Raw genomic sequence first — 55,773 nt, 5'->3', positions numbered from 1 at the left:
CATCCGGCTTGAGCGCGCGGCGGATTTGCGCGAACACGCCCGGCAGATCGTTGACGAATTGCAGCGCCAGCGCGGAGACGACGAGATCAAGGCTTTCGGGCGCGAAGGGCAGCGTCTCTGAACCCGCAGCATCGAGCGCGATCCGCTGGAGGGAAGACAGCCGCGCACGCAATTCCGCCAGCCCCTCACCGGGCGTCCAGAGATCGGCCGGGGCGTGAAACTCCCGCATCACCGCAGCCAACCGGTCGGACATGTCCTCGGCAACACGATCGAGCAGGAAGGTGACCTCGCCCTGCGGCTGCACACGCCGCTGCCGCGCGTGCAGCAAGGCGCGATCGAACAACGCGGGCGGGGTTTGCGGGGTCTGGGCCATGCCGCTGGTTACGCCGATCATGCAGGTCATTGCAATCTCCCCTCTCGTGTCCCGGACGCGCCGCAGCGCCCCTGGCGATGCTTCGCATCGCCGGCGTGGCGCTGCAGATTCGGGGCACGAGAATGAGTCGCTTGAGCGCCGCCAAGCGGAACGCTAGCCTTCCCGCATGGACGCCAACGCCGCCCCCACCCGCTCCCTCGCCGCCCCCTTCCGGGGCGGCATGGACGGCCGGCCGCCACGCGCTGTCGCGCGCGGCACGGCTCGCGCTCGACATCGCGCTGCCGACGCAGTGCGTATCCTGCCGCGAACCGGTCGAGGGCGAGGGCGTTTGCGCTTCGTGCTGGGCGCGGCTGTCATTCATCGAGCGGCCCTATTGCCCGCGGCTCGGCATTCCCTTCGTCTATGATCCCGGCCCCGACATGCTGTCGATGGAGGCGATCGCGAGCCCGCCGGCCTACCAGCGCGCCCGCGCAGCGGTGCGCTATGACGACGTCGCGCGCACGCTGGTGCATGCGCTGAAATACCAGGACCGCACCGATCTGGCGCCCGCCATGGGCCGGTGGATGGCGCGCGCGGGCGGCGAGCTGCTGGCGGGGGCCGACATGCTGGTGCCGGTGCCCCTGCATTGGCGGCGGGCCTGGCGCCGCCGCTACAACCAGTCCGGGGCCCTGGCGCAGATCATCGAGCGGCAGAGCGGGGTCAAGGCGAGGGCTGAGGTGCTGCGCCGGGTGCGCGCCACCGAGCAGCAGATCGGCCTGTCGCGGGCCCAGCGCGCCACCAATGTGCAGGGCGCGTTCCAGGTATCCCCCGACCGTCAGGCCGAAATCCAGGGCCGCCGCATTGTCCTGATCGACGACGTCCTGACGTCGGGGGCGACGCTGGATGCCTGCGCGCGGGTCCTGCTCCGGGCCAAGGCCGCCCAGGTCGACGTGCTGGTCTTCGCCCGGGTTGTCGAGAGCGGCCCCCGTCCCATATAATTCAATGACTTCATGACATGAGAGCGTCGGACGCCATGACTTCTGCTGTCGAGATCTACACCAGGCCGGGCTGCGGCTATTGTTCCGCGGCGAGGTCCCTGCTGACCCGCAAGAAGGCAATCTTTACCGAATTTGACGTCGCCAAGAACCCCTCCTGGCGGGAGGAGATGTACGACCGCGCCGGCGAGGGCTCGACGTTCCCGCAGATCTGGATCGGTGGAACTCATGTCGGCGGCTGCGACGATCTCTACGCACTCGACCGCGAAGGCAAGCTTGACGGCATGCTGGAAGGTGTGAAGGCCAACTCATGAGCGAGAACCGCACATTTACGGCCACCATGGTGCAGATGCGCACGGGTCTGATGCCCGGGCCGAGCCTCGAACAGGCCACGAAGCTGATCCGGCAGGCGGCGGCCAACGGCGCCGACTACGTACAAACGCCTGAAGTCAGCAACATGATGCAGCTGAACCGCAAGGCGCTGTTCGAGCATCTGCAGAGCGAAGAGGACGACACTTCGCTGAAGGCCTACCGGGCGCTCGCGGCGGAACTGAAGATCCATCTCCATGTCGGCTCGCTGGCGCTGCGCTTCTCGGCCGAAAAGGCGGTCAACCGCTCCTTCCTGATCGGGCCCGAGGGCAATGTGCTCGCGAGCTACGACAAGATCCACATGTTCGATATCGAGCTGCCGGACGGCGAGAGCTATCGCGAATCCGCCAACTACCAGCCGGGCGAAACCGCGGTGATCTCCGATCTGCCCTGGGGCCGCGTGGGCTTGACGATCTGCTACGACGTGCGCTTCCCCGCGCTCTACCGCGCCCTCGCCGAGAGCGGCGCTTACTTCATCACCGTCCCGTCCGCCTTCACCCGCAAGACCGGCGAAGCGCACTGGCATGTGCTGCTGCGTGCGCGCGCGATCGAGACCGGCTGCTTCATCTTCGCAGCTGCCCAGGCAGGCACCCACGAGAACAAGCGCGAGACCTATGGCCATTCGCTGATCATCGATCCCTGGGGCGAGATCCTCGCCGAAGGCGACGTCGAGCCCGGCATCATCATGGCCCAGATCGACCCGGCCAAGGTCGAGACCGCACGCCGCGCGATCCCCTCACTCCAGCACGGCCGCCGCTTCGGCGTGTCCGATCCCAAGGCCGGGCCGGATCATTTGCACCTCGTGCGGGGATCAGCATGATCCGCTACGCGCTCCATTGCGATCGAAACCACGCGTTCGAGAGCTGGTTCCAGAGCTCGTCGGCCTATGATTCGCAAGTGAAGCGCAAGCTCGTGACCTGCCCGATCTGCGGATCCGCCAAGGTCGACAAGGCGATCATGGCCCCGCGCATCGTCGGCAAGAAGGGCCGCGGGCGCTCGACGCCGCCGCCGGAAGCGACCACTACTCCCACGCCCGAGGCCGCGCCATCAGGTCCGACCTCGCTGTTGATGGCGCAGGAGAAAGAGCTGCGCACGAAGTTGAAGGAGCTGCGCGATCACATCGTGAAGAACGCCGACAATGTCGGCGAGCGCTTCGCCAACGAAGCCCGCGCGATGCATTACGGCGACAAGGAGCACCGTCCGATCTACGGCGAGGCCTCGCCGGAGGAGGCGAAGTCGCTGATCGACGAGGGCATCGAGGTGTCGCCGCTGCCGACATTGCCGGAAGACCGGAATTAGGCCCCCACCAGCACCGCCACACCGATGATGATCAGCGCGATACCTGCAAGCTCGCGTGGTGCGATCGGCTGCTTGAACGAATAATACGCCACCGCTTGCGCGAACAGCACCTCGATCAGAGCGAGCGTGCGGACATTGGCGGCGGCCGTCAGCGCGAACGCCAGGAACCAGAATTGTGAGGCGAAGGCGCCCATGAAGCCGGCCAGCATCGACGGCTTCCACAGGCCGAGGATCGCCTGCAGCACCTTTGGCGCGCGCCAGAGCAGATAGATCGTCAGCACAAGCGTCTGCACGAACAGGCCGAGCACCAGCGTGAACGAGGCCGAGGTCACGAAGGAGACGCCGGGCACGTTGATGATCGCGCCGCGAAAGCCAACCGCAGACAGCGCGAACGCGGCAGCCGCAACGAGGCCGGTGATGGTCGGCTTCAATTCGGCAAAACTCTTCTCGCCGCCGGGCCTCAGTGCGGTGATGACGACGCCGACGGTCGCGATCACGATCGCCAGCACCTTCAGCCAGGTCAGGTGATCGCCAAGGAAGACGAAACCGAAGATCGCGGTCTGGATCGCCTCGGTCTTCAGATACGCCGTCGTCACCACGAAGGAGCGGTCGTTCATGGCAAGCAGCATCAGTCCGGTGGCGACGATCTGGCTGAGCGCGCCGAGCAGGAGCCACGGCCAGAATACGGTCGGCGGCATGCCCAGACGATCGCCGGTGGCGACCAGCACCACGCCGAGGAACAGCACCGAAAACGGGAAGCCGAACAGGAAGCGGATATTGGTCGCGCCCCAGGTCCCCAGCGGCTTCGTCAACGACCGCTGCATCGCATTGCGCGCGACTTGGCCGAGCGCAGCAACGAGGGTGAAGGGAATCCAGAGGCTGGCGATGGTGAGCATGGGGTGGGGCGGGCATTAGCGGGAAATAACTGCGGCCAACCTGCAAGTTGAGGCCAGCGCGGTCAACCGCACGGACGTCATGGGAGCGATGCTCTCGCCACAAACTCGGTGTCGTCCCTGCGCACGCAGGGACCCATAACCCCAGGGAGAAGTCTTGCGACGACTGCCAGCCCGCGCATCTCGCACCGTCCGCCACCGATAGATTCCGCGGTATGGGTCCCTGCGTTCGCAGGGACGACAGCGTTCGCTTGGCGGCGTCACACGGTCAAACCAAGAGATCGCTGAGGTCACGTCACAAACTCCGCCGTCGTCCCTGTGCACGCAGGGACCCATAACCCCAGGGAGAAGTTTTGTGAGAGCTGCTAACCCGCCCACCCAACACCGCTCGCTACCGATAGATCACGCGGTATGGGTCCCTGCGTTCGCAGGGACGACAGCATTTTCTAGGCCGCGTCACACCGTCAAACCAACAGATCACTTAGATCCCGCCACTCGGGGTTCTCCCGCTCGATCAGCTCGATCTTCCAGTCGCGCTTCCGGCGCTTGAGCTGTTTTTCGCGGGCAATCGCTTCTTCCGCTCGCTCGAAGGATTCGGTGTAGACGAGGCGGTGCACGCCGTAGCGCTTGACGAACTCCGAGCCCTTGCCGGCGCGGTGCTGCTCCAGGCGTTTCTGGAGAGAGTTGGTTACGCCGATGTAGAGCGTCCCATGATGGCGGCTGGCGAGGATGTAGTCGTAGTACATGCTCGGGGCGCCTGATTGGGCTAACTAGACGGGCCTGTGGCTATGGGTTCCTGCGTTCGCAGGGACGACACCGGCAGAGGACTCGCAACTCGCATCTCACTCACACCATCCCTTCCGCCACCACCATGTAGTTCACGTCCATGTCCGACGAGAGCGTCCATTTGTCGGCGAAGGGTGAGTAGACCACGCCGGTCTGCTCGGTGATGACGAGGCGGTTGTCGAGCAGGTATTTTGTCAGCTCGTCGGGGGTGACGAACTTATTCCATTCGTGGGTGCCGCGCGGCAGCCAGCGCAGGACGTATTCGGCGCCGACGATGGCGAGCGCGAAGCTCTTCCAGTTGCGGTTCAGCGTCGAGACCACCATGAGGCCGTTCGGCTTCAGCATCGCGGCGCAACGCTTCAGGAAGACGCCGACATCGACGACGTGCTCGACCACTTCCATCGCCAGCACAATGTCGAAGCGCTCGCGCGGGTCGATCTCCTCCACCGTGGTGCAGCGGTAGTCGATCGCAAGATGGCCCTTGTCGGCGTGCAGCTTGGCCGCGGCGATGTTGCTCTGGGAAGGATCGACGCCGATGACCTGCGCTCCGAGCCGCGACAGCGGCTCGCACAACAGGCCGGCGCCGCAGCCGATGTCGAGCACGCGAAGCCCGCCGAGGCAGTTGAGGCTGCGCACGTTGCGCTCGAATTTGCGGCAGGCGGCGTCGCGGATGTAGCCGAGCCGCAGCGGGTTGATCCGGTGCAGCGGCGCCATCTTGCCGTTGGGGTCCCACCACTCCGCCGAGAGTTTCGAGAACTTTGCGATCTCGGCGGCGTCGACGGTCGAGCCCGGCTGCGGGCTGACGGAGAGGGAAGTATTTTGCTGCATGCTCATGGTTACGCGCGGTCCTACCGCGTGGTGATCGAACTACGGAAGGCGAGCGGCGAGGCGATGGTCCGGATGGTTTCGCGACCTTCGCCGACGCCGTTGATGGTCACGTCGCCGTAGTTGAGAATACGTCCAAGAATCGTCTGATTGACATCGACGCTCTCGACCTTGTCCAGCGCCATCTCGAAGGTGCGGCGCTTGATGAAGCCGGTCTTGTGCACAATCCTTAGATTGGTGACGTCGGTCTCGGTGGTGAAGCGATGGAACCAGCCCTTCACGGTCCAGAACAGGGCCGCCAGAGCCACCACGCCCGAGGCGATGAGACAGAGAATCAGGAGCCCATTGACCGTGGTCTGCCCTGACAGGACGAACAGGGCGAAAGCCGCGATCCAGGCCAGGATGGCCGGAAAATAGAAAATCCAGTGCGCATTGGTCGAATACAGCACCCGCTCGCCGGGCTGCAGGATTTCGTCAATATAGCGCGCCATAACCTCTGATAACCCATTGCCCGGATTGGCCGCAGCAGGAACCCGCTTGCCCCCGGCCCCGCCCCTCTGTATACGCGCGGTCGGGTGCCCGCAGCATTGTCTCGCGCGGGTCACCATACTGATCCCTTTGAAGGAATGCACGCGTCGTCATGAGCCGCCTCGTGATGAAATTCGGCGGCACATCCGTCGCCAACATCGAACGTATCCGCAACGTCGCACGCCATGTGAAGCGTGAGGTCGACGCCGGCCACGAAGTGGCCGTGGTCGTCTCGGCGATGTCCGGGAAAACCAACGAGCTGGTGGCTTGGTGCACCGAGGCCTCGCCGATGCACGACGCGCGCGAATACGACGCCGTCGTCGCCTCCGGCGAACAGGTCACATCCGGCCTGCTTGCCATCGCGCTCCAGGGCATGGGCATCCAGGCCCGCTCCTGGCAGGGCTGGCAGATCCCAATCAAGACCAGCGACGCCCACGCCTCGGCCCGGATCGAGGACATCGACGGCAGCGAGATCATCAGCCGTTTCAAGGATCGCAAGGAAGTCGCGGTCATCGCCGGCTTCCAGGGCATCAATCCGGAGACGGGTCGCATCACCACGCTCGGCCGCGGCGGCTCGGACACCTCGGCCGTGGCGATCGCCGCCGCCGTCAAGGCCGACCGCTGCGACATCTACACCGATGTCGATGGCGTCTACACAACCGACCCGCGAATCGTGCCGAAGGCCAAGAGGCTCGACAAGATCGCATTCGAAGACATGCTGGAACTGGCCTCCCAGGGCGCAAAAGTGCTCCAGGTCCGATCGGTGGAACTCGGCATGGTCCACAACATGCCGATCTTCGTCCGCTCGAGCTTCGACAAGCCCGAGGATATCGACCCGCATGCCAACCAGCCGCCCGGCACGCTGATCTGCAGCGAGGAGGAGATCATGGAAAGCCACGTCGTCACTGGTATCGCCTTCTCCAAGGACGAGGCCCAGATCTCGGTGCGCCAGATCGAGGACAAGCCGGGCGTTGCGGCGTCGATCTTCGGCCCGCTGGCGGATGCCAACATCAATGTCGACATGATCGTGCAGAACGTCTCCGAGGACGGCAAGACCACCGACCTCACCTTCACGGTGCCGGCGGCCGACTATACCCGCGCCAAGGACACGATTACCGCCGCCAAGGGCAAGATCGGCTATGCGCGGCTCGATACCGCCACCGATGTCGCCAAGATCTCGGTGATCGGCAGCGGCATGCGCAGCCATGCCGGCGTCGCTGCCCAGGCGTTCTCGGCCCTCGCCGGACGGAATATCAACATCCGGGCCATTACAACCTCCGAGATCAAATTCTCGGTTTTGATCGACACCGCCTATACCGAGCTTGCGGTGCGCACCCTGCACACGCTCTACGGTCTCGATCAGGCCTGAAACGCGACCATCGTCGCGCTTCAGGCTGTTGTTTGAGCATGGTCTTTCCGGAAAACAGCTTCGCACTTTCCGGACCATGCCTGGACTAATTTTCTCTTAGCGGTCGCAGCAAACGCGAAGGTGTACACACCTTCGCGTTTGGCAGGCGTTTTGCTTGGCAAAACAAGCCTCAATTCGCTATACGGCGAACAGGGTGGGCTGCCGCAGACTGTGTCCCAGTTCGGGGCGGCGCTGATTCGGTGCAGGCGCTAAATCTCAAGGGGATTTTGGGCTTGTGCCGGCGCCGGACAAACAATTTGGTTGTTTTTCTGGAATTTTAGGCCAGCCGCCGGCCGATACCGCCGGGCCAGGCAGACGGAGGAGATTGACGGGACATGCGGAGCGCGTCGGGAGGTCCCCGCGTCTTGTTGAGACGGCTCCGCGAAACCATGGCGGAGCAGGTCTCGGCCCAGGAGCGGCTGGACAAGATCGTGGTGCTGATCGCCGCCAACATGGTGGCCGAGGTGTGCTCGGTCTACGTGCTGCGCATCGACAACACGCTGGAGCTCTACGCCACCGAAGGTCTCAACCGCGAGGCGGTGCACCACACCGTGCTGAGCGCCCATGAGGGCCTGGTCGGCCTCGTCGCCAGCGAGGCGACGCCGCTCAATTTGAGCGATGCGCAGAGCCACCCGGCCTTCTCGTTCCGCCCGGAGACCGGCGAAGAAATCTACCACTCCTTCCTTGGCGTGCCGATCCTCCGGGCCGGCAACACGCTTGGCGTGCTGGTGGTGCAGAACCGCGCCAAGCGCAATTATGTCGAGGAAGAGCTCGAGGCGCTGCAGACCACCGCCATGGTGCTGGCCGAGCTGATCGCCTCCGGCGAGCTCTCCGCGCTGGCCCAGCCGGGCCAGGAGCCCGCGGCGCGCCATTCCGCGCAGAAGGTCGGCGCCATCCTGTCGGAGGGCATCGCGCTCGGCCATGTCGTGCTGCATGAGCCGCGCGTCGTCATCAAGGACTACATCGCCGAGGACCTGCCCAAGGAAATCAAGCGGCTCGACACCGCGCTGGCCAAGCTCCGCGCCGATCTCGACCGCATGCTGGAGCGCGGCGACGTCGCCGAGGGCGGCGAGCATCGCGAGGTGCTGGAAGCCTATCGCATGTTCGCCAACGACCAGGGCTGGTCGCACAAGCTGCATGAGGCGGTCGCCACCGGCCTTACCGCGGAAGCCGCCGTCGAGCGCGTGCAGTCCGATACCCGCGCGCGCATGCTGCGCTCGACCGACCCCTACTTGCGCGACCGGTTGCACGACCTCGAGGATCTCGGCTACCGCCTGATGCGGCAGCTGGTCGGCCAGGACCACGCGCCCTCGCGCGAGCAGCTGCCCGACAACGCGATCGTCATCGCGCGCGCGATGGGCCCGGCGGCGCTGCTCGACTATGACCGCAAGCGCCTGCGCGGCATCGTGCTGGAGGAAGGCACCGCCAACTCCCACGTCTCGATCGTGGCGCGCGCGCTCGGCATTCCTGCCGTTGGCGAGGTGCCGAACGCGCCCGGCATCGCCGATCCCGGCGACGCCATCATCGTCGACGGCACCTCCGGTTCGATCTATGTGCGTCCCTCGCAGGAAGTCGAGGCGGCCTTCGCCGAGCGCGTGCGCTTCCGCGCCCGCCGCCAGGCGCAATATCTGGCGCTGCGCGACCTGCCCTGCGTCACCAGGGACGGCCAGAAGGTCGAGCTGATGATCAACGCAGGTCTTGCCATCGACCTGCCGCATATCGAGGACACCGGCAGCGCCGGCATCGGCCTGTTCCGCACCGAGCTGCAATTCATGGTCGGCCAGAGCCTGCCGCGCACCAGCGACCAGCTGGCGCTGTATCGTACCGTGCTCGATGCGGCCGGCACCAAGCCTGTCACCTTCCGCACCCTCGACATCGGTGGCGACAAGGCGCTGCCCTATATGGAAGCGGTGATCGAGGAAAATCCCGCGCTCGGCTGGCGCGCGATCCGGCTCGGGCTCGATCGTCCCGGCCTGCTGCGCGGCCAGATCCGTGCGCTGCTGCGCGCCGGTGGCGGCCGCGCGCTGCGCATCATGTTCCCGATGATCTCGGAGGTCGCCGAATTCGATTCGGCGAAGGCGCTGGTCGAACGCGAGCTCACCTATCTGCGCCAGCACGGCCATACGCTGCCGGAGCGTATCGACATCGGCACCATGGTCGAGGTGCCCGCTTTGCTCTACCAGCTCGACGAGCTCCTGAAGAAGGTCGACTTCATCTCGGTCGGCTCCAACGATCTGTTCCAGTTCCTGTTCGCGGTCGACCGCGGCAATGCAAAAGTCTCCGAGCGCTTCGACACCATGTCGGCGCCGATCCTGCGCGCGCTGCGTGAGATCGCACGCAAGTCACAGGCGGCGAAGAAGTCGCTCTCGCTCTGCGGCGAGATGGCGTCCAAGCCGCTTGGCGCACTGGCACTGATTGCGCTGGGCTACCGCTCGCTGTCGCTGTCGGCAACCGCACTCGGCCCCGTCAAGGCCATGGTCATCGACCTCGATGCCAAGAAGGCCGAAGCCGTGCTCGGCCCGCTCCTGGACGCGCCGGCGGGCAGCGTCTCGATCCGGCAGAAACTGACGGAATTTGCCGAGGCCGAAGGCCTGGCATTGTAGCGGGCCTGTCGCCGCTCCCTGCCGCCTCGCCTCCTTCCGCCATTTGAGACTGAACCGATGTCGTCACTCCCCGAAGCCAAACTGGACGTCCTCCTTGCACATCATGCCTCTCTTGAGGCCGAATCGCTGGGGCAGCTCGCCTCCGAGCGCTATGTGCAGATCACGCGCGAGCTCGCCGAGATCACCCCGCTGATCGAGGCGGTGAAGGCCTATCGTGCCGCGGTCAAGGAGCTCGCCGACACCGAGGCGCTGATCGCCGATCCCGCGACCGATGCCGAGATGCGCAGCATGGCGGAAGCCGAACGCGACGAGCTGACGCCGAAAATCGAGGAGCTGGTCCAGAAGATCCGGGTCGCTCTGCTGCCCAAGGACGCCATGGACGACCGCAACGTGGTGCTGGAAATCCGCGCCGGCACCGGCGGCGACGAGGCCTCGCTGTTTGCTGGCGACCTGTTCCGGATGTACGAGCGCTTCGCTGCCTTGCAGGGCTGGAAGGTCGAGGTGATCTCGGCCAGCGAAGGCACCGTCGGCGGCTACAAGGAAATCATCGCGGAGGTGCAGGGCCGCGGCGCGTTCTCGAAGCTGAAGTTCGAATCCGGCGTGCATCGCGTGCAGCGCGTGCCGGACACCGAGACGCAGGGGCGCATCCACACTTCGGCCGCGACGGTGGCCGTGCTGCCGGAGGTCGAGGACGTCGACGTCGACATCAAGAACGACGATTTGCGCATCGAGACCATGCGCGCGCAAGGAGCCGGCGGTCAGCACGTCAACAAGACCGAATCGGCGATCCGCATCACCCACATTCCGACCGGCATCGTGGTGATGATGCAGGACAGCCGCTCGCAGCACAAGAATCGTGCCTCGGCCATGAACATCCTGCGCTCGCGCATCTACGACGCCGAACGCCAGCGCGTCGATGCGGCACGGTCGGCCGAGCGCAAGGAGAAGGTCGGCTCAGGCGACCGCTCCGAGCGCATCCGCACCTACAATTTTCCGCAAGGGCGCGTCACCGACCATCGCATCAACCTGACGCTCTACAAGCTGCCGCAGGTGATCGCAGGCGAAGCGCTCGGCGAGTTGACCGACGCGCTGACCACCGAGCACCAGGCTGCGCAGCTCGCCGCACAGGGCGCGGCGGCCTGATCCCTGCCTCAGCGCACCTTTGCCAGGAACGATCGCAGGATCTTGCCCAACGCGGGTGCAGCGGCGCTCAGCTCGTCCAGGTGAATGCGCGAAAGCGAGCGCAGCTTCTGCTCGCCCTTGGCCGTCAGCTTGACCAGGACGCGCCTTGCATCCTCGGGATCGGCCTCCCGAGCGATCAGCTTCAGCTTCGCCATGCGGTCCACCAGCTCCACCGCTGTATGGTGCCGGATCAGGAGGAAGCCGGCGATGTCGCCGACGCTGGCGCCGTTGGGGTCGGCCAGCCCCTTGATCGCCAGCAGTGCCTGGTGCTGCTGCGGCGTCAACCCGGCGTTCTGGGCCGCCGCTTCGCTGAAGGCGAGGAAGGTGCGCAGCTGGTAGCGGAATTGGGCGAGCGCCGCATAGTCAGCCTCGCGCATCGCGCCGCCCCTTGAGGGCGCAGCGCGCGCCGTGCGTCCAGTCTTCCGCTTCGCGTCAGCCATTCCGTGCCTTTCGAACTCCGCCCGCCGGCGGAGCGGGCGCTGCCGAGACTAGCAAGGAAGGCCGGGCGGAACCACCGACGGGCCTGGCAGATGCACAAGTATAGGAGGGGCTTGCAGCCCTTCTATTCGAAGTGGGAGAGCAGGATCTTCACCAGGATGACCTGAAATGCGATCGGAATACGAACGCTCTTCCGCCTGATCGAGCGCTGGAGCGCACTGACGATCTCGGCGCTGGTCAAGGCGCCTTCGGATGCATTCGTGATCAACTCGCCCCACATCTGCGACAGCGAGCCGCCGGGCGGGATCACCGGCTTGATGGTCACGCCGCAACCCTGCGCCCAGTCGACGATCTCCCGCATGGTGTGAGGACCGCAATTGCGCGTCGTCGCAAGCCGCTCCGCCGTCAGCGCGAGCAGCAACTCGCGCGAGGGCGACCAGGTCCCCTTGGGCGGCTGCTCGCCGGTGAGCTCGACCGCGAGCTCCTTCAGGACATTCTGGGCCCGCACGCTCAGTCTCTGCATCGGCACCGGCGTGCGCTTGGCCTGAACGGAGCCGACGGCCGGCCCTCGCTGACCGGCGGACCGGCCACGCGGCTCCGGCATGCGCGAGGCATCGCCGGACTGCGGCGATGCGCGCTGGTCGCTCCCCTCCCCGGCAGGCCACGCCGCCTCCTGCAGCTCCGCCTCTTGCGGCCAGGATCGTCGCTTCCGGGTACCCGCTACTGTCGTCTGCCGCGGCATCTCTCTCGCCGAACCCGCCAATCTCGTACTCACAAAGACTAATATATATCGTTCTACGATATGTTTTCACGCGATAATTTTCATCGTTCGACCAAAGGCGAAATTGACAGAAGGTGTTCACGAGCAATGTTTACGTCCAGGAGCTACACGCGGATGTGACGTGCCCGGTGCAGGCAGGCCCTTCGAGGCCGGTTGCCGCCGGACAGGTCGTCTTTTGCCTGCAAACAAGAACGATATCCGGAGGAAACGATCATGACGGACCACCTCATTCGCCGTGGCCTCTCGCGCCGCGGCCTGCTCCAGACCACGGCAGGCCTCATCGGCGGCTCGGTGCTGCCTGCGATGCCGGCCTTCGCCGAGGACAAGCCGGCGATCGGCTCCTATCCCGCAGGCGTTTCGGGTTCCACCGCCTTCATCGGCATCTCGGTGCCGCGCACCGGCACCTATGCCGTGCAGGGCGAGGACGAGCTCAAGGGCTATCAACTCGCGATCGAGCACATCAACGGCGGTCACGACCTGATCAAGAAGATCTCGCCGAAGACCAGCAAGGGCGTGCTCGGCAAGGAGCTGAAATTCGGCGTCGCGGATTCCGCGGCCAAGCCCAACGAGGCGGTGCAGGCGCAGCAGCGCTTCATCAGCGAGAACAAGGCGATCATGATCACCGGCGGCACCTCGAGCGCCGTTGCGGTCGCGCTGAACAAGCTCGCCCAGCGCGAGAAGGTGATCTTCGTCTGCGGCATCTCCGGCTCGAACGACACCACCGGCAAGGACTGCGTCCGCTACGGCTTCCGCCAGAACTTCTTCGGCCAGACCGCCGCGGCGGCGATCGGCCCCGTCATGGTCAAGGAGTTCGGCAAGGGCAAGAAGGCTGCGTATCTCACGCCTGATTACACCTACGGTCACACCGTCACCAAGTCGATGCAGGACTTTCTTGCGACCGCCGGCTGGACCACCGTCACCAACCAGGTCGCGCCGCTCGGCGCGCCCGATTATTCCTCCTATCTGCTGAACGTCGCGAATTCCGGCGCCGACGTGCTGATCAACGTCAACTGGGGCCACGACGCGGTGCTGTCGACGCAGCAGGCCAAGCAGTTCGGCGTGCTCGACAAGATGAAGCTGGTCGTCCCCTACCAGGTACCCTTCATCGCGCGCGAGACCGGCGGGTTGATGCAGGGCGTCTACGCCGCCACCGACTATTGGTGGACGCTCGAGGACAAATTCCCGCTCGCCAAGATGTTCAACGAGGCCTTCGAGAAGAAGTACGGCTACAAGCCGGAATGGGGCGCGGAGAACGCCTATGTCAGCTTCGCACACTGGGCCCGCATGTGCGAGCAGGCCGGCAGCTTCAGCCCGCCCGAGGTAATCAAGGCCTATGAGAAGGGCGAGACGCTGCCGTCCCTGGTCGGCGACGTGCATTACCGCCCCGAGGACCATCAGTGCGTCCGCCCGGTGATCATCGTCAAGGGCAAGCAGCAGAAGGACATGAAGACCAAGGAAGACTGGTACGATGTGGTCGAGGTCGTCCCGGGCGAGGGCTTGATGCAGAAGCCGGACGCCTTCGGCTGCCATCCCGGCGACTACAGCTGAGCTCGCGCTACCCCCCCTGTGACGCCGTAGGTCGCTTCCGGCTCCTGCGGCGTCACCCATTTTTTGCGCATCGCCGGAACGCGCCACAACCGTGATCCCTGCATGATTAGTTGGCCCAACCTCGTCTCGCAGCTCTTCAACGGGCTCGCGCTCGGCGCGCTGCTCGCGCTGATCAGCTCCGGCCTGACCATTATCTACGGCACGCTCGGCGTGCTCAACCTCGCGCATGGCGCGATGTTCATGATCGGCGGCTATGCCGGATTCGTCGCCTACCAGTACACGGAATCGTTCATCCTCGCCGTGATCGCCGGCTCGCTGTTCGTGATGCTGCTCGGCGTTGCGATGGAACGCGTCATCATCCGCCATTTCTATCATCGGCCGCACGAGGATCAGTTGCTCGTGACTTTCGGGCTCGGCATCTGCTTCGTCGAGATCATCCGGCTGATCTTCTCCAGCCAGTCGCAGCTGGTCCCGCCGCCGGCGATATTCCAGGGCATCACCAATCTCGGCTTCATGTTCTATCCGACCTACCGCCTCGCGGTGGTCGGCATCGTCGCGATCGCGCTCGGCGCGCTGTTCATCATCCTCTACCGGACAAGGCTCGGCATGATCGTGCGGGCCGGCATCGAGGACTCCGTGATGGTGGATTCGCTCGGCATCAATGTCTACCGGGTCTTCATGGTGGTGTTCGGCATCGGCGCGATGGCCGCCGGCTTTGCCGGCATCGTCAACGCGCCGGTGGTGTCGCTGACACCGGGCATCGGTGACGACATCCTGGTCCAGACCTTCGTGGTGGTGGTGATCGGCGGCGTCGGCTCGTTCCCAGGCGCGATCCTGGGCGGCCTGATCGCCGGCGAGATCATCAGCGTCACCTCCATGTTCAACCCCGGCTACGCCTATGTGATGCTGTTTGCGGCAATGACGCTCGTGCTCGTGGTGCGACCGCATGGCCTGCTCGGCGTCCAGGGCCGCGAGTAAGTGATCTCCTGATGCTCAAGCAACGCCCCTTCCTGATCGAAACACTGACGGCGATCGGCCTGATCGTGGCTCCCTTCGTGCTGCCCCATCTCGGCTTTGCGCCCAACACCGTGAACCGGATCCTGGTCTGGGGCCTTTTCGGCCTCGGCTTCGACATCCTGTTCGGATTCACCGGCCTGCTGTCGTTCGGCCAGTCCGCCTTCTACGGCACCGGCGGCTTCGTCGCGGCGTACCTCCTGACCCGCGCCGGCTTCGGCAACGTGCTGGGCGCGCTGATCATCGGCATGATCGCGGCGGCCGTGACCGGCTATCTGATCGGCCTGATCGCGCTCCGCCGCACCGGCATCTACTTCGCCATGATCACGGTCGCGATCGCGGAAGTGTTCTTCTTCGTCGAGTTCAATCCGCTCTCCGACTTCACCGGCGGCGAGAACGGCCTGCCGGGCGTGCCAACGCCGAGCTTCAATCTCGGCTTCACCACCCTCCACTTCACCAACGGCTGGTCGCTCTACCAGTTCATCGCACTGTGCTATTTCATCGGCGTCATCATCGCGCTGAGGATCGTGCGCTCCCCGGTCGGCGCCATTTTCAGCGCGATCCGCGACAATCCGCTGCGCGCCACCGCGGTCGGCCACAACATCCATGGCTACAAGCTAACTGCTTTCGTGATCGCAGCGGCCTATGCGGGGTTTGCCGGCGGCCTGCTCGGCGTGCTCCAGGCCTTCATGCCACCCGACGCCTTCACCTTCGACACGTCCGGCCAGCTCGTGATGCAGACCGCCATTGGCGGCCGCGGCACATTGTTCGGGCCTCTGGTCGGCGCGACCGTCTGGCTGTTCCTCCAGGATTTCCTGCAATCCGCGCTGGGCTTGGGTGCCGCCTGGAAGCTGGTGCTTGGCGTCGTGTTCGTGCTGCTGGTCTGCTTCCTGCGCGGCGGCATCATCGGCGGTCTTGCGGACCTTTATCGCCTCCTCTCCGGCAGGCGTAAGCGGAGCGATACGGAGGCCGAGCCGGACACTGACACGACACTGCACCTAGCGCCCGCGCCGATGCAGGCCAAGGAGGTCGCGCACCCCGCTTATTCCGGGCCGATCCTGAAAGCCACCGGCCTCACCAAGCGCTATGGCGGCCTCGTCGCCAACAGCGACATCGATTTCAGCGTCAATCAAGGCGAGCTGCGCGGCATCATCGGCCCCAACGGCGCCGGCAAATCGACCTTCTTCAAGATGCTGACCTGCGAGATCGCGCCGACCTCCGGCCAGATCGTGTTCGAGGGACGTGACATCACGGGATTGAAGGTCACCGAGGTTTGCCAGCTCGGGCTCACCAAGAGCTATCAGGTCAATCAGCTCTTCACCGGGCTGACGGTGCGGCAGAACCTGACGATCGCCGCGCTCGCCGAGCTGCGCGGCAAGTTCCGACTCGATCTCTTCCGCAAGCTCTCCGGCGTCAAGGGCCTGACCGAGCAGGTGGAGCATACGCTGGCGCTGGTCAACCTGACCCGCCGCGCCGACACGCCGGTCTCCGAGCTCGCCTATGGCGAGAAGCGCAGGCTCGAGATCGGGCTTGCGCTCGCGACCTCGCCGCGCCTGCTGCTGCTCGACGAGCCGCTCGCAGGCATGAGCCCGCGCGAGCGGGTCGAGACCGTCAAGCTGCTCAAATCGATCGCGCGCGGCCGCACCATGATCATCATCGACCACGACATGGATTCGCTGTTCGAGCTGGTCGAGCGCGTCACGGTGCTTCAGGAGGGCAAGGTGCTGCTCGACGGCACGCCGGAGGAAATCCGGACCAACGCCGCGGTGCAGGAAGCCTATCTCGGCGGCGTGAATGGGGAGATCGCCGCATGAGCCTGATCGAGGTCAACGGCCTGAACAGCTATTACGGGGATTCCCACATCCTGTTCGACGTCGCCATGCACGTCGAACGTCACGAGGTGGTGGCGCTGCTCGGCCGCAACGGCGCCGGCAAGAGCACGACTCTGAAGAGCCTGATGGGCGTCGTGACGCCGCACAGCGGCAGCGTGAAATTCGACGGCATCGATATCGCCGGACGCAGGAGCCACAGAATCGCGCAGGCGGGCATGCAGCTCGTGCACGAGGAGCGCCGTATCTTCGGCAGCCTGTCGGTGGAGGAGAACATCGTCCTTGCCGGGATCACCGCGCCGAAGCGCTGGCCGCTCGACCGCATCTACGAGATGTTTCCGCGGCTGAAGGAGCGGCGCAACAACCGCGGCACCGAGCTCTCCGGCGGCGAGCAGCAAATGCTCGCGATCGCGCGGGCGCTGGTACGCGATCCCAAGATCGTGCTGCTGGACGAGCCGTTCGAGGGGCTCGCGCCCGTCATCGTCCACGATCTCGTCAAGGCCTGTCGCGAGCTGGCGGCGGCCGGCCAGACCATCGTGCTGGTCGAGCAGAATTTGGCGGCGACGCTGGCGCTGGCGAGCCGGATCTACATCATCAACAACGGCCACATCGTGCACGAGGGTCCGGCGCAGGAGCTCAAGGCCCAGCCGGAGCTGCTGCAGCGCTACCTCGGCGTTTAGTCAGCCGCCGAGCTCGGTTGTCAGGTTCAGCCGCCGAGCGCTGCGATCATCCGTTTGGCATGATCGGCGAGCACAGCCATATCTTCCTTGCGCGTCTGCGCCGGCAAGAGGTCGACGCCGGCCCTGACAGGCATGACGTGCATGTGCAGGTGAAGCACCACCTGCCCGCTGGCCGGCTCGCTGAACTGCTGGAGGATGATACCCTCGGCGTCAAACGCCTTCATCGCCGCAATCGCGATTCGCTTGGCCGTCCGGGCGACGGCGGCAAGATCGTCCTCCGCAATATCCAGGATGCCGCGCGCCGGCGCCCGCGGAATCACCAGCGTGTGCCCGGGCGCGCGCGGCATGATGTCGAGGAAGGCCAGGCTGCGTTCGTCCCTGAAAACCTCGAAGCAGGGTATCTCGCCGCGCAGGACCTTTGCGAAGACGTTCTGATCGTCATAGGCCGTCATGGACCCCTCCACGCTTGCGAGGCGCGATCAAACGCGCTCCTTTCCGTTGACGCAAGCGAGCCGGCCGATCTATCCACGATGCCAGGCAGGATGGCTCCATTGGCGACAAATAACGTTCCCGGACATAATGTCGAGAGTGCGCGGCGCGCGCTCGCGGCACGGCTGCAAGCGGCCGGCATCGAGGAGGCGGCCCTCGATGCGCGCCTGCTCGTCGGGGCCGCGCTGGAGCTCGATTTGACCGGCATGGTGACGCAGGCATCGCGACAACTCACGCCTGAGGAGACCACGCAGCTCGAACGATACGCGCAACGCCGGCTCGCGCATGAGCCGGTCGCCCGCATTCTCGGCGTGCGAGACTTCTGGGGCATGCCGTTGCGGTTGTCCGAGGCGACGCTGGTACCGCGGCCGGATACCGAGACCGTCGTCGAACTGGCGCTCGAGATCTTCCGCGAGCTGGCGATATCGGGCCGGCGCCCGCGAATCGCCGATATCGGCGTCGGATCGGGCGCCATCCTGCTCGCATTGCTGTGGGAGATTCCCGACGCGTTCGGCGTCGGTACCGATGTCAGCCCGACGGCGCTCGATACGGCGCGCGACAATGCGGCCACCCTCGGCCTCGCCGGCCGCGCCGGCTTCGTCGCCTGCTCCTATCTGACGGCGCTGCGCGGCCCGTTTGACCTCATCGTTTCGAACCCGCCCTACATTCCCTCCGCCGAAATTCCGAGACTGAGCATCGAGGTGCGCGACCACGATCCGCATCTGGCGCTCGACGGCGGCAATGACGGATATGACGCCTATCGCGCCCTCATCCCGCAGGCCGCCGAGCGTCTCGCCCCCGGCGGAGCGCTGATCGTCGAGGCCGGACAGGGGCAGGCCAGAAATATTGAAACCTTGATGATAGCTGGCGCGTTAACGGTGGACAGGCCACCCAAGGCCGACCTGGCGGGCATTCCGCGGGCCGTTTCGGCCCGAAAAATGCCCCCATAAAAGCCGGATTGGCTTGCAAAAAGCTCTTGGAATATCCCTTGGGAACGACTACGTTCCGATCAACACATCGGTGCCGGCCCCGTAGACCTACGGGCGAAAGCCGGGCTCTCGGGCGAGAGCTTTACTGATAAAGGTTCCAAGCCGCAGGTCCTGTGAAGCGCGATAGCCAGTGGAGCTGCGCTGCTCTCCGACCGCAAAAGTGAACGAAAGCCTGATATTGCGCTTGAAGACTTACGCAACACAGCTGGGCTTGTTTCGGCAGGCAAAATGAATGGGTTCGCTGGCGATCAGTGCTGGCGGGTGGGGAACGCGTCCTTGTTGAACGCGACGGTCGACGAACATCGGCAGGGTTCGATCCGCTCTTGCGCGCGGTGCGCGCGAGCGATGTGAACCGCTGTCACCAGGTCACTCCTGGCAATCAGTAATGCGTGCAACGTTTAGGGCTGGAATTAAAGGCAGGACATGAGAAACGGTCAGAACAAGCAGCGGATGCGCAACCGCAACAATAACAATAACAACAACAACCGGCGCAGCCAGAACCCGATGACCCGGGTCTACGAGTCCAACGGACCCGACATCAAGATCCGCGGCACCGCCTCGCACATCGCTGAAAAGTATCTCCAGCTCGCACGCGACGCGCGCTCCTCCGGCGACCCCGTTGCAGCCGAGAACTACTACCAGCACGCCGAGCATTATTTCCGCCTGATCGCCGCGGCCCAGGAACAGTTCCGCCAGAACCAGCAGCCGCGCGGTGACGAGCCGATCAGCAGCAATAGCGACGACGGCGACGACGACGGCGAGAATTTCTCGAATTTCGGCCAGGAGCCGGGCTTCGTCCCGCAGCCGCAACAGCAGCAGCCCTTCGCGCGCGACCGCGACGGCCAGCGCGATCATCATCAGCGTGATCATCAGCAGCGCGACAACCAGCCCTATCAGCGCGATCAGCAGCAGCCGCGCGAGCACCGCGAGCGCGACCATCGCCCGCAGCCGCAATATCAGCCCCAGCCGCAACCGCAGAATCAGCCGCAGCCCGTCGTCACCGACGCCGGCAGCGTCGATCGCCTGCCCTCCTTCATCACCGGCGCGCAGCCGCAGGTGAACGGCGCGAATGGCGGCCAGGCCGGTTTCGAGGGCGGAGCCGGCGGTGGCGAACGCTATCCGCGCCGGCGGCGCCGGCCGCATGGCCCGCGTCCCGAGCGCGAAGCAGCTCCGGCTGCATCCGGCGATGATCTTGCGCCCAGCGAGTAAGTCTCTTCTGATCGACTGATCTGGAATCGTCCCGGCCTCGCCGGGACGATTTTGTTTTTGACGACCACCGCTCGCGGCAACGCTTGTGACCTAGCTGCGCGTCGCCGTCGTCGAGGACGGCACCAGCACGGGCTTCGCGAGCGACGGAATCAGCCGTGCCCGCTCGCGCTTGGCGGGGATCGCGCGGTAGACCTGCTTGGTCGCCTCCACGATATGGACGCCGGCAAAGGGCAGCGACAATGCCGCACCGGCGCGCTCCCACATCTGCGCCGATTTCAGCACCCAGCCGCCGGCATAGGGCGGCATGAACAGCGCCTCGCCCCAGGCGGTCGGCGTGAACCAGGTCTGGCGCAGCAGGTCGGTGATCTGCGAGCGCGAATAGGGCCGGCCGTGACCGAACGGCGTGCTGTCGGTGCGGGTCCACACCCCGCGCCGGTTCGGGATCACCGCGATCACGCGCCCGGACGGCGACAGCACGCGCCATACCTCGCGCAGCAGCGCGGCCGGATCGTCCGACATCTCCAGCGCGTGGACCAGCAGGATGCGGTCGACCGCGGCGTCGGGGAGCGGCAGCGAGAATTCGTCGACCAGCGAGGCCAGCGCCGGGCGTCCCGTGGGCCATTTCAGGACGCCCTGGGCCGCCGGCATGAAGGCGAGGCAGCGCTCGGCGTCTTCGCGGAACAACCCCAGATAGGGCGTGGGATAGCCGAGGCCGAGCACGCGCTGGCCTTCCGCCCTCGGCCAGCGTTCCCTGATGCCGCGATTGATCATTTGCCGCGCCACGATCCCGAGGCGGCGGGAATAGAACTCGCGGAGGTCGACGACGTCGATGGTCATGACGGCAATGTAACATGCGCGAGACCGCCGCCGCGCGCGGAATATTGCATTGCCTGCGCAACGTTAACGCCATATTTGTCTGGCGGGGCTGAGCCCGATGGAGATGACATGGCCGCCGAAATTCGTACTTTCACCTGTTTAAACGACAATTTCGGCTATCTGATCCACGATGTGGAAACCAAGGCGACGGCGTCGATCGACGCGCCTGAGGCCGGCCCCATCCTGGCGGCGCTGGAGCGCGAGGGCTGGCAGCTCACCGACATCCTGATCACCCATCATCACGGCGATCATGTCGGCGGGGTCGCCGAACTCAAGCAGAAATACAACTGCCGCGTCGTCGCGCCGCACGACAAGACCACCAAGATTGCGGACGTCGATCTGCGTGTCGCCAATGCCGACGTGGTCAAGATCGGCAATTTGCTGGCGCGCGTGCTGGAGACGCCGGGTCACACGCTCGACCACATCTCCTACGTGTTCGACACCGAGAAGACGGTGTTCGCCGCCGACACGCTGTTCTCGATCGGCTGCGGCCGCGTGTTCGAGGGCACCTATCCGATGATGTGGGATTCGCTTCTGAAGCTGCGTGCCCTGCCCGACGACTTCAAGCTCTATTGCGGCCACGAATACACGGCCTCCAACGTCAAGTTCGCGCTCACCGTCGATCCCGACAATGCGGCACTCCAGGCGCGCGCGGCGGAGGTGACGAGGCTACGGGCCGAGAACAAGCCGACCATTCCCACGCTGCTTGGCGACGAGAAGCGGGCCAACGTGTTCCTGCGCGCCGATGAGCCACAGGTCGCGGCGAGGCTGCACATGAAGGGCGCGGATGCCGCCGCGGTGTTCGGCGAGCTGCGCGAGCGCAAGAACAAGTCCTGAAGAACAAATCCTGAAGACCAAGTCCTGAAGACCAAGTCCTGCAGAAGAAAGTCCTGACTGGAATCGATGCCGACTGCAGCCGAGATCATCGCGCGCCTCGAACTCCGTCCGCATCCCGAGGGCGGCCATTATCGCGAGACATTTCGCGACCAGACCACTGACGCCAACGGGCGTTCGCGCTCGACCCTGATCTACTTCCTGCTCGCACGCGGCGAGCGTTCGCACTGGCATCGCGTCGATGCGGTCGAGACATGGCACTATTACGCCGGCAGTCCCTTGATGCTGCGCATCGCCCATGACGGCTGCTCGCAGCACGAGGTGCGGCTCGGCACTGACCTTGCGAATGGAGACCGGCCGCAGGCGATCGTGCCGGCGCAGGCCTGGCAATCGGCGGAGACGACGGGCGAGTGGACGCTGGTCGGCTGCACCGTGGCCCCGGCATTCGAATTCGCAGGCTTCGAGCTCGCACCACAGGGCTGGGAGCCGTAGGCCCGCACCGTCATTCCGGGTTCGCGCTTCGCACGCCCGGAATGACAATCATCGCTTCCGCAGCACCATATCCTTCGCCGCAATCAGGCCGCCGCCGGCAATCAGGATCGCAGCAATCGCGATGTTGGCGCTGGCCTTGGCAAATCCGGCGGCGATGAGGAAGCCGGTCGAGAGCAGCGGCGTCGCGTAGGAGGCGGCGCCGAGCACGCGGATGTCACCGCGCTTCATGCCGATGTCCCAGGCGTAGAACGCGGCACCGACGGGACCGATGCCCAGCGCGATCACCGAGAGCCATTGCAGCGTGGTCTCCGGCCAGACGGTGGTCTCGAGCAGGCCGTGCATCAGCGCGGCAAGCACGGCGGTGGCCAGGCAGAATCCAGCGACCGCATCGGTCGGAACGGCCTTGAGCCGGCGCGACAGCACCGAATAGGCCGCCCAGACGAACGCAGCGATGAAGGCCGCGGCCAATCCCGGCACCTGCCCGGCCGCGAAGCCGGAGGTGTTGCCGGCGAACAGCAGCACGGTGCCGACGAGGCCGAGCATCGCGCCAACGATGTGATGGAGGGCGAGCCGCTCGCCCGGCAGGAAGGACGAGAACAGAACGATCAAGAGCGGCCACAGATAATTCAGCAAGCCGGCTTCGGCCGGCGGCGCAAAGCGCAGCGCGAGAAAATACAGTGCGTGATAGCCGAACAGGCCGCCGACGCCGACGGCCCAGACGACCAGCGGCTGACGCAGGCTCTTCGCCGCCTCGCCGCGGCCGATCCAGGTGAGCAGGCCGACCAGGCCGCCGATCGCGAAGGTCATCGCGGCGAGCTGGAACGCCGGGATCGTTCCGGTGGCCACCGTCATTACCGATAGCAGCGACCACATCAGGATCGCGGTCAATCCGATCAGCGTGGCTGTGCGCGGGGTCATTGACGAAGGCTCTGAGGACAACGATGCCCGGCACGAGGCCGGGCATTGTCGTCTTCACTATCGCCTTGTCGCGCCTGAAGCTACAGGCTTTTGACCTGAAGATTTGGCGCCCTATCAGGCCTGATATTGGCCGCCATTGATGGTCATCGTCGAGCCCGTGATGAAACCGGCCTCGTCGGCCGCCAGGAACACCACCGCGCGGGCAATCTCTTCGGGCTCGCCGAGCCGGCTAACCGGGATCTGCGGGATCACGTTCTTCTCCAGGACGTCCTTCGGCACCGCCTGCACCATTTCGGTGTTGATGTAGCCGGGGCAGATCGCATTGACGGTGATGCCGCCCTTGGCATTCTCCAGCGCGAGCGCCTTGGTGAAGCCGATGTCGCCGGCCTTCGCCGCGGAATAATTGACCTGACCGAATTGCCCCTTCTGGCCGTTGATCGACGAGATCGAGATGATGCGGCCGAACTTGCGCGAACGCATGCCCTCGATGACCTGGCGCGTCATATTGAAGAGCGAGCCGAGATTGGTGTTGATGACCGCGTTCCACTGCTCCAGCGTCATCTTGTGGAAGGCGGTGTCGCGGGTGATGCCGGCATTGTTGACGAGCACCTCGATCGGCCCGAGATCGGCCTCGACCTTCTTCACGCCCTCGGCGCAGGCATCGAAACTACTGACGTCCCATTTGTAGACGGCGATGCCGGTATCGGCCTTGAACTTCTCCGCCGCCGTATCGTTGCCGGCATAGCTCGCCGCAACCTTGTATCCCGCCGCCTTCAGTGCCTTGCTGATCGCAGCACCGATGCCCCGCGTACCACCCGTGACCAATGCAACACGTGCCATGTCGTATTCCTTCCCTTGGACTCTTCGGACGTTTCTGAAGCGATTGTTTTTTAACGTTGGATTATGCGGTTGGTTTGACGGACATCAAGAACAAAACGCCCGGCGTTGAGCCGGGCGTTTGTATTTAGTCGAGGCATGCAAGATTGCGAAGAATATTTGATTTGCAACCGCTGCCTTTTTAGTCGCGTGCAACGCACTCACTGACGTGTGCAGCGCACGCGCAAACCGCGCGTAAGCTACGCGTCAGCTATCTTCAGTCGCGCGCGATGCACATTGCGATGCCCATGCCGCCGCCGATGCACAGCGTGGCGAGGCCCTTCTTCGAATCGCGCTTCTGCATCTCGTGCAGCAGCGTCACCAGCACGCGTGCGCCGGACGCGCCGACCGGATGACCGATCGCGATCGCGCCGCCGTTGACGTTGACCTTGGAGGTGTCCCAGCCGAGATCCTTGTTGACGGCGCAGGCTTGCGCCGCGAAGGCCTCGTTGGCCTCGATCAGGTCGAGATCGCCGACATTCCAGCCGGCCTTCTTCAGCGCGGCGCGCGAGGCCGGGATCGGGCCGGAGCCCATGATCTTCGGATCGACGCCGGCCTGCGCCCAGGACACGATCCGCGCGAGCGGCTTCTTGCCTTCCTTGGCGGCCTGTTTGGCGGTCATCAGCACCACGGCGGCGGCGCCGTCATTGATGCCGGATGCCGAGCCCGCGGTGACCGTGCCGTCCTTCTCGAAGGCGGGCTTGAGCTTGGCCATGCCGTCGAGCGTGGCGCCATGACGCGGATATTCGTCGGCGCTGACGACGATGTCGCCCTTGCGGGTCTTGATGGTGACGGGGACGATCTCGTCGTTGAACTTGCCGGCCTTCTGCGCCGCTTCGGCCTTCTGCTGCGAGGCGACCGCGAACTCGTCCTGCTGGGCGCGGGTGATCTGCCACTGCCGTGCGACGTTCTCGGCGGTGTTGCCCATGTGGTAGCCGTTGAAGGCATCCCACAGGCCGTCCTTGATCATGGTGTCGACGAACTCGACGGCACCCATCTTGACGCCGCCACGCAGATACTGGGCGTGCGGGGCCATGCTCATGGATTCCTGGCCACCGGCGACCACGATTTCGGAATCGCCGTTGAGCAGCGCCTGGTAACCAAGCGCGACCGTGCGCAGGCCCGAGCCGCAAAGCTGGTTGACGCCCCAGGCCGGGCTCTCCACCGGAATACCGGCGGCGATCGAGGCCTGGCGGGCCGGGTTCTGGCCCTGGGCGGCGGTCAGGATCTGCCCCATGATGACTTCCGAGACCCGGCCGGGCTCGATGCCACCGCGCTCCAGCGCGGCCTTGATGGCGACGGCGCCGAGATCGTGGGCGGGAAGGGTCGCGAACGCTCCGTTGAAGCTTCCGACCGGGGTGCGGGCGGCGCTGACGATGACGACATCGTCTGACATGGGCATCTCCTGAGGCTTGAGGTTTCTTGAAAGGGGGCAGGCGGGGCTTTGAGAAAACGGCTCGCCAGTCTCGTCAGCCATCCTGTTAACGTCGTTGAGGCATGTCAATCGGCCGGCGACCGAATTCATGCCGCAGCGCATTCAAAATAGCGTTCTTGGCGCTTTCGCAAGCACGATTTTGCTCCGCGATTAACCGTGCCGCACAAAACGGTAGCGTGAGCCCTTTGAAAATGCTTATTTTGTTGCGTTGCGTACTCTTCCCGCCCTGCGGCATAGCCCGCCGGGTTCCCGTTCTCCGCGTTCCTTGCAAGTGAGAGCCCATGGCGAAATCAGACCAACCCACAACCATCAAGAAATACGCGAACCGCCGGCTCTATAACACCGGGACGAGTACCTACGTCACGCTGGAAGACCTTGCCGCGATGGTCAAGGATGGCGAAGATTTCCTGGTCTATGACGCGAAGACCGGCGACGACATCACCCGCTCCGTGCTCGCCCAGATCATCTTCGAGCAGGAGAACAAGGCCGGCCAGAACCTGCTCCCGACCACCTTCCTGCGCCAGCTGATCCGCTTCTACGGCGACAGCATGCAGATGGTGGTGCCGAAATATCTGGAGCAGTCGATCGCGACCCTGACCCAGGAGCAAGAGAAGTTCCGCAAGCAGATCGCCAACACCCTGTCCGGCACTCCTTTTGCTCCTCTGGAAGAACAAGTCCGCCGCAACATGGAGCTGTTCCAGCAGACCTTCTCGATGTTCAAGCCGTTTGCTCCCAATGCGGGCCGTCCGGCGACCAGCCCGGAGCCGGAGCCCGACGCGAACGCCGAGGCGCCGAAGGACAGCAACATCGACGATTTGCGCCAGCAGATGAAGGACATGCAGGAGCGTCTCGAGCGCATGTCGAAGAAGGACGAGTAGGACCTTTCGCGCCGACCAGCGCGTCCGCAGCGACGGACGCGCGATTGGCAATTTCGCGCGCGCCTACCATTTCTTCCTCATCGGCTTTAGCCCAGTCATCCCCGCGCAACGGCGAAGCCGTTGTCGCTGGAGGCCGCCGCTCCGCTCCGGCGCCTCAGGATGACGGCTTGACACGCACGGAGCGCGCCATGTCCGATCGCACCATGCATTGGGACAACGTCTACGCCACCAAGGGCGAGGCCGAGGTCAGCTGGTTTCAGGATAGCCCGACAATCTCGCACGACATGATCCGCGCGGCCAATCCGGATCACGACGCGGCGATCATCGATATCGGCGGGGGCGCTTCGCGGCTGGTCGACGCTCTTCTTCAAGACGGATATCGCGATCTCACCGTACTGGACCTCTCCGCCAACGCGCTCGACGCGGTGAAGACGCGAATCGGTCAGGCCTCTTCCGCGGTCGACTGGATCATCGCCGATGCCACGGCTTGGCGGCCGGCCAGGATTTACGATGTGTGGCACGACCGCGCGGCCTTTCACTTCCTGACCGAGCCCCGCGACAGGGCGGCTTATGTCGAGCGGCTGCGATCCGCGATTGCGCCCGGCGGCCAGATCATCATTGCGACCTTTGCGCCCGATGGTCCGGAGAGATGCAGTGGCTTGCCGGTGCAACGCCATGACAGCGCCAGCCTTGCTGCAGAGCTCGGGCCGGAGTTCGAGTTGGTCGAGACGCGCAGCGAGACACATCATACGCCGTGGAATTCGACGCAGGCGTTTCAGTTCAGCCGGTTTACGCGAAGCCTTTAGAAACGGGTGTCATGCCCCGGCTTGACCGGGGCATCCAGTACGCCGCGGCTTATCGAGAAATCACAACTGGCTCTGGAATACTGGATCGCCCGATCAAGTCGGGCGATGACAGCGGAGTCAATGGCAGCTACGCCGCGAGCTTCACCGCATGCGCGAAGTCCCAATAGAGTTTCCGCGCTTTGGTGTAGAACGGGCCCGGCTTCAGCTCGCGCTCGTCGATGCGGATCACCGGGGCGACCTTGGCGAAATTGCCGGTCGAGAAGATCTCGTCGGCAGCCTGGAAGTCGGCATAGCGCAACGTCTTCTCGACCACGGTGACGCCGTCGCCGCGAAGCAGGGTGATGACGCGCTGGCGCGTGATGCCGTTGAGGAACGTGCCGTTCGGCACCGGCGTATAGACCACGCCGTCCTTGGCCATGAACACGTTGGAATTGCCGAACTCGGCGACGTTGCCGAGCATGTCGAGCATAAGCGCGTTCTGGAAGCCGCGGGACGCAGCTTCCGCGAGCGCGCGCGAATTGTTCGGGTAGAGGCAGGCCGCCTTCGCCTCGACCGGCGCACATTCGGCGGTGGGCCTGCGGAACGGCGACAGGGTGATGGCGTTGCCGACAGGTTTGGGCATCGGCGCCTCGTAGATGCACAGGCACCAATTGGTGGTCTCGGGGTCGAACAGCACGCCGCCGCCCGAGCCGTTCTCCGCCCAATACATCGGACGGACGTAGAGCTCGGCATTGGCCGCAAAGCGCGCAATACCCTCATTCGCAAGCGTGAGCCAGGTGCCGGTGTCGACCACCGGCTTCAGGCCAAAATTGATCGCGGATTGATTGGCGCGGGCGACGTGACGATCGAGATCGGGCGCAACACCCTCGAACGCGCGTGCACCGTCGAACACGATCGAGCCGAGCCAGGCTGCATGCGTGCGCGGGCCCATGATCGGCACATTGCCGTCGTGCCATTTGCCCTCGAAGAAGGTCCAGCTCGGCGAATATTCGATCGGCTTCCTGATCTCGGCCATATCAGGCCTCCCCTTGCATATCCCCGCACTATTGTCCCAATTCCTAAACGATTTGCTGCGGGGATGAGGTGAGTTACCCTCTCCCCTTGTGGGAGAGGGTGGCTCGCCGCGTAGCGGCGAGACGGGTGAGGGGTATCTATCCGCGATCTCATCTGCGGAGAAAACCCCTCATCCGGCGCTACGCGCCACCTTCTCCCACAAGGGGAGAAGGGAAGATCCATGCCGCTCGATCCGCTCGCAAAGCGCTTGTTGACCATGATGGCTGCGGCCGGGCCGCGGGCGGGGGGCCGGCCGAGCGTGGAGGCGCGGCGGCAATCGCTGGCGAAGCTGATGCAGTTCGCACGCACCGATGCGCCGGATGTGACGGCGCGCGACGGTATGCTGCCCGGCCGCGCCAGCGAACTGCCCTATCGGCTCTACACGCCTGCAAATGCCGATGAGCGCGCGCCGGGCTTCGTATTCTTCCATGGCGGCGGCCTCGTCGCCGGCGGCATTGCCACGCATGATCGCGTCGCGGCGGCGCTGGCGCATGCCACCGGCTGCCGCCTCGTCTCGGTCGACTACCGGCTCGCGCCGGAGCACAAATTCCCTGCCGCCGTCGACGACGCGATTGCCGCCACCGAATGGGTTGCGCGCGAGGCCGCATCGCTCGGCATCGATGCGGACCGTCTGGTGGTGGGCGGCGATTCCGCGGGTGCAACGCTCGCTGCCATCGTGTGCCAGGAGGCGGCGCAGACCGCCGGCCTCGCCATCGCCGCGCAATGCCTGATCTGCCCGGTGCTGGATTTCGAGGAAACCTCGCCCTCACGCGAGGCTTTTGCCGAGGGCTATCTGATCGACCGCGTCACGATCGAGGCCGATCTGTCCGACTATCTGCCTGACGGCATCGACACCGCCGATCCCCGTGTTTCTCCCTTGCGGGCAACGCGGCTGACGGGTCTGCCGACCGCGATCATCCACACGGCCGAGTACGATCCGATGCGCGATGAAGGCAATGCCTATGCCCGCAAGCTGCTCGCCGCGGGCGTCGCTGTCGAGCATGTCTGCCACGACGGCATGGTTCACAATTTCCACGCCATGGGCGCGATCCTGCCGCAGGCGCAGCTGGTGCTGTCGCAGATCGGCGAGCAGGTGCGGCGCGCGGTTGCGAGGTAAGAGCGCGGATCAGGCGCGCGCATCGATAACGGCCCTGGCTGCCACAACATAGTCAGGCCAATGGGCGTCCGCATAACGTTCGGCCTGCCGGGCGCAGGTGACGTCGGGCGCATGCGCCGCGGCGATCATGCGCGCGAAGCGCTCTTCGGCAACCGTCGTGTCATCGGGCACTGGCGAAGATGCGGCCGCGGCAGCGGTCGGAGCGACGGCGAGCCCCGCCATTCCGGCGAGCAGGATGCGGCGTGACGTGGTCATGGCTGTCGTCCTCCATTGTCCGGCCTCCTCCGGCCGCCGAGCGAGTCGGTGCAATCGCGACAAGGTAGCCGCGCCTATCGATGCAGTCCATGGTTTGCGGATAGCGCTTGACCGCGGGAACGATCACGTTCCATCTAGCACACGATTTCGCCATACAGTCCCCGCGCGCCGGATTGTCACGTGTCCCATCGCAGCCCATCGTATCGCCCGACCTTGCGCGCTGTCGCGATGGGACTGGCCTGCCTGATGGTTTCGGCCAGCGCCGTCTTCGCCGCCGAAGATGAAGAGGACGGGCCGGCGAAGCCAGCGGTCCCGAACCTTTATCTGGATCTGCGCACGACCTATGCGTCGATCCCGGCAGGCACGCTCGGGCTCGGCTTCGGCACCACGTCATTGTCGGCTGCGCTCGAAGCCCTGGCGGTGCGCAGCGGCGCAACGCTGCCGAACGGCTTGCCGGCCGCGAAATCGATTGCCGTCGACCTGCCGCTGACCGTCGACGTCAACGACCGCGTCTCGCTTTATGGCGGCGTGTCGGGCTCGACGACCGACATCGGCGGCGGCTGGTCGGCGTTCGACATCACGAGCTGGAACATCGGCGTGCAGGCCGACCTCTATCAGCAGAATGGCGGAACGATCCCGACCATCACGCTGCAATCGACCCTGACGCAGTCGGTGCCGAACGATCAGGGCATGACGAATTCATTGAACAACATCCTGGAATTCGACTACGCGCTCGACGAGGACGAGACGCGGGGCTGGCTCGCCGGCATGCAATACACTTACACCGCCGTCGCCAGCCCGTTCGCCAGCATTCGGCCGAACACGATCGTCTATGCCGGCGGCTATTACCAATGGCCGAGCAATTGGAAGTTCACCGGACGCCTCGGCATGCAATCGTTCGGAGGCGCGCAGCTCGCGGGCCGGACGCTGGCGGAGCCCTTCACGCAACCGTTCCTGCGGCTCGACCTCGATCGCATGGACGACAACGACAACCGCCTGTTCGGCATCACCGCGCAGATCGCCTGGACGCCGAAGCCGTCCTATCAGGTGACGTTGCGAACGCCGCTCTATGCGGTCCGGAACTGACTGGGATCATGGTGGATAGTTGGTAAACCGAATCTCCCATTTTCCTGGCATCAGTACAGCGGTCGCAATAGCCCCGGCATTGACGATGAAGGACTTTCGCATTCGCCGCGGGGCCGCCCGCGGTCCTCCCGGGCCATGGGCTACACGTCGGTCCTCTCGCCTGAGCGCCCATCCGGTTACCTCTCGGCAATATGCTTGCGACAGACTGGGCTGGAGTCACGCGGGAGGCTGCGAGTGTCCCATTTGATCCCGGAACGGACGTTGCTTGCTGGGAAGATCTTCTTCAATTTCGGCCAGTCCTCGATCGATTGCGTCGTGCGGCGGCTGACCGAGGAGGCGGCGACGCTCGAAATGGAGAGCGGTCTCGGGGTGCCCGAGCGCTTCCAGCTCAGGCTCGCGGGGCGCGAGATCCTGACCTGCCGTGTGATCTGGCGATCGGACCGTCAGGTCGGCGTCGCCTTCGAGCAATCGGGCAGCGTCGAGCGCGCCGCCGGCGAGGAGCGCGGGCGCTCGTCCGATGCGCTGATGCGCAGCCAAATGGTCATGTGCCGACCGGCATCGTGCTGCTCGACTCCAGCCTCAGGGCGCGCCTCATCAACCGGTCGTTTCGCCAGATGTGGCGCCTGCCTGACGAGGTCGCCGACAGCAATCCATCCATCCTCACGCTGCTCCATCACGGTCGTGACACCGGCGCCTATGAGGTGCCCGACCCCGAGCTTGATGCCCTGGTGGCGGAACGCGTCCGGGTGATCGAGGCGGGCGATCCAACGCCGATCGATCTGCGCCGGACCAATGGCGATGTCGTGCGCGTCCAGGTCACGCCCCTGCCCGATGGCGGACGCATGCTGACCTATACCCCCGTCACCGACATCGTTCGCGCCTCGGACGAGCTGAAGCTGCTGCGCGATGCGCTGGAGAACGTCCAGGACGGGGTGCTGCTTCTCGACCCCGAACTGCACGCCACCTTCATGAACCGGCGCATGCGGCGCTTCTGGGAGGTCAGTGAAGCCGAGGCCGCGGACCGGCCGGCCTATTCGTCGCTCGTGCGACGCCTGCACCGCGCCAGCGCGCCCAATCTTCCGACCAACGAGCTCGCGAGATTTCCGGCGCGGCGCGTCGCAGAGGTCATGGCCGGCGACCATGTGCGCGATTTGCAGACGCCGGACGGAAGGCGCATCAGGGCCCATTGCACCACGATGTCGAACGGCGGCCGCATGCTGACCTATGTCGACATCACGGACCTGACGGAAAAGGCTGCGATGCTGGAGACGCTCGCGACCACCGACCCGCTCACCGGCCTCTACAACCGCCGCCATTTCCTCGAGAACCTCGATGCGGAATGGAGCCGGTTTCAGCGCTATTATCGCTCCGTCTCGGTCCTGATGCTCGACATCGACCACTTCAAGTCGGTCAACGATCGCTACGGCCATGCCGTGGGCGACGCCGCGATCAGGGCGGTTGCGGCGGCGTGCCTCGACGGCAAGCGCAAGTCGGATATCGTCGGCCGCATCGGTGGCGAGGAGTTCGCGGTGCTGCTGCCCGAGACCAGCCGGTCGCGCGCGAGGACTGTCGCCGATCGCATCCGCAAACGCGTGATGAGCGCGCAAATCGTCGCCGGCGAAATTCAGTTCGGCCTCACCGTGAGCGTCGGCATCGCCGAGGCCGCGGTCAGCATGTCCGGCATCGACGCGCTGATGGGCGCGGCCGATCATGCGCTCTACCAGGCCAAGGCCGAGGGCCGCAACCGCTGCATCGCCTTCGCGCCCCCGCCGCCGGCAAGCAAGGCGGCGGAGTGATCGAAGGACGCGACCTTTAGTCCGGCACCGGCACGTCGAACGTGTTGAGCGTGACCGAGACCATGCAATAGACGCCGACGAGATAGGACAGCTCGGCCGCGCCGTGCTCGCCGAACTCCTTCACCGCGGCGCGCCAGGTCAATTCCGGCAGCACGCCACCACCGACCAGCGCGGACGCCACGTCATATGCGACGGCCTCCTGCCTGGTGAGATCGACCGGCCGCTGGCCGGCGACGATGGTCGCGAGCTTCTCGTCGGACAGGCCGCGCTGCTCGGCGACCAGCACATGGGCATAGAGCTCGTAGCCGGAGCGGAAATGAGAGCCGGTGACGAGGATGGCGACCTCGCGCACCGGTGCCGGCAGCAGCGGGTTCGACGCGATCGCCTTGACCAGCTCCCACACCGGCTTGCCGAAGCGCGGCTCGCGGATCCAGGGATTCCAGGGCCCGAGCAGCGCGCCGTCATCGCGCATGTTCACAAAACCCTTGAAGTGGTCCTTGATGCCCGCTCGCATGTCGTCATAGAGCGGCTTCTGCTCGTCTGTCAGATCTTTGAGATCGAGAATGGGAAGGCGCACGGGAGATCTCCTCGTTGAGAAGGGGTGAGGCTTGCCCGCAGGTGCGCGCAACGCAAGTGAAGTTGCCGTGACATGGCACGCCGAGCGGGCGTTCCGACAAATTCGACTATGTCGCCTCGGGGCTTCGTGCGCTCTGGGGATTTGCGAAATCGTCGACGGCGAGCGTCAGCGGCTCACCTGTCTCGAGAAACGACGACAAACTGGCCTCGAACGGCGCCGGATCGAGGCCGCGCGCCTTCAGCCATTCGGGCTCGTAATAGGTCTGGCGATAGCGCTCGCCGGAATCGCAGATCAGCGTCACTAGCGACCCTGTCGCGTTCGCCTGCCGCATCTCCGAGGCGAGCCGGCACAGCGCCAGGAAATTGGTGCCGGTGGACCCGCCCACCGGGCGGCGCAGCCGACGCGACAGCACGTTCATCGCCGCGATCGTGGCCGCATCCGGGATCTTCATCATGCGGTCGACCACACCCGGCACGAAGGAGGGCTCGCAACGCGGACGGCCGACGCCCTCGATCAGCGACGGGCGATCGCACACACGGGAGCGGTCCTGCGAACGGAAGCAATCGAAGAAGGCGGAATGCTCGACATCGGCGACGCAGAGCCGCGTCGGATACTGGCGATAGCGCAGATAGCGTCCGATGGTGGCCGAGGTGCCGCCGGTGCCCGCGCCCATCACGATCCAGTCCGGCAGCGGGCGCGGCTCGCCCGCCAATTGCGTGAAGATCGATTCGGCGATGTTGTTGTTGCCGCGCCAGTCCGTCGCGCGCTCGGCGAAGGTGAACTGGTCCATGTAGTGGCCGTTCAGGCGCGCGGCGAGCGCGGCTGCTTCCGCATAGAGCGCGCGGCCGTCGTCGATCAGGTGGCAATTGCCGCCATAATGCTCGATCGCGGCGATCTTCTCGGCCGAGGTCGTGCGCGGCATCACGGCGTAGAAGGGCACGCCGATCATCTGCGCGAAATAGGCCTCCGAGACCGCCGTCGATCCCGACGACGCCTCGACGACAGGCGTGCCTTCGCGGATGTGGCCATTGCAGAGCGCGTAGAGGAACAGCGAGCGCGCCAGGCGGTGCTTCAGGCTGCCGGTCGGATGGGTGGACTCATCCTTCAGATAGATGTCGATGCCGGATAGCGCCGGCACGATCAGCCGGATCAGATGGGTGTCGGCGGTGCGGCACTGGTCGGCCTCGATCGCGGCCACGGCCTCGTCGACCCAGCCGCGCCGATAGGCCGGCCCGGCCGGATTGTGCTGGCGGAAGGGAAATGTCTGCATCAAGCGAATCTCTCACGACACGCATTGCGCATCAAGGGCGCGCTCAAAACTCCAGCGGCGCGTTGTCGACGACCTCCTTCATCACGAAGAAGGTGCGGGTCTGGCGCACGCCGGGCAGCGCGATCAGCTGCTCGCCATGGATGCGGTTGAAATCCTCCATGTCGCCGACGCGGATCTTGAGGAAATAGTCGAAGTCGCCGGCGACGAGGTGGCAGTCCAGCACGAATTTCAGCCTGGCGATCGCCTGCTCGAAGATGGCAAAGCTCTCCGGCGTCGAGCGGTCGAGCACGACGCCGACCATCACCAGCGTGCCCTTGGCCACCTTCTTCGGCGCGATCATGGCGCGCACGGCGGCGATGAAGCCATCCTCGAACAGCCGCTGGGTGCGGCGGTGGCAGGTGGCAGGGCTGATTGCGACATTTTCGGCCAGCTCAGCATTGCTGAGCCGACCGTTATTCTGCAGCAATCTCAAGATCTTAAGATCGATGCGGTCGAGCCTGGCAGCCATGAAAGGAGCTTCCATTAACGGATGATATTCTGGAAGAATTCTTAGCACTTGGCCCTCTTTCCGCAAGAAGTCGCGCAATATGGGCGCAATATTCGAGAGCACATTTTTCCGGCGCGATGCTAGGGAGCTGCCGACGCCAACGCCAATCGGGATGACCCATGAAGCTGGACAAATTTCCGCGCTATCCTTTGACCTTCGGCCCGACGCCCATCGAGAAGCTGGAGCGGCTGTCCAAACATCTCGGCGGCAATGTCGAGGTCTATGCCAAGCGCGAGGACTGCAATTCCGGCCTTGCCTATGGTGGCAACAAGCTGCGCAAGCTCGAATACATCATCCCCGATGCGATCGCCTCCAACGCCGACACACTGGTCTCGATCGGCGGCGTGCAGTCGAACCACACCCGCATGATCGCCGCCGTCGCCGCCAAGATCGGCATGAAGTGCCGCCTGGTACAGGAAGCCTGGGTGCCGCACGAGGACGCCGTCTATGACCGCGTCGGCAACATCATGCTCTCGCGCATCATGGGCGCCGACGTGCGCCTGGTCGACGACGGTTTCGACATCGGCATCCGCAAGAGCTGGGAACAGGCGATCGAGGAAGTGAAGGCGGCGGGCGGCAAGCCTTACGCGATTCCGGCCGGCGCCTCCGTGCACAAGTTCGGCGGCCTTGGCTATGTCGGCTTCGCCGAAGAGGTGCGCAAGCAGGAGAAGGAGCTCGGCTTCACGTTCGACTACATCGTCGTCTGCACCGTCACCGGATCCACCCATGCCGGCATGCTGGTCGGCTTCGCCGCCGATGGCCGCGCCCGCAAGGTGATCGGCATCGATGCCTCGTTCACGCCGGCGCAGACGAAAGCGCAGGTGCTCGAGATCGCGCAGAACACCGCAAAACTCGTCGAGCTCGGCCAGGAGCTCGTCGCTGACGACGTCGTGCTGATCGAGGACTACGCCTATCCCGCCTACGGCGTGCCGTCGGAAGAGACCAAGGAAGCGATCCGCCTGACCGCGCGTCTCGAAGGCATGATCACCGACCCCGTTTACGAGGGCAAGTCGATGCAGGGCCTGATCGACCTCGCGCAAAAGGGCTATTTCGAGAAGGGCGCGAAGATTCTGTACGCCCATCTCGGCGGCGCGCCGGCACTGAACGGGTACGCTTACGCGTTCCGGAATGGGTGAGTGAGGACATAGCTCTCGCCCGCTATCTTCGTAGCCCGGATGGAGCGCAGCGTAATCCGGGACTCGCGAATGCGGAAAGACTGCCCCGGATTGCGCTACGCTCCATCCGGGCTACGTCATCTATTCCTACCTTGTCCTGACGATCTGCAGCAGCTCGTCGCCGTAATGCTCGAGCTTCTTGTCGCCGATGCCGGGCACGTTGCGGAGCTCGTCGAGTGTCGTCGGCCAGGCCCGGACGATGCCGTCGATGGTGGCATCGTGCAGCACCACATAGGCCGGCACGCCGCGCTCGCGCGCGACCTCAGAGCGCCATGAGCGCAGTCGCGCGCGCAGTTCGGGATCGACATCGCCTTCCGGGGCGCCGGTCGCAGGCGCAAGGTCGCCGCGGCGGGATTTGCCGCGGCTTGCGCGAATGCGCGTGCCGGGCGCTTCCTCGCGCAGCCACACTTCGGTCTCACCGCGCAGCACGCCGCGCGCGGTCTCGGTCAGCTTCAGCGCGCCAAAGGCTTCGCTGTCGCTCTGCAAATGGCCCATCGCCACCAGCTGCCGCAGCACGGTGCGCCACTGCTTTTCGTTGAGCTCGCGCCCGATGCCGAACACGGACAATTTGTCATGGCCGAACTGCGTCACCTTCTCGGTCAGGCGCCCCACCAGCACATCGATCAGGTGCATCGCGCCGAAACGTTGCCCGGTGCGATAGACGCAGGACAACAGCTTCTGCGCCAGCACCTTGCCGTCGCGCATCTTCGGCGGCGTCAGGCAGTTGTCGCAATTGCCGCAGCTCTCGCCCATCACGATCTCGCCGAAATAGGCGAGCAGCCGCCGGCGCCGGCAGTGCGGCGTTTCGGCAAGGCCGACCAGCGCATCAAGCTTGCCGATCGAGACTCGCTTGAATTCGTCGGAGGCGCTGGATTCGTCGATCATGCGGCGCTGCTGCACGATGTCGGAGAGCCCGTAGGCCATCCAGGCCGCCGACGGCTTGCCGTCGCGGCCGGCGCGGCCGGTCTCCTGGTAATAGGCCTCGATGCTCTTGGGCAGGTCGAGATGGGCGACGAAGCGTACATCGGGCTTGTCGATGCCCATGCCGAACGCGATGGTCGCGACGATGACGATGCCGTCCTCATTGAGGAAGCGGTCCTGGTTGCGCGAGCGCACGCTGCTGTCGAGCCCGGCGTGATAGGGCAGCGCGGCAATGCCGGCCTCGTCGAGCGCGGCGGCGACCTCCTCGACACGGTTGCGGGACAGGCAATAGACCACGCCGGCGTCGCCGGCATGGCGCTCCCGGATGAACTCCTTCAGCTGCGACACCGCACTGCGCTTGTCGACGATCTCGTAGCGGATGTTGGGCCGATCGAAGCTGGAGACGAATTGCGGCGAGTCCGCGAGCTGAAGCCGCGCCACGATCTCCTTGCGCGTCAACTCGTCGGCGGTCGCGGTCAGCGCGATGCGCGGCACGTCCGGGAAGCGCTCGGCGATGATGGAGAGGCCGACATATTCGGGACGGAAGTCATGGCCCCATTGCGAGACGCAATGCGCCTCGTCGATCGCGAACAGCGCCACCTTGGCCTGCGCCAGCATCGAGAGGCAGCGCGGCGTCACCAGGCGTTCCGGCGCGACATAGAGCAGATCGAGATCGCCCGCGAGCAGGCGCCGCTCGATGTCGGAGGCTTCCTGGAAGCTCAGCGACGAGTTCAACGCAGCGGCGTTGACGCCGGCCTCGATCAGGCCCGCGACCTGGTCGCGCATCAAGGCGATCAACGGCGACACCACGATGCCGCAGCCTTCGCGCAGCAGGGACGGCAGCTGGTAGCACAGCGACTTGCCGCCGCCGGTCGGCATCAGCACCAGGCAATTGCCGCCGTCGGTGACGTGCCGGATGATCTCGCCCTGCGCGCCACGAAAACCCGGCAGGCCGAATACCGAATGCAGCACCGACAGCGCGTCAAGGCCGTTGGCCGGCGCAGGTCGCGGAGCGGTGGAAGGGGCTGACATGAGAGGGCTGGAACCAAGGCCGTGAGATTCGTCACAAGGCCAGTCGCATGGCGGCGCGGGCGTGGCAAGCCCATCTTCTACCGACCTCTCCCCGCAAGCGAGGAGAGGTGAAAAAAAGTTACGCCCCGATCCTGCGCAGCGCTTCCGCGACCGTCACGATCGGCATGCCGCGCTTGCCAGCTGCCTCCAGCGCATGACGCATCAGGTCCGGGGTGCAGCCATAGGGGCTCGGCGCGTCCGCGACGTCATGGCCGTAGAAGATCAGCCATCCACCGCTCGCGACCGCCTCGTCGAAATAGCGATCGACGCCTGCCTTGTCGATCTCGCAATCGACCAAAGGCGAAGCGCGCAGGAACTGGAGATCGATGACGTCGCTGTTGACGCCGGGAAGGATGCCGCGCGCCGAACGGAACGCCCTGGCGAGCTGCGGCTTGCGCCAGACAGAGGCAATCCCATAGGGATAGGCGAAGTTCTCCAGATTGATCGAGGAATCGATACTACGAAAATAGGTGCGGTTCCGCTCGATCTCGCGAGCCATCGCGGCCTCGTCGAGCTTGGCCGAGCTCTGGTGCGAGAAGGTGTGGCAGGCAATCTCGTGACCGGCGCGGTGAAGCCGCACGATCGCGTCATCCGACAGGCCGTGCCAATGATCTGACGGCTGGCCGATCAGGCTGCCGGCGAGATAGAACGTACCGCGGCCGCCATGCTCTTCCAGGAGCGCGGCGCCTTCGCCTGCAGCGCTATCCGGGGCATCATCGAAGGTGAAGCTCACGATCGGCGCATGCGCGGGCAGCCGATGCGGCGCGGCGCGGAAATGCCGGGCCAGCCGATTGCTCACGCGTCCCTGGAGTGCCGACCACACGACTGCGTTTCCCGTGATTGACGTATGTCTGTACTGAAACATTCGCGCGCTGGTCGAGGCAAGCCTAACGCTTGGGTAATCCTAACGCGGCACCAATATCGGCTAACGCGCAAGGACCGGCGCTTCGGCTTTCATACTGAGATATTGCAGCCAATTGCGAAAAAGCACCTCGGCGGCGCTGCCGGCGCCGATGTCGGCGCGCAAACTCAGCCCGGGTAACTCGTTGGTGAGCGCCGGATGGCGCTGGTGGGCCGCCTTCTTCTCGAAGCGGACCAATTTCTCTTCCGTCGCTGCGTCAAAATAGCTCACGGGCAGCCGCGGATAGCTCTCGCGCTCCCGCGCAAGATAGCGACCTATGTCGCGCAGATATTCGCGCTGGAGCGACAGCGCGTCATATTCTGGATGCCCCTGGAAGAACACGAACCGGCTGGCATATTGGCGCACGAAAACGTCGATGCCGGCCTCAGCCGAGCGTGTCAGCACCTGATAACCGGCCTGCACCAGGTCGCTCTCCGCGATCTCGTTCAGGCGCGAATGCGACACCTTCAAAGGTGCCGGCGCGGCGCGCGTCAGCGCATCGCTCGTCACGGCGTCGCAATCGAAGATACCGTGACATTTGGCTGGCAGGCGCCGCCGCTCGATGCCGTCGAGATGCAGCACCGCCGCATGCGCGGCAAGACACGACCAGATCGTCGAGCGCGTGTTGGCCTTGGCCCAGTCAATGAGGTCGGTGAGGTCGCGCCAATACGGCTCCTGGTCGAGTTCGGGCGCGACCGGCTCGGCGCCCGTCACGATCAGCCCGTCGAATTTCTGGCGCTTGAGATCGGACAAGTCTGAATATTCGCTCTCGACATGCCACTTCGCTTCCGGCGAGCGCTTCACGCTGGGCAGCGAGAAGCAGTGGAAGCGAATGCGGCGCGGACCGGCCGCAGCCTGAAGCAGCTTCAAGAACTGACGCTCGGTCGCCTTCAGCGCCGGATCCGGCATGTTGTTGACGAGCCCGATCGTGAGCTCGCCGCCGTGATCGCGCGCAAGATCGCGCTCGGCCGGCACCAGCGCCGGGCTCGAGATGACTTGATCCCTGTCGATCAAGATCGTCATTGGCGCCGTCGCCTACTCCGCGGCCTCGAGGCGCGCTGACCGGCAGGCCTTGTCCAGCGCCTGGTCGATGTCCTCGATGATGTCAGAGACATGCTCGATGCCGATCGACAGACGGATCGTCTCCGGCAGCACGCCGGCGACGCGCTGCTGCTCTGCCGACATCTGCCGATGGGTGGTCGAGGCCGGATGGCAGGCCAGCGACTTGGCATCGCCGATATTGACGAGGCGCGTGATCAGCTTCAGCGCATCATAGAAGGACTTGCCCGCCTCCATCCCGCCTTTGATGCCGAAGGTGAACAGCGAGGAGGCGTTGCCATCGAGATATTTCTGCACCAGCGGATAATACGGGCTGTCGGGAAAGCCGGTGTAATTGACCCAGGCGACGCGCGGATCCTGGCGGAGGAATTCGGCGACCTTGCGCGCGTTCTCGACATGGCGCTCCATGCGCAGCGCCACGGTCTCGATGCCCTGCAGCAGCAGGAAGGCGTTGAACGGCGACAGCACCGAGCCCATGGTGCGCTGATAGACGCTGCGCGCCCGCTCGATATAGGCGGTGCGACCGAAGCGCTCGGCATAGACGAGGCCGTGATAGGAGGCATCCGGCTTGTTGTAGGCCGGGAAACGGTCGGCGTATTTCGCCCACGGGAAGTTCCCGGAATCGACGATCGCGCCGCCGAGCGTGGTGCCGTGACCGCCGAGGAACTTGGTCAACGAGTGCACGGCGATGTCGGCGCCGTAGTCGAACGGCCTCAGCAGGATCGGGGTTGCGACGGTGTTGTCGACGATCAGCGGCACGCCATGCGCATGCGCGACCTTGGCCAGCGCCTCGATGTCGCAGACATTGCCGGCGGGATTGCCGATGGTCTCGGCGAACACCGCGCGGGTGTTCTCGTCGATCAGCTTCTCGACCGCCTCGGGCTTGTCGCTCTCGGCGAAGCGGCCGGTGATGCCCTGCCGCGGCAGGATGTGCGAGAGCAGCGTATGCGTGGTGCCGTAAAGCTGCGGCATGGAAACGATGTTGCCGCCGTGATCGGCGACGTTGACGAAGGCGAAATGCAGCGCCGCCTGGCCGGTCGCGACCGCGAGTGCACCGACGCCGCCTTCGAGCTGCGCGATGCGCTTCTCCAGCACCGCGCTGGTGGGGTTGGCGATGCGGCTGTAGCGAAAACCCTCGGCCTCGAGATTGAAGAGCGCCGCGCCGTGATCGGCGCTATCGAAAGCGTAGGCCGCGGTCTGGTAGATCGGCACGGCGACCGCGTGCGTGGTCGCTTCGGGTTCGTAGCCGGCGTGAATAGCGATCGTCTCGTTGCGCATCGTGCCACCTCCGCGTGGGGCGGGCCGCACTTATTGGCCTGTATGAGGCATGTGCGTTGTCCGCCGCCCCCGTGTTAGAGGCGGGTGGTAAAGCGGACAATAATTCGCCTAGAGATCGAGGAAGTAACCCTAATGCTTGTCGGCGAATTGGCCGGAATCCGGGTTAAAGCCGATTAACGAAGTGCTGCTTTGGTGCGCCTCGCGAGGTCCCTTCCTTCTCCCCTTGTGGGAGAAGGTGGCGCGAAGCGCCGGATGAGAGGTCTCTCTCCGCGAAGTAATTTCCATAGAGTTCGCGGAGAGAGACCCCTCACCCGTCTCGCCGCTATGCTGCGAGCCACCCTCTCCCACAAGGGAAGAGGGTGAGACTGTCAATGCGGCGATAACCGGCTTGGACTAGGCCATGCTCTCCCACAGCCGATGCGCGAGCACGCCGGCGCGCTTCTCGATCGCGGCCGCTGCGTCGAGCGCGAGGTCCTCGCGATAGCGCCCGGCAATGAGCTGCACGCCGATCGGCTTACCATCGTGCACGGCCATGGGCACCACGGCGCCGGGCAGGCCCAGCACGTTGATCGCGGAGATGAAGCGGATCTCGCCCCAGAAGATCTCGCGCACGCGCTCGGGGCTGACGGTATCCTCGCGCGGGCCCGGCGTCGGCTTCACCGTGGTCGGCGCCAGCACGACCGGGTACTCCTCGAAGAACAATTGCCAGGCGCGAATGTGGCCGTTGCGTGCGGCCGTCGCCTGCATCCAGGCCTTGAGATCGAGCACATTGGCCTTGGCCTTCATGCCGCCCCAGGCCTTATGGAAATCCTCGGAGGTGACCTTCAGCATGCCGGCCTCCTGCATCACCACGGTCTCGTTGGTGATGATGTCGCACCAGGTCTGCCAGACGCCGTTGATGTCGGGCACCTCGACCTCGCTGACGCGATAGCCGGAACGTTCGAGATGGTCCGCGGCCTGGCGCAGCGCAGCGCCTACGGAGGGATCGACGTCCATGTCTTCGGGGATCTTGGCCAGCGCCACCTTGATCGGCCCCTTCGGCCTCTCGCCGACCAGCGGCGCCGGCACCCACCAGGGATCGCGCGGATCGCGCCGGCTCATCACCTCGAGCGCAAGGCGAACGTCGCCGACATGGCGGGCGAGCGGCCCCTGCGCCGACATCAGATGCGCCAGCATCGGCCGCTCGGCCGTTGCGCTTGCGTTGAACGCGGGGATGCGTCCCTGCGTCGGCTTGATGGTGGCAACGCCATTGCAATGCGCGGGCCAGCGCAGCGAGCCGCCGATGTCATTGCCATGGGCGATGGTGCCAATGCCGGCGGCGACCGCCGAACCCGCACCGCCCGACGACCCGCCGCAGGTGATGTCAGGATCCCACGGATTGAGCGTCAGCCCGTGCAGGGGATTGTCGGTAAAACCGCGAAAGGAGAATTCCGGTGTGTTGGTGAGCCCGATGACGATCGCTCCGGCCTTCTTCAGGTTGCGCACCACGGGCGCATCCGACGGCGCGACCAGGTCCTTGTTGGCGGGCACGCCGTTGAAGTTCGGCCGGCCCTCGTAGTCGACGTTTTCCTTGATGGTGATCGGCACGCCGTGCAGAAGGCCGAGCTCGCCGCCCTTTGCGCGCTGCTTGTCCGCGGCATGCGCGGCCTTCAACGCCTCTTCCGAGAGATCGACGACGACCGCGTTCAGTTTCGGATTGACGGCGCGCATCCGTTCGAGATGCGCCTCGACGGTCTCGACGGCGGAGATTGCGCCGGAGCGGATTGCAGCCGCGGTCTCCACCGCCGACCATTGCCAGGCCGGTCCCTTGGGGCGGCGCGATGAAGCCGGCTTGAGCCCCGCGGCCTTCTTCGCAACGACGGCCTTGCGGCTTGCGCTGGTCTTGCTCAAGGTTTTCGCCGGTTTCTTCGAAGCAGTCTTCTTCTTGGCTGTCTTCTTGGCCGTCTTCTTCGCCACGTCGCATCTCCTGGAATTGCGCCGAGGAAGTTACGGATGGCGAAAGGAAGTGTACAGGTGCGTTTTATGCATGGGCCAACGGCGCGACGCGGCGAATTGTCCGCGGTCGCGCCGCTTGCGTTATTCCGCGGGGTAGGCCGCGACGGCCGCCGGAGCGCGGTCGAGCCGCAGGCTCCACAGCGCCAGCACGAGACCGACAGCGGTGATGCCGGCTGCGACCAGAGGCAGCGCCGAGAGGCCGAGCCCGCGGTCGATGGCGACGCCACCCGCCCAGGCACCGAGCGCGTTACCGAGATTGAACGCGGCGATGTTGAGGCTCGAGGCGAGCGTGCGACCGCTGGGACCGGCCGCTTCCAGCACGCGAAGCTGGAGCGGGGCGACAGTCGCAAAGGCCGCGATGCCCAGCAGCAGGATCAGCACGATCGCCGGGATCTTGACCGACAGCACGGCGGCGAGGCCAAGCAACACGATGGCGAGCGCGGCGAGCGTTCCGATCAACGCGCCGGCGAGGCCACGGTCGGCGAGCTTGCCGCCGGCAACGTTGCCGATCGCGAGCCCGACGCCGAACACCAGCAGGATCGGCGAGACCGCTGCTTCCGAAAACCCGGTGAAGCGCGTCAGGATCGGCTGGATGTAAGTGAAGACCACGAACAGGCCGGCAAAGCCGAACACGGTCATGGCAAGGCCGAGCAACACTTGCGGGCGGCCGAGCACCGATACTTCCTCGGCAAGCGAGACCGGCTTGTCGCCGTTGCCGACATGGCCGGGCACGAGGGCTGCGACCACGGCAAAGGCGATCACGCCGATGACCGTCACGGCCCAGAACGCCGCGCGCCAGCCGAGCATCAGGCCGAACCAGGCACCGAAGGGAACGCCCAGCAGCGTCGCGACGGTGAGACCGATGAACATGGTGGAAATCGCGGAGGCCCGCTTGTCCTCGGCGACGAGGCTCGTCGCCACCACCGACCCGACGCCGAAGAAAGTGCCGTGGGCGAGCGAGGTCAGCACGCGCGCCGCCATGAGCAATTCGTAATTCGGCGCCAGCGCACAGGCCGCATTGCCGAGCGTGAAGATCGCCATCAGCGCGAGCAGCACGGTTTTGCGCGGCATCCGCCGCGTCGCCAGCGTCAGGAGGGGCGCACCGACGAAGACGCCGAGCGCATAACCGGAGATGAGCAGGCCCGCGACCGGTACCGACACATGCATGTCGGCCGCGACCTGCAGCAAGAGGCCCATGATGATGAATTCAGTGGTGCCGATGCCGAAGGCACCGGCGGTGAGCGCGAGAACGGCGGGAGGCATGCGGAGCTCCGATGGATGAGACGAGCCACGCAGATAGCGGTGCCCGTGCAAAATCATTAGAATGTCCGCAATCCAATCATTTGTGACGTGAATTCAACATGGCTCGCTTCGACACCAACCGTTCCGCCGAGATGGAGGTCTTCGTCCGCGTCGTCGATCTCGGCGGGTTCACCCAGGCCGCGCGAAAGCTGCGCTTGACGCCGTCGGGCGTGAGCAAGCTGATGTCGCGGCTGGAGGCACGGCTCGGCTCGCGCCTCGTCAACCGCACCACGCGCAAGCTGACCCTGACCGAAGAAGGCCAGGCGTTCTACCAGCGGGCCGTGCGGATCCTCGCGGAGATGGAGGAAGCCGAACGCGAGGCGGCGTCCGGCGCGGCGCCGCGCGGCCGCCTCACGGTGAACAGCAACATCCCGTTCGGCATGCTGCATCTGATGCCGCTGATCCCGCGCTTTCTGAAAGAGCATCCCGACGTGACGCTCGATCTCGTGCTGACGGACACGACGATCGACCTGATGCAGGAGCGCGCCGACGTTGCGATCCGGGTAGGACCTCTGAAAGCGTCCCGCCTGATCGCCCGCAAGCTCGGCAGCAGCCGCATGGTGGTCGTCGGCACCCCCAACTATCTGGCGCGCTTTGGCACGCCCAGAACGCTGGCGGATCTCGCCGATCACCGCGGCATCGGCTGGACCTTTCCGCGCATCCGCGGCGGCTGGCCGTTCAAGCGCGGCGACCGCACCGAGGAAGCCGTACCGCCGCCGGTCGCGCGCGCCAGCGACGGCGAAGCCGCCCGACGCCTCTGCCTCGGCGGCGTCGGCCTCGCGCGCCTCGCCCTCTTCCATATCGGCCCCGACATCGAATCCGGCCGCCTCGTGCCGGTGCTGCAGAACTACAATCCCGGTGACCGAGAAGACATCCACGCCGTCTATGTCGGCCACACCGCCCCCCTGCCCGCGCGCGTCCGCGCCTTCATCGACTTTCTCGCCGAGCACGTGCGGGTGAGCGATCCCGCGCTGAAGCGGGCGGCGGATGGGAGGTGGAAATTGGTGGGGTGAGGCGTGATGGCAGAGAGAGCGTCAGTCAATCCAGACTGACGCGATCGTGTTCCGCGTGGCTGGACCGTTGAGGACACGCCGCCGGCGCTTGCGCGAGGGTGCCGAAACCGCGAAAGTCCCAACTGTTTCAGAACTTGTCAGGGGAATTCCACACACATGCAGTTCGATGACGTCATCCTCGGTCGCCGGAGTATCCGAGGCTACAAACCCGATCCAGTCCCCAAGGAGCTTATTGCGGAAATCATTGGCTTGGCGATGCGCGCTCCGTCGTCGATGAACACCCAGCCCTGGAATTTCTATGTCATCACCGGCGAACCGCTCGATCGGATCCGCGCCGGCAACACCGAACGGATGGTGGCGGGCATCCCGCAGTCGCGCGAGTTCCGCACGGGCCAGGCCTTTGCAGGCAAGCACCGCGACAGGCAGGTCGGCGTCGCCAAGCAATTATTCTCCGCAATGGGAATCGAGCGCGACAACATGGAAAAACGCCAGGACTGGGTGCTGCGCGGCTTCCGCCAGTTCGACGCGCCCGTCTGCGTGATCATCACCTATGATCGCGTGCTTGACGGCAGCGACGATACGCCCTTCGACTGCGGCGCCGTGGCGACCGCCCTGGTCAATGCCGCGTGGTCCCGCGGGCTCGGCGCCGTGATCAACAGCCAGGGCATCATGCAATCCCCCGTGGTGCGCGAGCACGCAGGCATAGCCGACGATCAAGTCATCATGAAAAGCATCGCGCTGGGCTGGCCGGATGAAACTTTTCCGGCGAATGCGGTGGTGTCGGAGCGGAAGTCCATCGAGGAAGCGACGGTGTTCGTCGGGTTCGAGACGTAGCGGCGCGCGGTCGGAAGGGCTGGAGGCACAGCAGTGATCCGCGCCATGGTCGGATGTGTATTCGTGCTGGCGGCGGCTTTTGCCACTGCCTTGACGCCGGTCATTTGTCTCGGCGAAAGCAGCAAGCCGTTGCCGGCCAAGGCAACGAGGGAACTACCCGCCGAGCTGCTCTCGCTGCTCGAACAGAAGAAGATGCCGAAATATTCACCTATCGTCGTGCGCCTGTTCAAGGAGGAGGCCGAGCTCGAGGTCTGGAAGCAGGACGCGACCGGCCTTTTCCAGATCCTCAAGACCTATCCGATCTGTCGGTGGTCGGGCGATCTCGGGCCGAAATTGTACGAGGGCGACCGACAGGCTCCGGAAGGGTTCTATACGATTACGCCCGAGCTGATGAATCCGAACTCCAACTTCCATCTTTCGATCAACCTCGGCTTCCCCAACACGTTCGACAAGGCGAACAAGCGCAACGGCAGCTTCCTCATGATTCACGGCGACTGCTGGTCGAGCGGTTGCTATGCCATGACCGACGAACAGATCAGCGAAATCTATTCGCTGGCACGCGACTCATTCCTCGGCGGCCGGCCCTCGTTCCAGGTCCAGGCCTATCCGTTCCGCCTGACGCCGGCAAACCTGGCGCGGCATCGAAATAGTACCAACCTGGCCTTCTGGAAAATGCTCAAGATCGGCAACGATCATTTCGAGACGACGCGACTCGAACCAAGGGTGGATGTGTGCGACCGCCGCTATGTGTTCGATGCGCAACCTTCCCCGAATTCGCCGTCGCCTCCAGTGTTCAACCCTGCCGAAAAATGTCCCCCCTTCGTCGTCAACCCGCAAATCGCGCGGCGGGCGCTGGAGAAGAGGCGCTCCGACGAGCTCGAATACGCGCGATTGCTCGAAGACAATTTGCCGGCTGCCCCGATATACAGCGGACTGGACGGCGGAATGAACAAGGCATTTCTCACACAATTTCCGGGCAGAGTGACGCTTGCGAAAGTCATGCCGTATGCATCCTACCTGCCGCAATTGCCACCGATCCCCTGGATCGACAATGACGGCTCGTTGACGAGTAGATGGTTTGGCAGCTCACTGGACAAGCCGCCGGGGTGTAATCCGACGCGTGTCGGCTTCCCGTCAGGTCGGTGCTGAACGCTCGTGCGGCGCCCGATGGATCATCGGTAGAGGATGGCATCGGCATCGCGTCCCAGCAAATGCTGGCGCGTCGGAGCGGAGACCTTGAAAAAAGTTCGTCCCGGCTTGCTGAACCAAAGCAAACGACGAGCCCGCCTCCGCCCCGCGGGCTTCGGCGCGACAGCCTTGCGCAAACTTTGTTTGCTGAGCGGCCCGAGACATAGGTGACAGAACGTACCGGACACATGGGTTACACTTTCCGCTTTTGTTCTGCGGGAGGTGGCGATGCCGTGGAGAGCGAGTTCGGTCATGGAAGAACGCCTTCGCTTTGTCGCCCGGCTTCTGGAAGGAGAAGCCATGTCCGAGGTCTGCCGCGAGTTCGGCATATCGCGCAAGACCGGCTACAAGATCTTCGATCGCTATAAGGAGTACGGTCTCGAGGCCCTGAGCGATCGCTCCCGGCGGCCGGTCCGCTATGCCAATCAGCTGCCGAGCCAGATCGAGACCCTGATCGTGCAGCTCAAGGCCGAGAAAGCCGCATTGGGGTGCACGCAAGATACGTGAGCTCCTGGTCAGGCGGCTCGACGGCGACCTCAGGGTTCCAGCCAAAAGCACCATCCACGCGGTGCTCGACCGCCATGGCCTGGTCAAGCGCGGCGGCGGGCCGCGCCACCGCGCGCGCGGCACGCCGCTATCCCAGGGCACATGCCCCAATGATCTGTCCGCCGGGGTTCAACAGCCTGCAACAGCAAGATCGCTTCGACAGCTTCCTGCACGAATTCAATGAGGAGCGACCGCATGAGGCTCTCGACATGAAGCGCCCGGCAGATCTCTACACCGCCTCAGCCCGCCACTACGAGGGCTTGCCGGAATTGGCCTATCCCTTTCACGATCGCGACGTCGTCGTCACCTCCTGCGGGCGTCCCTGCCTTCACCGTAAGAGAATCAATATCTCCCTTGTCTTGGCCGGCCAGAAGCTCGGCATCAAGGAGGTCGACGAGGGCATTTGGCTCGTCAGCTTCATGCACTATGATCTTGGATATCTCGACCTGGAGCAGAAGACCCAGCAACCCCTCGACAACCCGTTCGGCACGAGGTTGTCACCCATCTCTTAGGTACGATCCGTTACCCATCTCTTCGGGCCGGACACGCGAAGCGATGGCGGAGAGAGTGGGATTCGAACCCACGGTACGGTTTCCCGCACACACGCTTTCCAAGCGTGCGCCTTAAGCCACTCGGCCATCTCTCCGGAGCGCCCTCTCTTGAAGGGGCGCCGATGATTTTGCAAGAGACCGCGGGGAAATCGGGTGAATTTTCCGTAAGATGTTGTATTTACGGGATAATATCTGACACGGCAGATGCCATGACCCGCCTGCCGGCTGAACCGGTGACGGGTTTGGCGCGACGATTCACGTAAGAACAGCAAACACGACCGGGGACGCCATGACCATCCGAAGCACCATCGCCGCCGTCGGCCTGATTTCGGCCCTTAGCTCCGCCTTCGCCGTGCCCGCCGCCGCGCAGGTCTGCACCCGGCAAGGCGTCGATGTCAGCTGCAATGACGGCCGGCGCGGGGTGCTGTCGGGCGATGCCATCATCTGGCCGGACGGCACGCGCTCGAGCGCCTCGCCGCATCCGAGCGTGATCATCGGCAACAAGAGCTCGGTGCATGTTGGGCCCGGCGTGTTCGTCGGCCAGGGCAAGGGCATGGTGCCGATGGACGATCCGAACGCACCGAACAAGCGGCAATGCGCGATCCTGGATGGGGTGTCGTATTGTTATTGAGGTCCTCTTTCCTTCTCCCCTTGTTGCGGGTGAAGGTGGCGCGAAGCGCCGGATGAGGGGTGTGCATCAACGAAATATGCTTCGGAAGATTTACGCGAGAGAGAAACCCCTCACCCGTCTCGCCGCACATGCGGCGAGCCACCCTCTCCCGCAAGGGGAGAGGGGAAGAGCATCGAGCAAGCTCGTGAGAGCTAAATCAGCCTCACGCCTGATATCGCCGACTTCAGCCAGCGCAGTGCCTGCGGCGGCTGCGCGGCGAGCGGGGCGACCGCGGCCTTCTCGGTCCGGCACTTCTCGAGCTCGGCGACGAAATCGGCCGACCATTGCTGGATGGTGTGGCCGCGCAGCTTCTTCATCATCGCGTCCCAGCGCATCTTGCGCTCGGTGAGCGGCATCGCGGCAGCAATCGCGATCGCGCGGGCCATGCCGTCGATGTCATGCGGATTGACGACCAGCGCGGCGTCGAGCTCGTTGGCCGCGCCTGCGAATTTCGACAGCACCAGCACGCCGGGATCGGCCGGGTTTTGCGCGGCGACATATTCCTTGGCGACGAGGTTCATGCCGTCATGCAGCGGCGTCACCACGCCGATCTGCGCGGTCCGGTAGAGCCCTGCGAGCACCGCCTGGCTGAAGCCCTTGTTCAAATAGCGGATCGGCGTCCAGTCGACCTCGCCGTGGCGGCCGTTGACGTCGGTGACGAGGCGCGCGACGTCGTTCTGCAGATTGCCATAGGCCTCGATGCCGCCGCGCGAGGGGTTGGCGATCTGGAGCAGCGAGATGCTGCGCGAGAATTGCGGCTGTTCGGTCCAGAGCCGGTCGAACGCGCTGATGCGGTTGACGAGGCCCTTCGAATAGTCGAGCCGGTCGACGCCGATCGCGAGGCGCTCGCCATTGAGGCTGCGCCGCAGCCGCGACACGTCGGGATGCGAGGCCGATTTCGCCGCGTATTGGGCGAACTTCTCCGCATCGATGCCGATCGGGAAGACCTCGCAGCGGGTGCGGCCATGCTGCGAAATTGCAACGCCGTCCTCGACGGCGAGGCCAAGCTCGCTCGCGACATAGCCGAGAAAATTCTGACAATCCTCCTCGGTCTGGAAGCCCAAGAGATCGTAGGCCAGCATTGCCGTGATCAGCTCGCGATGATTGGGCACGCCCTGCATCACCGCGGCGACCGGCCACGGCGTATGCAGGAAGAAGCCGATCGGATCGTCGAGGCCGAGATCACGCAGTTCGGCGCCGAGCGCGAGGAAATGATAGTCCTGCACCCAGAACGCAGTCTTGGCTTTTCGGAAGCGCATCAAGGCGCGTGCCATGAAGGCGTTGACCTCGCGATAGCTGACGTAATCGTCGCGCGAGACGCGGATCAAATCGCTGCGCGAATGCAGCGCGGGCCACAACGCCGAATTGGCAAAGCCTTCGTAATAGCCGCCGTAATGCGCCGCCGGCAGATCCAACGTGGCAATCGCGCCCGAACCGAGCGCTTCGATCTCAGCGAACGGTTCCTTCTGATGGCCGTCACGCACACGGCCTGAAGAACCCACCCAGATCGCGCCCGAATGTTCCACAACCGGCAACAAGGCCGCCGCGAGGCCGCCCGTCATGGGCTCGTTAGGCTTGCCGCGGGCGACGCGATTCGAAACGACGACTAAGTTCACAGGTCGTCCCCTCCTGTTTCATTCCACCCCGTTTAACTGCCGTTCATCAATATGGTTCCTGATCATCGTTTCAACCAATTGAAACCAAAATCGGGCACGCGCGTTGGAACTGGTTTCGCTTCGGGAACCCCAGATTTCGTTGCAAAGACAGCTCATGCGGGCATGTTGCGCAGCACGCAATGCAGCGCGCGGCGGCGCCGTTCCCAGAGCATCATGTCCGCGACATGGCGCTGCCTTTGTTTCACCTCGGGTCGAGCAGGCGGGCGAGGAATGCACGCACATCGTTCGGCGCGTCGAAATGGCCATTCACGCCCATGGCACGGCGGCCGACCGAGAAGGCAAGCCCGTTCATGTCGGGCATGATCGCGAACACGGTTTCATCGGTGACGTCATCACCGATGAAGATCGGACGCCGTCCCTTGAACGGTTCCCGCTGCATCAATTCGCGCACGCCGGTCGCCTTGGTGAATCCGGAATGCTTGATCTCGCAAACGAACTTGCCGGGCAGCACTTCGATCGGCGCATTGGGCAGGTCGGCGCGGATCACCGAGACGGATTCGTAGATCGCTTTCTCCGCGTGCGGCGCGAGGCGGTAATGCAGCGCGAGTGAATAACCCTTGTCCTCGAGCAGAATGCCGGGCGAAAGCTTGGCGATCGCGGCCAGGCGCCGCTTCAGCTCCTTGTCCAGCGGCGGCGCGTGCACGTCATCGGCCTCATTGTCGATCGACAGCCGCATCTCCGCACCGTGGCCGGCGACGGCGCGGAACACATCGGGCGCGAAGATCAGGTCGATGTCGTTGAGCGAACGACCGCTGACCAGCGCCAGCGCGCCGGAGGTACGCTCGGTCAGCCGGTTCAGCGTGTCCGACAGGCCCGGCGGCACCCACACTTCGCGCGGCGTCGGCATCAGGTCGAGCAACGTGCCGTCGATATCGAGCAGGATTGCGGTCTCGTCGAGATGCGGCACCAGCGCATGCGGAACCGGTACCGCATCCGGTGCTTCGTCGTCAGGCATGGTGCGCTTCTGGTCCAACGCCATTTCTGCAACTTCTGATTTCATCAGTCTACTCCATAAAGGCAAGCGGCCGCGCGATTTGTTCGAGCGATTTGCGCTCCGCAGGGACGGCATAGCGCCAAGCCACGATCGCGGCTGCGATCATCAGGAATGACCCCAGCAGATAGCCGGCGAACACGCTGGTGCGTGATCCCGTGTCGATCAATACGCCGAACAGCGCCGGCCCGATCACGCCGCCGATGCCGGTGCCGACCGCGTAGAACACCGCGATCGCCAGCGCGCGAACTTCGAGCGGAAAGGTCTCGCTGACGGTGAGATAGGCCGCGCTCGCGGCCGGCGAGGCGAAGAAGAAGATCACCATCCAGGCGATGGTCTGCCCCTGCGCGGTAAGCACACCGATGGAGAACAGATAGCCGGAGATCGCCAGCAACAGGCCCGATACGCCATAGGTGAACATGATCATGACACGGCGGCCGAGCGTATCGAACAGCCGGCCGAGCAGCAGCGGCCCGAGGAAATTGCCGGCGGCGAACGGGAGCAGGTACCAGCCGACATGATCGGCGCTGATGCCGTAGAAATCGGTCAGCACCAGCGCGAAGGTGAAGAAGATGGCATTGTAGAAGAATGCCTGTGCGCTCATCAGCACGAGGCCGACCAGCGCGCGCTGGCGGTATGCCGAGAACAGCGTGTGCACGACCTCGCGGATCGGCGTGTGATCGCGCATCTTTAGCCGGATTTTCATGAAGCGCCCGTCGCTCGTATCCTGATCACGTCCGATCACCGAGCGTTCGATCTCGTCGACGATCGCATGGGCCTGATCGGGACGGCCATGGATCATCAGCCAGCGCGGACTCTCCGGAATCCACATCCGCATCAGGAGCACGACGAGGCCGACGGTCGCGCCGATGAGATAAGCCAGGCGCCAGCCGAGATCGGGGCTGATCACAGCAGGATCCAGCAGCACGATGGACGCCACTGCGCCCATTGCGGCCCCGATCCAGAAGCTGCCGTTGATGACGAGATCGGTCCAGCCGCGATAGCGCGCCGGCACCAGCTCCTGGATGGTCGAGTTGATCGCGGTGTATTCGCCGCCGATGCCGGCGCCGGTGAGGAAGCGAAACAGCGCGTAGCTGGCGACATCCCATGACAGCGCGGTCGCGGCCGTCGCCGAGAGATAGAGCGCCAGCGTGATGAAGAACAGCTTCTTGCGGCCGATGCGGTCGGTCAGCCAGCCGAAGCCGAGAGCACCGAGCACGGCGCCGGCGAGATAGGCGGAATTGGCAATACCGAGATCGAGATTGGAGAATTGCAGCGACGGGCTCTGCTTCAGCGCACCGGAGAGCGCGCCGGCCAGCGTCACCTCGAGCCCGTCGAGGATCCAGGTGATGCCGAGCGCCAGCACGACGCGGGTGTGAAAGCCGCTCCAGGGCAGCGCGTCGAGCCGCGCGGGGATACTGGTCTCGACGATGCGATCGGCCGGGGCTGCCGCGACCACAGGAGCATAGTTCGGCGCTGGGCTTTGCTGCAATTCCATCGGGTTGTTGTGTCTGATCAATGGAAGCGCCCCCGGTTCACATGATGTGGACGGGGTCGATCCGATCATCGGGGTGCGGCATTCCGCCTGCCACCTGCGACAACGTCTGCGGCGAGGCCGGGTTCCCAGGGGAACGGCCCTTCGTACCGCTCGTTTCCGATGGAGCCGCAAGGAGTTGACGCATGGCTCATGTCAGAAAGACGACACAATCCCGCAAAACAGCCGCGCGCAGGTCGACGAGCGCCAAGCGCGGCACCGTGCGGACGAGCGCGAAGCGCGCTGCGCCGAAGCGCTGGTCGCAGCGCGTGACGAAGCAGAGCGACGCGCTCGACCTGAAGCGCGGCGTGTTCAAGCTGACCAGCCCGAAGAAGATCGCGACGTCGCTGAAGCGATCGGCCGAGCACAGCTCACGCCGCAAGACCGGCGCCTATCGCTCGGCGCTGTCGATGCTGACCTTCTACATCAACCGCGCCGGCAAGACCTTGCCAAAGACGCAGCGCACGCGATTGGAGAAGGCGAAGCTGGAGCTGAAGCGAGCGTTCGGGAGGGAGTGAGATTTGTAGGGTGGGTCAGGCGAAGCCGTAACCCACCACTCGGCTCCCAGCCGTGACATCAAGGTGGTGGATTACGCTTCGCTAATCCACCTACGCGTTCTTTCCGCGGTCCGCTACGCCGCCCTGATATTGCCCATGAAGCGATCGAGCTCGGCGCGCAGGCGGGTGCTTTCGGATGACAGCGTCTTGGCCGAGTGCAGCACCTCCTCGGAAGCCGAGCCGGTCTCGGCGGCGCCGCGGTTGACCTCGCCGATGTCGGTGGCCGCGGTCTGGGTGCCCTGCGCGACGGTCTGGACGCTGCGGGCGATCTCCTGCGTCGCCGCGCCCTGCTGCTCGACGGCGCTCGCGATCGAGGTCGAGATCGACGAGATCTGGCCGATGGTCGCACCGATCTCCTTGATCGCGGCAACCGATTCGGCCGTGGCGCCCTGCATGCCGGTGATATGCGAGGAGATCTCGTCCGTCGCCTTCGCGGTCTGGCTCGCCAATGACTTCACTTCGCTGGCGACCACGGCAAAGCCGCGGCCGGCTTCACCGGCGCGTGCCGCCTCGATGGTGGCATTGAGCGCCAGAAGATTGGTCTGCTCGGCAATCGCCGTGATCAGCTTGACGACTTCGCCGATCTGCTGGGCGGCGTGCGAGAGCTTGCCGATGCGACCGTCAGTCTCCTTGGCCTGCACCACGGCAGCTTCCGCAATCCGGCTGGAGTCGCGGACCTGACGGCCGATCTCCTCGACCGAGGCCGAGAGCTCTTCCGTCGCGGTGGCGACCGACTGCATGTTGGAGGAGGCCTGCTCGGACACGCCGGCGACCTGGCTCGACAGGCTCTGGGTGGTCTCGGCAGTGCGGGTCAGCGTGGACGCCGCCGATTCCAGCTGCACGGCCGAGGCCGACACGTTGGAGACGATGGCGCCGACCGCGCTTTCGAAATCATCGGCGAAGCGGATCAGCTCGGAGCGGCGGCTAGCGGCCTGCTCCCTGTTCTGGGCTTCGCTGGCGGCGGCATCGCGCTCGGCTTTTGCCACGGCCTGGACCTTGAACTCCTCGACCGCGCCCGCCATCTCGCCGATCTCGTCCTTGCGGCCGAGACCGGGCAGCACCACGTCGAAATTGCCCGAGGCCAGCTCGCGCATCGCCTTGCACATCGCGATCATCGGACGCGAGATGCCGTTGCCGAGCCACAGGGCCAGCACGGCACCGATGGCAAGGCCGCCGAGCGCCATCATCAGCATCAGCTGCTCGGTCTCCCCGATCGTCGCGTTGGCGCTCGCCTCGATGCGCTGCTGATCGGCGGTCAGGTCCGAACGCAGCTCGGCCGAGAGCTTGAGGATGGTCGCCGCAGTCTTGGTCATCTCACCGTTCGACTTGACGATGATCTTCACATTCTCGGTCAGCTTCGCGAACGAGGTGCGGTACTGCTTCAGCAGATTTCCGATCTCGGTGACGCGGTCGGTGATCTTCTGGTCGCTGGCATAGATCGAGACCAGCAGGGTCTCCAGGAATTTGATGCGGGCGAT

General features: G+C 64.9%; 54 protein-coding genes, 1 tRNA gene and 1 pseudogene (2 of these 56 running past the window's edge). 27 read left to right on the top strand and 29 right to left on the bottom strand.

Annotation, left to right across the window (positions count from 1 at the left end; all coding sequences use genetic code 11):
* On the bottom strand, positions 1–394 hold the start of the coding sequence (locus tag GGD65_RS31720; protein ID WP_179732257.1) for a methyltransferase domain-containing protein. 476 nt of this gene lie to the left of the window's left edge; only the first 394 of its 870 coding nucleotides appear in the window; it begins with the start codon at positions 392–394; the stop codon falls past the left edge of the window.
* A 101-nt stretch (positions 395–495) separates the two neighbouring features.
* On the opposite strand from GGD65_RS31720, the gene GGD65_RS31715 reads away from it, so the two are divergent.
* The 4 genes from GGD65_RS31715 to GGD65_RS31700 are packed head-to-tail and all read left to right on the top strand — an operon-like array spanning position 496 to position 3,015.
* A complete protein-coding gene (locus tag GGD65_RS31715) occupies positions 496–1,350 on the top strand; it encodes a ComF family protein (RefSeq protein WP_409362774.1) in 855 nt (284 codons plus the stop codon).
* 35 nt (positions 1,351–1,385) lie between these two features.
* Positions 1,386–1,661, top strand: coding sequence for a glutaredoxin 3 (gene grxC / locus GGD65_RS31710; RefSeq protein WP_018320549.1), 276 nt, complete (start codon positions 1,386–1,388; stop codon positions 1,659–1,661).
* Entirely contained in the window at positions 1,658–2,536 is an 879-nt protein-coding gene (locus GGD65_RS31705; RefSeq protein ID WP_183237825.1) for a carbon-nitrogen hydrolase family protein, read from the top strand. The genes grxC and GGD65_RS31705 overlap by 4 nt, the downstream gene beginning before the upstream one ends.
* The gene (locus GGD65_RS31700; protein WP_183237824.1) at positions 2,533–3,015 is read left to right on the top strand and encodes a DUF1178 family protein; all 483 of its coding nucleotides are present in this window, start codon (positions 2,533–2,535) and stop codon (positions 3,013–3,015) included. Before GGD65_RS31705 ends, GGD65_RS31700 begins: the two co-directional genes overlap by 4 nt.
* On the opposite strand, the gene GGD65_RS31695 is transcribed toward GGD65_RS31700, so the two are convergent.
* The 4 genes from GGD65_RS31695 to GGD65_RS31680 form a co-directional block, all read right to left on the bottom strand.
* On the bottom strand, positions 3,012–3,911 hold the full coding sequence (locus GGD65_RS31695; protein WP_028141896.1) for an EamA family transporter: 900 nt from the start codon (positions 3,909–3,911) through the stop codon (positions 3,012–3,014). The two genes, GGD65_RS31700 and GGD65_RS31695, sit on opposite strands and share 4 nt — an antisense overlap.
* Before the next feature lie 461 nt (positions 3,912–4,372).
* Positions 4,373–4,654, bottom strand: coding sequence for a GIY-YIG nuclease family protein (locus tag GGD65_RS31690; protein ID WP_183237823.1), 282 nt, complete (start codon positions 4,652–4,654; stop codon positions 4,373–4,375).
* A gap of 100 nt (positions 4,655–4,754) precedes the next feature.
* Positions 4,755–5,528, bottom strand: a complete 774-nt coding sequence (ubiG, locus tag GGD65_RS31685; RefSeq protein WP_018320544.1) for a bifunctional 2-polyprenyl-6-hydroxyphenol methylase/3-demethylubiquinol 3-O-methyltransferase UbiG — start codon at positions 5,526–5,528, stop codon at positions 4,755–4,757.
* A gap of 14 nt (positions 5,529–5,542) precedes the next feature.
* Complete coding sequence (locus GGD65_RS31680) at positions 5,543–6,010, bottom strand: PH domain-containing protein (RefSeq protein ID WP_018320543.1); 468 nt, start codon at positions 6,008–6,010, stop codon at positions 5,543–5,545.
* Between the two features lie 149 nt (positions 6,011–6,159).
* On the opposite strand from GGD65_RS31680, the gene GGD65_RS31675 reads away from it, so the two are divergent.
* The 3 genes from GGD65_RS31675 (at position 6,160) to prfA (ending at position 11,201) form a co-directional block, all read left to right on the top strand.
* Positions 6,160–7,416 carry an aspartate kinase gene (locus tag GGD65_RS31675; RefSeq protein ID WP_018320542.1) on the top strand — a complete coding sequence of 419 codons (1,257 nt, stop codon included), beginning with the start codon at positions 6,160–6,162 and terminating at the stop codon, positions 7,414–7,416.
* A 374-nt stretch (positions 7,417–7,790) separates the two neighbouring features.
* Positions 7,791–10,058 carry a phosphoenolpyruvate--protein phosphotransferase gene (gene ptsP, locus GGD65_RS31670; RefSeq protein ID WP_018320541.1) on the top strand — a complete coding sequence of 756 codons (2,268 nt, stop codon included), beginning with the start codon at positions 7,791–7,793 and terminating at the stop codon, positions 10,056–10,058.
* 57 nt (positions 10,059–10,115) lie between these two features.
* On the top strand, positions 10,116–11,201 hold the full coding sequence (prfA, locus tag GGD65_RS31665; protein WP_018320540.1) for a peptide chain release factor 1: 1,086 nt from the start codon (positions 10,116–10,118) through the stop codon (positions 11,199–11,201).
* Between the two features lie 8 nt (positions 11,202–11,209).
* Here prfA and GGD65_RS31660 read toward each other — a convergent pair whose 3' ends face one another.
* The gene (locus GGD65_RS31660) at positions 11,210–11,680 is read right to left on the bottom strand and encodes a MarR family winged helix-turn-helix transcriptional regulator (protein WP_018320539.1); all 471 of its coding nucleotides are present in this window, start codon (positions 11,678–11,680) and stop codon (positions 11,210–11,212) included.
* A gap of 122 nt (positions 11,681–11,802) precedes the next feature.
* Entirely contained in the window at positions 11,803–12,282 is a 480-nt protein-coding gene (locus GGD65_RS31655; RefSeq protein ID WP_246783478.1) for a hypothetical protein, read from the bottom strand.
* Positions 12,283–12,672: 390 nt separating this feature from the next.
* Between GGD65_RS31655 and GGD65_RS31650 the strand changes: the two genes are divergently transcribed.
* The 4 genes from GGD65_RS31650 to GGD65_RS31635 all read left to right on the top strand — a co-directional run bounded on the left by GGD65_RS31650 (position 12,673) and on the right by GGD65_RS31635 (position 17,530).
* Positions 12,673–14,007 (top strand): substrate-binding protein, encoded by a 1,335-nt coding sequence (locus GGD65_RS31650; protein WP_183237821.1) that lies wholly within the window; start codon positions 12,673–12,675, stop codon positions 14,005–14,007.
* Between the two features lie 102 nt (positions 14,008–14,109).
* Entirely contained in the window at positions 14,110–14,985 is an 876-nt protein-coding gene (locus GGD65_RS31645; protein ID WP_026202378.1) for a branched-chain amino acid ABC transporter permease, read from the top strand.
* Positions 14,986–14,996: 11 nt separating this feature from the next.
* On the top strand, positions 14,997–16,835 hold the full coding sequence (locus GGD65_RS31640) for an ABC transporter permease subunit (RefSeq protein ID WP_183237820.1): 1,839 nt from the start codon (positions 14,997–14,999) through the stop codon (positions 16,833–16,835).
* Positions 16,832–17,530, top strand: coding sequence for an ABC transporter ATP-binding protein (locus GGD65_RS31635; RefSeq protein WP_183237819.1), 699 nt, complete (start codon positions 16,832–16,834; stop codon positions 17,528–17,530). Before GGD65_RS31640 ends, GGD65_RS31635 begins: the two co-directional genes overlap by 4 nt.
* 26 nt (positions 17,531–17,556) lie before the next feature.
* Here the strand turns inward: GGD65_RS31635 and GGD65_RS31630 are convergent, their stop codons facing one another.
* A complete protein-coding gene (locus GGD65_RS31630; RefSeq protein WP_018320533.1) occupies positions 17,557–17,982 on the bottom strand; it encodes an HIT domain-containing protein in 426 nt (141 codons plus the stop codon).
* A gap of 90 nt (positions 17,983–18,072) precedes the next feature.
* Between GGD65_RS31630 and prmC the strand changes: the two genes are divergently transcribed.
* Positions 18,073–18,969, top strand: a complete 897-nt coding sequence (prmC, locus tag GGD65_RS31625) for a peptide chain release factor N(5)-glutamine methyltransferase (protein ID WP_183237818.1) — start codon at positions 18,073–18,075, stop codon at positions 18,967–18,969.
* A gap of 462 nt (positions 18,970–19,431) precedes the next feature.
* Complete coding sequence (locus tag GGD65_RS31620) at positions 19,432–20,217, top strand: DUF4167 domain-containing protein (protein WP_183237817.1); 786 nt, start codon at positions 19,432–19,434, stop codon at positions 20,215–20,217.
* A 90-nt stretch (positions 20,218–20,307) separates the two neighbouring features.
* Here the strand turns inward: GGD65_RS31620 and GGD65_RS31615 are convergent, their stop codons facing one another.
* Positions 20,308–21,054 (bottom strand): methyltransferase domain-containing protein, encoded by a 747-nt coding sequence (locus GGD65_RS31615; protein WP_018320530.1) that lies wholly within the window; start codon positions 21,052–21,054, stop codon positions 20,308–20,310.
* Positions 21,055–21,162: 108 nt separating this feature from the next.
* Between GGD65_RS31615 and gloB the strand changes: the two genes are divergently transcribed.
* Both gloB and GGD65_RS31605 read left to right on the top strand, forming a co-directional pair.
* A complete protein-coding gene (gene gloB, locus GGD65_RS31610) occupies positions 21,163–21,930 on the top strand; it encodes a hydroxyacylglutathione hydrolase (protein ID WP_018320529.1) in 768 nt (255 codons plus the stop codon).
* Positions 21,931–21,996: 66 nt separating this feature from the next.
* A complete protein-coding gene (locus GGD65_RS31605) occupies positions 21,997–22,419 on the top strand; it encodes a cupin domain-containing protein (RefSeq protein ID WP_183237816.1) in 423 nt (140 codons plus the stop codon).
* 48 nt (positions 22,420–22,467) lie between these two features.
* On the opposite strand, the gene GGD65_RS31600 is transcribed toward GGD65_RS31605, so the two are convergent.
* The 3 genes from GGD65_RS31600 to GGD65_RS31590 all read right to left on the bottom strand — a co-directional run bounded on the left by GGD65_RS31600 (position 22,468) and on the right by GGD65_RS31590 (position 25,609).
* Entirely contained in the window at positions 22,468–23,337 is an 870-nt protein-coding gene (locus GGD65_RS31600; protein ID WP_179732221.1) for a DMT family transporter, read from the bottom strand.
* 114 nt (positions 23,338–23,451) lie between these two features.
* Complete coding sequence (phbB, locus tag GGD65_RS31595; protein ID WP_018320526.1) at positions 23,452–24,177, bottom strand: acetoacetyl-CoA reductase; 726 nt, start codon at positions 24,175–24,177, stop codon at positions 23,452–23,454.
* A gap of 253 nt (positions 24,178–24,430) precedes the next feature.
* Positions 24,431–25,609 (bottom strand): acetyl-CoA C-acetyltransferase, encoded by a 1,179-nt coding sequence (locus GGD65_RS31590; protein ID WP_026202376.1) that lies wholly within the window; start codon positions 25,607–25,609, stop codon positions 24,431–24,433.
* Positions 25,610–25,929: 320 nt separating this feature from the next.
* On the opposite strand from GGD65_RS31590, the gene phaR reads away from it, so the two are divergent.
* Positions 25,930–26,526 carry a polyhydroxyalkanoate synthesis repressor PhaR gene (phaR, locus tag GGD65_RS31585; RefSeq protein ID WP_183237815.1) on the top strand — a complete coding sequence of 199 codons (597 nt, stop codon included), beginning with the start codon at positions 25,930–25,932 and terminating at the stop codon, positions 26,524–26,526.
* 188 nt (positions 26,527–26,714) lie between these two features.
* A complete protein-coding gene (locus tag GGD65_RS31580) occupies positions 26,715–27,332 on the top strand; it encodes a trans-aconitate 2-methyltransferase (protein WP_183237814.1) in 618 nt (205 codons plus the stop codon).
* Positions 27,333–27,459: 127 nt separating this feature from the next.
* Here the strand turns inward: GGD65_RS31580 and GGD65_RS31575 are convergent, their stop codons facing one another.
* Complete coding sequence (locus GGD65_RS31575; RefSeq protein WP_179732225.1) at positions 27,460–28,347, bottom strand: branched-chain amino acid aminotransferase; 888 nt, start codon at positions 28,345–28,347, stop codon at positions 27,460–27,462.
* A gap of 219 nt (positions 28,348–28,566) precedes the next feature.
* Here GGD65_RS31575 and GGD65_RS31570 point away from each other — a divergent pair, with 219 nt between their 5' ends.
* A complete protein-coding gene (locus GGD65_RS31570) occupies positions 28,567–29,502 on the top strand; it encodes an alpha/beta hydrolase (RefSeq protein ID WP_183237813.1) in 936 nt (311 codons plus the stop codon).
* A gap of 9 nt (positions 29,503–29,511) precedes the next feature.
* Here the strand turns inward: GGD65_RS31570 and GGD65_RS31565 are convergent, their stop codons facing one another.
* Positions 29,512–29,757 (bottom strand): hypothetical protein, encoded by a 246-nt coding sequence (locus GGD65_RS31565; protein ID WP_183237812.1) that lies wholly within the window; start codon positions 29,755–29,757, stop codon positions 29,512–29,514.
* Between the two features lie 213 nt (positions 29,758–29,970).
* On the opposite strand from GGD65_RS31565, the gene GGD65_RS31560 reads away from it, so the two are divergent.
* Together GGD65_RS31560 and GGD65_RS31555 are read left to right on the top strand one after the other, a co-directional pair.
* Positions 29,971–30,843 (top strand): hypothetical protein, encoded by an 873-nt coding sequence (locus tag GGD65_RS31560; RefSeq protein ID WP_183237883.1) that lies wholly within the window; start codon positions 29,971–29,973, stop codon positions 30,841–30,843.
* 545 nt (positions 30,844–31,388) lie between these two features.
* Positions 31,389–32,639 (top strand): diguanylate cyclase, encoded by a 1,251-nt coding sequence (locus GGD65_RS31555; RefSeq protein ID WP_312017755.1) that lies wholly within the window; start codon positions 31,389–31,391, stop codon positions 32,637–32,639.
* 16 nt (positions 32,640–32,655) lie between these two features.
* On the opposite strand, the gene GGD65_RS31550 is transcribed toward GGD65_RS31555, so the two are convergent.
* The 3 genes from GGD65_RS31550 to GGD65_RS31540 all read right to left on the bottom strand — a co-directional run bounded on the left by GGD65_RS31550 (position 32,656) and on the right by GGD65_RS31540 (position 34,994).
* Entirely contained in the window at positions 32,656–33,216 is a 561-nt protein-coding gene (locus tag GGD65_RS31550) for a carboxymuconolactone decarboxylase family protein (RefSeq protein ID WP_183237811.1), read from the bottom strand.
* Between the two features lie 106 nt (positions 33,217–33,322).
* The gene (locus GGD65_RS31545) at positions 33,323–34,486 is read right to left on the bottom strand and encodes a PLP-dependent cysteine synthase family protein (RefSeq protein ID WP_183237810.1); all 1,164 of its coding nucleotides are present in this window, start codon (positions 34,484–34,486) and stop codon (positions 33,323–33,325) included.
* Between the two features lie 43 nt (positions 34,487–34,529).
* Complete coding sequence (locus tag GGD65_RS31540) at positions 34,530–34,994, bottom strand: Lrp/AsnC family transcriptional regulator (RefSeq protein ID WP_183237809.1); 465 nt, start codon at positions 34,992–34,994, stop codon at positions 34,530–34,532.
* A gap of 158 nt (positions 34,995–35,152) precedes the next feature.
* Here GGD65_RS31540 and GGD65_RS31535 point away from each other — a divergent pair, with 158 nt between their 5' ends.
* The gene (locus GGD65_RS31535; RefSeq protein ID WP_018320514.1) at positions 35,153–36,169 is read left to right on the top strand and encodes a 1-aminocyclopropane-1-carboxylate deaminase; all 1,017 of its coding nucleotides are present in this window, start codon (positions 35,153–35,155) and stop codon (positions 36,167–36,169) included.
* A gap of 126 nt (positions 36,170–36,295) precedes the next feature.
* Here the strand turns inward: GGD65_RS31535 and recQ are convergent, their stop codons facing one another.
* The 6 genes from recQ to GGD65_RS31505 form a co-directional block, all read right to left on the bottom strand.
* Positions 36,296–38,161 carry a DNA helicase RecQ gene (gene recQ, locus GGD65_RS31530; RefSeq protein WP_183237808.1) on the bottom strand — a complete coding sequence of 622 codons (1,866 nt, stop codon included), beginning with the start codon at positions 38,159–38,161 and terminating at the stop codon, positions 36,296–36,298.
* A gap of 118 nt (positions 38,162–38,279) precedes the next feature.
* Positions 38,280–39,023 carry a polysaccharide deacetylase family protein gene (locus GGD65_RS31525; RefSeq protein WP_183237807.1) on the bottom strand — a complete coding sequence of 248 codons (744 nt, stop codon included), beginning with the start codon at positions 39,021–39,023 and terminating at the stop codon, positions 38,280–38,282.
* Positions 39,024–39,125: 102 nt separating this feature from the next.
* Complete coding sequence (locus GGD65_RS31520; RefSeq protein ID WP_183237806.1) at positions 39,126–40,124, bottom strand: homoserine O-succinyltransferase; 999 nt, start codon at positions 40,122–40,124, stop codon at positions 39,126–39,128.
* Positions 40,125–40,136: 12 nt separating this feature from the next.
* Complete coding sequence (locus tag GGD65_RS31515; RefSeq protein ID WP_179740315.1) at positions 40,137–41,438, bottom strand: O-acetylhomoserine aminocarboxypropyltransferase/cysteine synthase family protein; 1,302 nt, start codon at positions 41,436–41,438, stop codon at positions 40,137–40,139.
* 393 nt (positions 41,439–41,831) lie between these two features.
* Entirely contained in the window at positions 41,832–43,394 is a 1,563-nt protein-coding gene (locus tag GGD65_RS31510; protein WP_183237805.1) for an amidase family protein, read from the bottom strand.
* Positions 43,395–43,514: 120 nt separating this feature from the next.
* Positions 43,515–44,696, bottom strand: coding sequence for an MFS transporter (locus GGD65_RS31505; protein ID WP_183237804.1), 1,182 nt, complete (start codon positions 44,694–44,696; stop codon positions 43,515–43,517).
* Between the two features lie 98 nt (positions 44,697–44,794).
* Here GGD65_RS31505 and GGD65_RS31500 point away from each other — a divergent pair, with 98 nt between their 5' ends.
* From GGD65_RS31500 to GGD65_RS31490, 3 genes are all read left to right on the top strand, one after another.
* Positions 44,795–45,748 carry a LysR family transcriptional regulator gene (locus GGD65_RS31500; protein WP_183237803.1) on the top strand — a complete coding sequence of 318 codons (954 nt, stop codon included), beginning with the start codon at positions 44,795–44,797 and terminating at the stop codon, positions 45,746–45,748.
* Between the two features lie 156 nt (positions 45,749–45,904).
* Entirely contained in the window at positions 45,905–46,582 is a 678-nt protein-coding gene (locus tag GGD65_RS31495) for a nitroreductase (RefSeq protein ID WP_018320506.1), read from the top strand.
* Positions 46,583–46,615: 33 nt separating this feature from the next.
* On the top strand, positions 46,616–47,731 hold the full coding sequence (locus GGD65_RS31490) for a murein L,D-transpeptidase family protein (RefSeq protein WP_312017754.1): 1,116 nt from the start codon (positions 46,616–46,618) through the stop codon (positions 47,729–47,731).
* Positions 47,732–47,754: 23 nt separating this feature from the next.
* Here the strand turns inward: GGD65_RS31490 and GGD65_RS31485 are convergent, their stop codons facing one another.
* A complete protein-coding gene (locus GGD65_RS31485) occupies positions 47,755–48,024 on the bottom strand; it encodes a hypothetical protein (RefSeq protein WP_183237886.1) in 270 nt (89 codons plus the stop codon).
* Between GGD65_RS31485 and GGD65_RS31480 the strand changes: the two are divergent.
* Positions 47,999–48,828, top strand: a pseudogene (locus GGD65_RS31480) (helix-turn-helix domain-containing protein). The gene GGD65_RS31485 and the pseudogene GGD65_RS31480 overlap by 26 nt on opposite strands.
* A gap of 44 nt (positions 48,829–48,872) precedes the next feature.
* Here GGD65_RS31480 and GGD65_RS31475 read toward each other — a convergent pair.
* Positions 48,873–48,962: transfer RNA gene (locus GGD65_RS31475), tRNA-Ser, on the bottom strand.
* Between the two features lie 194 nt (positions 48,963–49,156).
* Between GGD65_RS31475 and GGD65_RS31470 the strand changes: the two genes are divergently transcribed.
* Entirely contained in the window at positions 49,157–49,498 is a 342-nt protein-coding gene (locus GGD65_RS31470; RefSeq protein WP_183237802.1) for a hypothetical protein, read from the top strand.
* Positions 49,499–49,689: 191 nt separating this feature from the next.
* Here the strand turns inward: GGD65_RS31470 and GGD65_RS31465 are convergent, their stop codons facing one another.
* The 3 genes from GGD65_RS31465 to GGD65_RS31455 all read right to left on the bottom strand — a co-directional run bounded on the left by GGD65_RS31465 (position 49,690) and on the right by GGD65_RS31455 (position 53,702).
* Positions 49,690–51,153 carry a trehalose-6-phosphate synthase gene (locus GGD65_RS31465; RefSeq protein ID WP_026202766.1) on the bottom strand — a complete coding sequence of 488 codons (1,464 nt, stop codon included), beginning with the start codon at positions 51,151–51,153 and terminating at the stop codon, positions 49,690–49,692.
* 241 nt (positions 51,154–51,394) lie between these two features.
* Positions 51,395–52,213 (bottom strand): trehalose-phosphatase, encoded by an 819-nt coding sequence (gene otsB, locus GGD65_RS31460; RefSeq protein WP_183237801.1) that lies wholly within the window; start codon positions 52,211–52,213, stop codon positions 51,395–51,397.
* Between the two features lie 4 nt (positions 52,214–52,217).
* Positions 52,218–53,702 carry an MFS transporter gene (locus GGD65_RS31455; RefSeq protein WP_183237881.1) on the bottom strand — a complete coding sequence of 495 codons (1,485 nt, stop codon included), beginning with the start codon at positions 53,700–53,702 and terminating at the stop codon, positions 52,218–52,220.
* Positions 53,703–53,884: 182 nt separating this feature from the next.
* On the opposite strand from GGD65_RS31455, the gene GGD65_RS31450 reads away from it, so the two are divergent.
* Positions 53,885–54,256 (top strand): DUF3175 domain-containing protein, encoded by a 372-nt coding sequence (locus GGD65_RS31450; RefSeq protein WP_183237800.1) that lies wholly within the window; start codon positions 53,885–53,887, stop codon positions 54,254–54,256.
* Between the two features lie 113 nt (positions 54,257–54,369).
* Here GGD65_RS31450 and GGD65_RS31445 read toward each other — a convergent pair whose 3' ends face one another.
* A protein-coding gene (locus tag GGD65_RS31445; RefSeq protein ID WP_183237799.1) for a methyl-accepting chemotaxis protein crosses the window boundary here: on the bottom strand, positions 54,370–55,773 show its 3' portion. 636 nt of this gene lie beyond the right edge of the window; only the last 1,404 of its 2,040 coding nucleotides appear in the window; the start codon falls outside the window, past its right edge; it ends in the stop codon at positions 54,370–54,372.

Origin of the sequence: Bradyrhizobium sp. CIR18 (assembly GCF_014198295.1) — a bacterium.
GTDB lineage: Bacteria > Pseudomonadota > Alphaproteobacteria > Rhizobiales > Xanthobacteraceae > Bradyrhizobium.
Note: the sequence above shows the minus strand (reverse complement) of the source record. Positions and strands in the feature narration are given on the sequence as shown.

Excerpts from the sequence above, each read along its gene's own strand:
- GGD65_RS31715 (WP_409362774.1), top strand. The coding sequence starts at position 496 with ATGAGTCGCTTGAGCGCCGCCAAGCGGAACGCTAGCCTTCCCGCATGG.
- grxC (WP_018320549.1), top strand. The coding sequence starts at position 1,386 with ATGACTTCTGCTGTCGAGATCTACACCAGGCCGGGCTGCGGCTATTGT.
- GGD65_RS31705 (WP_183237825.1), top strand. The coding sequence starts at position 1,658 with ATGAGCGAGAACCGCACATTTACGGCCACCATGGTGCAGATGCGCACG.
- GGD65_RS31700 (WP_183237824.1), top strand. The coding sequence starts at position 2,533 with ATGATCCGCTACGCGCTCCATTGCGATCGAAACCACGCGTTCGAGAGC.
- GGD65_RS31695 (WP_028141896.1), bottom strand. The coding sequence starts at position 3,911 with ATGCTCACCATCGCCAGCCTCTGGATTCCCTTCACCCTCGTTGCTGCG.
- GGD65_RS31690 (WP_183237823.1), bottom strand. The coding sequence starts at position 4,654 with ATGTACTACGACTACATCCTCGCCAGCCGCCATCATGGGACGCTCTAC.
- ubiG (WP_018320544.1), bottom strand. The coding sequence starts at position 5,528 with ATGAGCATGCAGCAAAATACTTCCCTCTCCGTCAGCCCGCAGCCGGGC.
- GGD65_RS31680 (WP_018320543.1), bottom strand. The coding sequence starts at position 6,010 with ATGGCGCGCTATATTGACGAAATCCTGCAGCCCGGCGAGCGGGTGCTG.
- GGD65_RS31675 (WP_018320542.1), top strand. The coding sequence starts at position 6,160 with ATGAGCCGCCTCGTGATGAAATTCGGCGGCACATCCGTCGCCAACATC.
- ptsP (WP_018320541.1), top strand. The coding sequence starts at position 7,791 with ATGCGGAGCGCGTCGGGAGGTCCCCGCGTCTTGTTGAGACGGCTCCGC.
- prfA (WP_018320540.1), top strand. The coding sequence starts at position 10,116 with ATGTCGTCACTCCCCGAAGCCAAACTGGACGTCCTCCTTGCACATCAT.
- GGD65_RS31660 (WP_018320539.1), bottom strand. The coding sequence starts at position 11,680 with ATGGCTGACGCGAAGCGGAAGACTGGACGCACGGCGCGCGCTGCGCCC.
- GGD65_RS31655 (WP_246783478.1), bottom strand. The coding sequence starts at position 12,282 with ATGCCGGAGCCGCGTGGCCGGTCCGCCGGTCAGCGAGGGCCGGCCGTC.
- GGD65_RS31650 (WP_183237821.1), top strand. The coding sequence starts at position 12,673 with ATGACGGACCACCTCATTCGCCGTGGCCTCTCGCGCCGCGGCCTGCTC.
- GGD65_RS31645 (WP_026202378.1), top strand. The coding sequence starts at position 14,110 with ATGATTAGTTGGCCCAACCTCGTCTCGCAGCTCTTCAACGGGCTCGCG.
- GGD65_RS31640 (WP_183237820.1), top strand. The coding sequence starts at position 14,997 with ATGCTCAAGCAACGCCCCTTCCTGATCGAAACACTGACGGCGATCGGC.
- GGD65_RS31635 (WP_183237819.1), top strand. The coding sequence starts at position 16,832 with ATGAGCCTGATCGAGGTCAACGGCCTGAACAGCTATTACGGGGATTCC.
- GGD65_RS31630 (WP_018320533.1), bottom strand. The coding sequence starts at position 17,982 with ATGACGGCCTATGACGATCAGAACGTCTTCGCAAAGGTCCTGCGCGGC.
- prmC (WP_183237818.1), top strand. The coding sequence starts at position 18,073 with ATGGCTCCATTGGCGACAAATAACGTTCCCGGACATAATGTCGAGAGT.
- GGD65_RS31620 (WP_183237817.1), top strand. The coding sequence starts at position 19,432 with ATGAGAAACGGTCAGAACAAGCAGCGGATGCGCAACCGCAACAATAAC.
- GGD65_RS31615 (WP_018320530.1), bottom strand. The coding sequence starts at position 21,054 with ATGACCATCGACGTCGTCGACCTCCGCGAGTTCTATTCCCGCCGCCTC.
- gloB (WP_018320529.1), top strand. The coding sequence starts at position 21,163 with ATGGCCGCCGAAATTCGTACTTTCACCTGTTTAAACGACAATTTCGGC.
- GGD65_RS31605 (WP_183237816.1), top strand. The coding sequence starts at position 21,997 with ATGCCGACTGCAGCCGAGATCATCGCGCGCCTCGAACTCCGTCCGCAT.
- GGD65_RS31600 (WP_179732221.1), bottom strand. The coding sequence starts at position 23,337 with ATGACCCCGCGCACAGCCACGCTGATCGGATTGACCGCGATCCTGATG.
- phbB (WP_018320526.1), bottom strand. The coding sequence starts at position 24,177 with ATGGCACGTGTTGCATTGGTCACGGGTGGTACGCGGGGCATCGGTGCT.
- GGD65_RS31590 (WP_026202376.1), bottom strand. The coding sequence starts at position 25,609 with ATGTCAGACGATGTCGTCATCGTCAGCGCCGCCCGCACCCCGGTCGGA.
- phaR (WP_183237815.1), top strand. The coding sequence starts at position 25,930 with ATGGCGAAATCAGACCAACCCACAACCATCAAGAAATACGCGAACCGC.
- GGD65_RS31580 (WP_183237814.1), top strand. The coding sequence starts at position 26,715 with ATGTCCGATCGCACCATGCATTGGGACAACGTCTACGCCACCAAGGGC.
- GGD65_RS31575 (WP_179732225.1), bottom strand. The coding sequence starts at position 28,347 with ATGGCCGAGATCAGGAAGCCGATCGAATATTCGCCGAGCTGGACCTTC.
- GGD65_RS31570 (WP_183237813.1), top strand. The coding sequence starts at position 28,567 with ATGCCGCTCGATCCGCTCGCAAAGCGCTTGTTGACCATGATGGCTGCG.
- GGD65_RS31565 (WP_183237812.1), bottom strand. The coding sequence starts at position 29,757 with ATGACCACGTCACGCCGCATCCTGCTCGCCGGAATGGCGGGGCTCGCC.
- GGD65_RS31545 (WP_183237810.1), bottom strand. The coding sequence starts at position 34,486 with ATGCAGACATTTCCCTTCCGCCAGCACAATCCGGCCGGGCCGGCCTAT.
- GGD65_RS31540 (WP_183237809.1), bottom strand. The coding sequence starts at position 34,994 with ATGGCTGCCAGGCTCGACCGCATCGATCTTAAGATCTTGAGATTGCTG.
- GGD65_RS31535 (WP_018320514.1), top strand. The coding sequence starts at position 35,153 with ATGAAGCTGGACAAATTTCCGCGCTATCCTTTGACCTTCGGCCCGACG.
- recQ (WP_183237808.1), bottom strand. The coding sequence starts at position 38,161 with ATGTCAGCCCCTTCCACCGCTCCGCGACCTGCGCCGGCCAACGGCCTT.
- GGD65_RS31520 (WP_183237806.1), bottom strand. The coding sequence starts at position 40,124 with ATGACGATCTTGATCGACAGGGATCAAGTCATCTCGAGCCCGGCGCTG.
- GGD65_RS31515 (WP_179740315.1), bottom strand. The coding sequence starts at position 41,438 with ATGCGCAACGAGACGATCGCTATTCACGCCGGCTACGAACCCGAAGCG.
- GGD65_RS31505 (WP_183237804.1), bottom strand. The coding sequence starts at position 44,696 with ATGCCTCCCGCCGTTCTCGCGCTCACCGCCGGTGCCTTCGGCATCGGC.
- GGD65_RS31500 (WP_183237803.1), top strand. The coding sequence starts at position 44,795 with ATGGCTCGCTTCGACACCAACCGTTCCGCCGAGATGGAGGTCTTCGTC.
- GGD65_RS31495 (WP_018320506.1), top strand. The coding sequence starts at position 45,905 with ATGCAGTTCGATGACGTCATCCTCGGTCGCCGGAGTATCCGAGGCTAC.
- GGD65_RS31485 (WP_183237886.1), bottom strand. The coding sequence starts at position 48,024 with ATGACCGAACTCGCTCTCCACGGCATCGCCACCTCCCGCAGAACAAAA.
- GGD65_RS31470 (WP_183237802.1), top strand. The coding sequence starts at position 49,157 with ATGACCATCCGAAGCACCATCGCCGCCGTCGGCCTGATTTCGGCCCTT.
- otsB (WP_183237801.1), bottom strand. The coding sequence starts at position 52,213 with ATGAAATCAGAAGTTGCAGAAATGGCGTTGGACCAGAAGCGCACCATG.
- GGD65_RS31455 (WP_183237881.1), bottom strand. The coding sequence starts at position 53,702 with ATGGAATTGCAGCAAAGCCCAGCGCCGAACTATGCTCCTGTGGTCGCG.
- GGD65_RS31450 (WP_183237800.1), top strand. The coding sequence starts at position 53,885 with ATGGCTCATGTCAGAAAGACGACACAATCCCGCAAAACAGCCGCGCGC.